We start from the raw sequence: 55,954 nt of genomic DNA, 5'->3' as shown, positions 1-55,954 counted from the left end.
GCGGGTGGTTGCCGATGAAGAAGTCCAGGACCGGGATGTTGCCGGTAAACAGCTGCAGCAGCGGGGAATTCGGCGACGAGATCATCGTGTCGAGCCCGGAGAAGGCCAGGAACGGTTTCACCGGGTACAGCGCCGCTTCCTCGAACCGGGTGAGCAGCGAGGGCGTGCCGGTGTAGGTGCCCGTCTGGTTCGCGGCGAACGGCGGGTCGGCGCGCAGCCCGAAGATCCCATTCAGGATCGAGTCGCCCACCCGGGTGATCCCGCCGCCCAGGATCGTGGGAGCCTGCTGGATTTCCTGCTCGACGAGGGCGAACCCGTTGCCGAATGCCTGGGCGAATTCGCCGGGCAGGTTTTGCAGCGCCTGCTCCCAGTTCCCCAGCTGCGCGACGGTGGCCGACGCGCTGGCGTGATACCCGCCCATCGCGGCGACGTCCTGGGCCCACATCTGCTCGTAGGCGGCCTCGGCGGCCGCGATCGCCGGCGCGTTCTGGCCGAACAGGTTCGACAGCACCAGCGACACGAACTGCCCGCGGTTGGCCGAGATCAACGCCGGATCCACGATCGTGGCCAGCGCCGCCTCATACGCGGTGGCCGCCGCGCGGGCCTGCGCGGCCGACTGCTCGGCCTGAGCGGCCGCGCCCCCCAGCCAGTCGACATAGCGGGCGGCCGCGCTCGTCATCGACGCCGACGCCGGGCCCTGCCAGGCCTGCCCGGCCAAATCCGACGTCACCGAACCGAACGCGTTGGCCGCCGAACTCAACTCCGCGCCGACCCCGTCCCAGGCCGCCGCCGCCTCCAGCATCGGCGCCGGCCCCGGCCCGTCGAGCAACAGCACCGAATTCACCTCGGGCGGCCACACCGAAAAGCTCATTTACTGCTCCCCTCGACTTCGACCCGACAGCCCCCTTTAAGAAACTCATAGAAACGTACATCCTCGGATCCGCCCGCGACCAGAGCCTTGACGCCACGGGATGCCGGTGGAAACTAGCGGTGTGGCTCGCATCGTCGACTCCGACCAGCACCTCTACGAGGGCCGCTCGATGTGGGCCGACCACATCGACCCGGGTGCCCGCGACGACGCGCTGAGCCTGGTCGACGACGAGCTCGGCTACACGTGGCTCAGCTGGCGCGGCTCTCACCTGGGCCTGGCCGACGTCCATCTGCCGGGGAACACCGCGTCCTGCGGGGAGCACCGCAACCGGCAACGGGCCGGCAAGCCCGCCTCCTACCGGTACGACGAGGCGTTGCCGGCCGCCTACTGGCAGCCCGCGTCGCGACTGGGTTGGCTCGACGACGCCGGGCTCGACGAGGCGGTCCTGTTCCCCAACTTCGGCCTGCTGTGGGAGCGTCGCCTGTCGTCGTCGCTTCCGGCGTTGACCGCCAACATGGGGGCCTGGAACCGATGGTGCGCGGACGTGCGCGCCGACGGCGCCGGGCGGCTGCATCCGGTCGCGCATCTGACGCTGCGCGACCCGGAGTGGCTCGAGGCGGAGCTGGAGGCGCTGGCCGCCGCGGGCGTCACGCTGGCCATGATCGGCGCCGGGCCGGTGGACGGCCGGCAGCTGTCGCACCCGCAGCACGACCGGGTCTGGTCGGCGTTCGTCGATCACGGCGTCACGCCGGTCTTCCACGTCGCCGATCAGGTCCGTGTCTTCGACGATTGCTGGTATCCGGACGATCAACGCGGGGATCTGGCCGCGGTCACCGAGGGTGTATTCCTGTGGGTGCCACCGGCATTGGCGCTGTGCGACCTGATCCTGCACGGCGTCTTCGACCGTCACCCGCGGCTGCGCTTCGGCGTGGTCGAGCTCAGCTCCGCCTGGGTGCCGCAGTTCCTGATGATGCTGGACGGCGCGTCAGCGTTCACCACGCTGCTCAACGGCGAGCCGGTGGCGAAGCTGGCCCGGCGCCCCAGCGAGTACTTCCTCGACCACGTCCGGGTGTCCTCGTTCTCCTACGAGAACCCCAAGCAGCTGGCCGAGATGAGCGGCGACGTGTTCATGTTCTGCAGCGACTATCCCCACTCCGAGGGGACCGCGACGCCGCTTGCCGACTACCGGCGGATGGGCTGCGAAGAACACGACATGCCCGGCCTCTTTCACACCAACGTGGACGCGCTGCTCAACCGGTAGGGGCCCCATCGCGATACCGCGGGTGATATCGCATTGCAGACGGCAACATGCCGGCACTCGTGGTACCGGAGTGGCCAGTGTGACAAGATCGCCGGCTACCGCGCCGCCTTTTTGCGTTCGATGTCGGCGAGCGCGGCGGCCAGCTCGGCGCGCTGGGCGGCCGAGCTCTCCCAGGACAGCTGCCGGTTCTTGACGACCTTGGCCGGCGCGCCGACCGCGATCGAGTAGTCGGGGACGACGCCGCGGACCACCGCGTGCGAACCCAGCACGCAGCCGCGCCCGATGGCCGTGCCGCGCAGGATCGTCACCTTGACGCCCACCCAGGTGTCGGGCCCGATCCGCACCGGGGACTTGACGATGCCCTGGTCCTTGATCGGGACGTTGATGTCGTCCATGCGGTGGTCGAAATCGCAGACATAGCACCAGTCGGCCATCAGCACCGAGTCGCCGAGCTCGATGTCGAGGTAGGTGTTGATCACGTTGTCGCGGCCCAGCACCACCTTGTCGCCGAACCGCAGCGAACCCTCGTGCGCGCGGATGGTGTTCTTGTCGCCGATGTGCACCCACCGGCCGATCTCCAGCTCCGCCAATTCCGGTGTCGAATGGATCTCGACGCCCTTGCCGAGGAACACCATGCCGCGGGTGATGATGTGCGGGTTGGCCAGCTTGAACTTCAGCAGCCGCCAGTAGCGCACCAGGTACCACGGGGTGTAGGCGCGGTTGGCCAGCACCCATCGCAGCGACGCCAGCGTGAGGAACCGCGCCTGGCGCGGGTCGCGCAGCATCGATCCCCGCCAGCGGCGGTGGAGCGGAGCATTCCACATGCTCGTCATGGCCGGAAAGCCTATCGGAGCCGCCGCGGGTTACCCTCACGTGTACTCGATCGCCGCCCGCCGACGCAAAGGATTTGGAACCCCGAGGTGCTTGCCCGACATCTCCCGCGAGGGCTTCGGCGCGGGTCGTGCGCGGCGCTGGCTGCCGCGCTCGCGGTCGGGCTCGGCGGCTGCGGCAACACCGACTCGTGGGTCGACGCGTCGGCCGCGCAGGGCTGGCCCGCGCAATACGGCGACGCCGCCAACAGCGGCTACACCGCGACCTCAGGCGCGGCCAAGCTGTCACTGCAGTGGACGCGGTCGGTCAAGGGCAGCCTGGCGGCCGGCGCGGCGCTCAGCGCGCGCGGCTACCTCGCCCTCAACGGGCAGACCGCGGGCGGGTGTTCGCTGATGGAGTGGGAGAACAACGACAACGGCCGCCAGCGCTGGTGCGTCCGGCTGGTCCAGGGCGGCGGCTTCGCCGGCCCGTTGTTCGACGGCTTCGACAACCTCTACGTGGGTCAGCCGGGGACGTTCCTGTCGTTCCCGGTGACCCAGTGGACACGGTGGCGACAGCCGGTAATCGGGATGCCCACCACCCCAAGGTTTCTCGGCCACGGCCAGCTGCTCGTCGCCACGCATCTGGGACAGGTGCTGGTCTTCGACTCCCATCGCGGCGAGGTGGCCGGCAGCCCACTGGATTTGGTGGAGGGCGTGGACCCCACCGACGCGACGCGCGGATTGGCCGATTGCGCCCCGGCCCGCCAGGGCTGCCCGGTCGCGGCGGCACCGGCGTTCTCCCCCACCACCGGGACCGCGGTGCTGGGCGTGTGGCAGCCGGGCACGCCGGTGGCCGGGCTGGTCGGGCTGAAATACCACGCCGGCCAGTCCCCGCTGCTCAGCCGGGAATGGGCCAGCGACGCCGTCGAGGCAGGCGTGATCGCCAGCCCGGTGTTGTCGGCCGACGGGTCGACCGTCTACGTCAACGGCCGCGACCAACGGCTGTGGGCGCTGCGCGCCGCCGACGGCAAGCCGAAATGGTCTGCGCCGCTGGGCTTCTTGGCGCAGACGCCGCCCGCGGTCACCCCGCAGGGACTGATCGTGTCGGGCGGCGGCCCCGACACCCGCCTGGCGGCCTTCAAGGACGCCGGCGACCACGCCGACCCGCTCTGGCGCCGCGACGACGTCACGCCGCTGTCGTCGTCGAGCCTGGCCGGCGGGGGCGTCGGCTACGCGGTGGTCGCCGGCCCGCCCGCCGACGGCGCGCCCGGCATGTCGGTGCTGGTCTTCGATCCGGCCAACGGCCACACCCTGGGCAGCTATCCCCTCCCGGCGGCCACCGGTTATCCCGTCGGGGTCTCGGTCGGCAACGATCGCCGGATCGTCGCCGCCACCAGCGACGGCCAGGTCTACGGCTTCGCGCCGGCCTAGGCGCTAAATCGCCAGCGGCGGAACGGCATTGCGCGGCACCTGCGCCTGCACCGGTCCGGCAAACGCCGGCAGCATCTCGCCCGGGGCGAAGTAGAAGATCAGCTGGTCGTCGGTGATCGCGAAGTTCTGGTAGTGCGACGGGTCCAGCCCGGTGGACGGCAGAATCGTCACCCCCAACGGGCTTTGCCGGTTCAGGTCGCGCTGCACGATCGGGTAGATGGCGTCCAGCGGCGTGGTGCCCGGGGCGAACAGGTTGTCGAAGGTGATCGGCTGCTTGGCCCCGAGGTTGTAGTTGAACGCCTTGTACCAGGTCGACGTGCGTGATCCGCCGACGTCCTGGAAGAACTTGAGCACCACGCTGCGCGTGTTGTGCGGCGGCTGGCCGGCGGTGTGCTGCTCGGTGGTGGCCTCCATCTGGTAGGGCTGGTCACGTGCGCCGGACCCCTGAGCGACGTTGACGAACCCGTCGCGGTTCTGGGTGACGTAGTCGGCCAGCGCCTGCTCGTCGGGATAGTCGGCGGGAAACGTCATGTTGAGCGTGTAGGTGGGGCCGGTGGCGTGCACGCGACACATTTGCCCGGCCTCGATGGTGCCGCCCAGGCCGGCGCACGACGGCTCGGACACCGCGGGCCAGGCCGGCATGACCGCGGCGGCCAGGAGCGCGGTCGCTAACAGGTAACGCATCGTCGGATTGTCCTCGCAAATCAAGGGCGGGGCGCCTACCAGAATGATGCAGCCAGCCTACCGGGAGGGACGGCAGACGAACGCCGTCGCACGACCGGCGGCACCCGAGCCGATGCGCGCGATGACCACCGACAGCGGGCGATCGCCGCGCGGGCGCAGCCGCCGCCGCAGCGCGTCGGGGTCCACGCGCACGCCCCGGACCAGGATCTCCAGCGCCCCACACCCCAGGGCCGCCAGCGTCTGCCGCAGCCGGCGCTCGTCGAACGCCAGCTCCTCGAGCACCTCGAAGCCCCGCACCCCCGTCGGCAGCTCGTCCCCCGACAGGTAGGCGATGTCGGGGTCGAGCTGCCACAGGCCGTGGCGCGCGCCGTAGTGGCGCACCAGGCCGGCCCGCACCACGGCGCCGTCGGGGTCGACGATCCAGCGCCCGGCCGGGCGCACTCCGCACTCGTCCGGTTCGGCGTCGGTGATCTGTTCGCCGAGATCCAGCACGCTGGCCCGGCGGCGGACCCCGGGTGACGCCAGCCCGGCCGACCACAGGCACGCCTCGCGCACCGACCCGCGATGCGACGTCACCTCGATTTCGCCGTCGAACCCCAGCCGCCGCACTCGCTCGAAATCGATTCCGGGCGCGCACTTTACGACGAGATCCCGGCCCCGGTAGACCTCGATCAGCGCGGCCAGCCCGGGCCGGTAGTCGTCGATGCCGAAGCGCCGCCGCCCGTCGCTGCGGCGCGCCGGGTCGACGAGCACGACGGCGTCGCGGGTGACCGGGTGCAGGGCGTCGGCGCGGCACAGGACCGCGCCCACGTTGTGGCGCGCCATCGCCAGCCGCACCGGGTCGATGTCGCTGCCCACGGCACGCACCCCGCGGCGGTGCAGCGCGGCCAGCTCGGTGCCGATCGAGCAGGTCGCGTCGTGCACGAGGCGGCCGGCGAGCCGCCCGGCGCGGTGCAAGGCGACCGGCGCGGCGGTGGCCTGCTGCAGCGCCTCGTCGGTGAACAGCCAGCCGGAAACGTCCAGCTCACTCAGTTTTTCCGAGGCGCGGCGGCGCAGCAGCGACGTCTCGACCAGCACGGCCGCCCGGTCGCCGAACCGGGCGCGCGCCGCGGCGATGTCGGCGAGCCGGGTGGCGTCGCTCAGCTCGAGGCCGGCAACAACGGCCAGCGCCGCGGCGCCCGGCTCCGACCGCAGATAAGCGACGTCGTCGCCATCGAACCGCAGCCCATTCAGGACGGTTTGACCCCGGTGACCATCACGTTGTAGAACCAGCCCTTCGGCACCAGGTGCCGCCAGATGTTGGCGTCCACCCAGCTCAGGGTCTTCCAGCCGTTGAAGGCGAACTTGGCCCAGCCCCAGCCCAACCGCCCGGGAGGCACCGCGCATTCGAACGTGCGCAGCGGCCAGCCCAGCATCGCGGCGGTGAACTCCACGGTGGCCGTGCGGGCGTCGACCGCGCCGGCGTTGGTGGCCATGCGTTCCAGGTCCTCCGGGGCGAAGGTGTGCAGGTCGACCAGGGCCTCCAGGGCCGCGGCGCGCGAGGATTCGTCGAGTTCGGCCTGCGGGCGCCGCCAGTCGCCCAGGCCGGGCAGCTTGGTGGCGTTGGTGACGGCGCGCCAGGTCAGCGTGGACAGCGTGCGCGCGTAGGTGTCGCCGACGCTGGTCGGCTCGCCGGCGAACACGAACCGGCCGCCCGGGCGCAGCACGCGGATCACCTCGCGCAGGGCGAGCTCGACGTCGGGAATGTGGTGCAGCACGGCGTGGCCGACGACCAGGTCGAAGGTGTCGTCGTCGTACGGGATGCGCTCGGCGTCGGCCACCCGGCCGTCGACGTCGAGACCAAGCGACTGACCGTTGCGGGTGGCGACCTTGACCATCCCCGGTGAGAGGTCGGTGACCGACCCGCGCCGGGCGACCCCGGACTGGATCAGGTTGAGCAGGAAAAACCCGGTCCCGCAACCCAATTCGAGCGCCCGGTCGTAGGGCAGCTCGCGCAGGACCTGGTCGGGCACGGCGCCGTCGAAACAGTCCCTGGCGTAGTCGACGCAGCGCTGGTCGTACGAGATCGACCACTTCTCGTCGTAGGTCTCGGCCTCCCAGTCGTGGTAGAGCACCTGCGCGAGCTTGCTGTCGTGGCGCGCGGCTTCCACCTGTTCGGCGGTGGCGTGCGGGTTCGGAACGGCGTCGCCGGGCAGGTCGGTACTCGTCGTCATGCAGGGCAGCCTAATCGTCGGGCTGCTGCGGGTCGAAGACGGCGTTGATGCCGGCCTTGGCGGCGGCCAGTGCGTGCGGCGGCCCGTCGAGGAAGCGGCGCGCCCAGGTCGCGGCGGCGTCGTAGACGTCGTCGGGGGCCACCATCTCGTCGATCAGGCCCAGCGCCAGGGCCTCCTCGGCGTCCACGAAGCGCCCGCTGAACACCAGTTCCTTGGCCTTGCTGGGGCCGGCCGCCCGGGCCAGACGGGCCATCCCCCCGCCGCCGGGGACCCGCCCGGCCAGGATCTCGGTGGCGCCGAACTTCACGTTGTCGCCGGCCACGCGCCAGTCGGCGGCCAGGGCCAGGGTCAGGCCCGCCCCCAAGGCGTACCCCGTGATCGCGGCGACAGTCGGCTTCGGAATCGCCGCCACGGCGTCGACGGCCGCGCGGCGCGCGCGGTCCGCGGTCTCGGCCTCCGGCGGGCTCAGCGTCCGCAGCTCGCCCATGTCGTCGCCCGCCGAGAAGATCTCGTGGCCGCCGAAGACGATCACGGCGGCGACGTCGTCGCGGCGGCCCAACTCGTCGGCGGCCGCCACGATCTCGCGGTAGACCTGGCGGGTCATCGCGTTGGTCGGCGGCCGCGACAACAGCAGCATGGCCAGCCCGGCGTCCCGCGAGCCGTCGCTGACCACGACGGAAACGAACTCGCTCAAAACGTCCACCCCATGCCGCCGGCTTCGCGTGCCTGGTGGTAGCGGTCGGAGTCGAAGAACTCGAAAATCCAGTTGTCGCCCTGGATTTCGAGGTGCGGCTGCACCGCGACGATCTGCCGCTCGACGGCCAGCACATCGGCGACGCCGCGGCCGGCCAGCGAGTCCAGCTGCGTCCAGGTCGGCGGCAGCAGGAAGCTGCGGCCGGCGGCGAAGTCGTCGATGGCGGCCTGCGGCGTCGTCCAGCCGACGCGGTCGGATTCGGTGTTCTCCCCGTCGGCCCGCTGGCCCGCCGGCAGGGCGCCGACAAAGAAATAGGTGTCGTAGCGGCGGGTGCGCTCGGCCTCCGGGGTGACCCAGTTGGCCCAGGGCCGCAGCAGATCCGAGCGCAACACCAGGTTCTCGCGGCGCAGGAAGTCCGCGAAGGACAGCGCGCCCGTGGCCAGCTCGTGCCGGGACTCGCGGTACACCGAGGCGTCGCCGACGATGCTGTCCGGATCGTCGGCGGGGCCCGCGAACAGCACGCCCGATTCCTCGAACGTCTCCCGGGCGGCGGCGCAGACCAACGCCTCGGCCAGGTCGGGTTCGATGCCGAACCGCTGCGCCCACCACTGCGGCGGCGGCCCGGCCCACGCGATCTCGGCACTGCGGTCACGGTCGTCGACGCCGCCGCCGGGAAACACCATCACGCCGGCGGCGAACTCCATCTGCGAGTGCCGGCGCATCAGGAAGACGGCCAGGTCCCCCGCCGAGGTTTCGCGGACCAGCATCACGGTCGCGGCCGGCCTCGGGACCAGGGGCGGCGGGTCCTGCGGTGAAGTCATGAGGGTCTCCGGTGGGCTGCACGGGTGCGGATTCGGCGGGCGAAATACCGCCCGTCGGCGACGTCCAACGCGATCGACTGGTTGAACGCGGTGGACAGGTTTTCGGCGGTCAGCACATCGGGCAGCAGGCCCGCCGCGACCACCCGGGCCTCCGAGAGCAGCATGCAGTGGCTGAAGCCGGGCGGCACCTCCTCGACGTGATGGGTGACCAACACCAGCGCCGGCGCGTCCGGGTCGGCGGCCAGGTCGGCCAGCCGCGCCACCAGCTCCTCGCGGCCGCCCAGGTCCAGGCCGGCGGCGGGCTCGTCGAGCAGCAACAGCTCCGGGTCGGTCATCAACGCGCGGGCGATCAGCACCCGCTTGCGCTCCCCCTCCGACAGCGTCCCGTAGGTGCGCTCCGCGAGGTGCTCGGCGCCAAGGCTTTCCAGCATGTCGGCCGCGCGGCCGTAGTCCACGTCCTCATAGCGCTCGCGCCAGCGGCCCAGCACCGCGTAGCCCGCCGACACAACGAGGTCGCGCACCAGCTCGTCGCCCGGGATGCGCTGCGCCAGCGCCGAGGAGCTCAGCCCGATCCGTGCCCGCAGCTCCGACACGTCCACCCGGCCCAGCCGCTCGCCGAGCACGAACGCCACGCCCGACGACGGATGCTCGGCCGCCGCGGCGATGCGCAGCAGCGAGGTCTTGCCGGCCCCGTTGGGGCCGATGATCACCCAGCGTTCATCGAGTTCCACCGCCCAGTCCAGCGGTCCGACCAGGGTGCGTCCGCCGCGGCGCAGCGCCACGTTCCTGAAGTCGATCAGCAGGTCGGGGTCGGCTGCCTCACTTCCGCTTTCGGGCACCCGCCCATCGTGCCGTACCGGCGGCGGGCCTAGTCCGGCGGGATCTCCACCCGGCGCACCTGGCCGTCGACCGCGTCGGCGGCCTCGATCTCCCCGCGGGTGACGCCCAGCAGGAACAGGACCGTGTCCAGGTAGGGGTGGCTCAGCGACGCGTCGGCGACCTCACGCAGCGCGGGCTTGGCGTTGAACGCCACCCCCAGCCCGGCCGCGGCCAGCATGTCGATGTCGTTGGCGCCGTCGCCGACGGCGACGGTCTGCGCCATCGGCACACCCGCCCGCTGCGCGAATTCGCGCAGGGCCTGCGCCTTGCCGGCCCGGTCGATGATCGGGCCTACGACCCGGCCGGTGAGCGTGCCGTCGACGATCTCCAGCTCGTTGGCGGCCACGTAATCGAGCGCCAGCTCGTCGGCCAGCGGTTCGATGATCCGCCGGAATCCGCCGGAGACCACGCCACAGTGAAAACCCAAGCGCCGCAACGTCCGTAGCGTGGTCCGCGCGCCGGGCATCAGCTCCAGCTGCTCGGCGACCTCGTCGATGACCGTCGCGGGCAGCCCGGCCAGCGTCGCCACCCGCTGTTCGAGCGACTGCGCGAAATCCAGCTCGCCGCGCATCGCGGCCTCCGTGATCGCGGCGACGGCGCCCTGGGCGCCGGCGCGGGCCGCCAGCATCTCGATGACCTCGCCCTGCACCAGCGTCGAGTCGACGTCGAATACCACCAGCCGTTTGGCGCGCCGTTCCAGCGTGTAGTCCTCGACCGCGACGTCGACGCCCTCGTCGCCGGCCACCCGGGTCAGCACGTTGCGCAGGGCCCCGTCGGCGCCCGGTGGCACCGAGACCCGCAGCTCCAGGCCGGTGACCGGGTAGTCGGACACGCCGCGGATGAGGTCGATGTTGACGCCCTGCGCCGCCACCTCCCGGGCCACCGCGCCGAACGCGTGGGCGGTGATCGGCCGGCCCAGCACGAAGATGGTGTGCGTGGACGGCTCCCGGATGATCGGCCCGTCGTCGCTGCGCTCGATGCTGACGTCCAAACCCAGTGCGCGGATGGCGGATTCGACGTCGTGGCGTAACTCGCCGCCGTCGGCGACCTCGGGCGGGCAGGACAGCAGGACGCCCAGCGTCAGACGGCCGCGGATCACCACCTGTTCGACGTTGAGCAGGTCGACCCCATGCCGGGACAGCACCTCGAACAGCGCCGACGTCACGCCGGGCTGATCCACGCCGGTGACGGTGATCAGCACCGACACCTTGAGTGGGGAGTTCACTCGCGACTCAGAGCCGTTCGCCGCCGCTACTGTTCATCAGTCGAGCGGTCCGGTTCGGTGCGTGGGCCGAATCCCTTCGGCGACTCCAGGGCCGTGGCGTGGCGCCCCACGTGCGCCTCGGCGCGCAGCCGCTCCACCATGTGCGGGTAGTGCAGCTCGAAAGCCGGCCGCTCCGAACGGATCCGGGGCAGCTCGGTGAAGTTGTGCCGCGGCGGCGGGCAGCTGGTCGCCCACTCCAGCGAGTTGCCGTAGCCCCACGGGTCGTCGACGGTCACGACCTCGCCGTAGCGCCAGCTCTTGAACACGTTCCACACGAACGGGAACATCGACGCGCCCAGGATGAAGGCGCCGATGGTGGAGACGATGTTCAGCGGCTGGAAGCCGTCGGTGGGCAGGTAGTCGGCGTAGCGGCGCGGCATGCCCTGGTCGCCCAGCCAGTGCTGCACCAAAAACGTCGTGTGGAAACCGATGAACGTCAACCAGAAATGCAGCTTGCCCAGGCGCTCGTCGAGCAGCCGGCCGGTCATCTTGGGGAACCAGAAGTAGATGCCGGCGAACGTGGAGAACACGATCGTCCCGAACAGCACGTAGTGGAAGTGCGCGACGACGAAGTAGGTGTCGGTCACGTGGAAGTCCAGCGGCGGGCTGGCCAGCAGCACACCGGTCAGGCCGCCGAGCAGGAAGGTGACCGCGAAGCCGACCGAGAACAGCATCGGCGTCTCAAACGTCAACTGGCCCTTCCACATCGTGCCTATCCAGTTGAAGAACTTGATCCCCGTCGGCACGGCGATCAGATAGGTCATGAACGAAAAGAACGGCAGCAGAACGGCGCCGGTGGCGAACATGTGGTGCGCCCACACCGCCACCGACAGCGCCGCGATGGACAGCGTCGCGTAGACCAGCGTGGTGTAACCGAAGATCGGCTTGCGGGAGAACACCGGGAATACCTCGGTGACAATCCCGAAGAACGGCAGCGCGATGATGTACACCTCGGGGTGGCCGAAGAACCAGAACAGGTGCTGCCACAACAGGACTCCGCCGTTGGCCGGGTCGTAGACGTGGGCGCCGAGGTGCCGGTCGGCGGCCAGCCCGAACAGCGCCGCGGTCAGCAACGGGAAGGCGATCAGCACCAGGATCGACGTCACCAGGATGTTCCAGGTGAAGATCGGCATCCGGAACATCGTCATGCCGGGCGCGCGCATGCACACCACGGTGGTGATCATGTTGACCGCGCCCAGGATGGTGCCCAGACCGGCGACGGCCAGGCCCATGATCCACAGGTCGCCGCCGGCGCCGGGTGAGTGGATGGCGTCGGACAGCGGCGTGTAGGCCGTCCAGCCGAAGTCGGCGGCGCCGCCCGGCGTGATGAAGCCGGCCATCGCCAGCGTGGCGCCGAACAGGAACAGCCAGAACGAAAACGCGTTCAGCCGCGGGAACGCCACGTCGGGCGCGCCGATCTGCAGCGGCAGCACCAGATTGGCGAACCCGAACACGATCGGGGTGGCATAGAACAGCAGCATGATCGTGCCGTGCATGGTGAACAGCTGGTCGAACTGCTCGTTCGACAGGAACTGCAGCCCCGGCGCGGCGAGCTCCGTGCGCATCAACAGCGCCAGCAAGCCGCCGATGAAGAAGAAGATGAAGCACGTGACGCAGTACATGATGCCGATCAGCTTGTGATCGGTGGTGGTGATCAGCTTGTAGACGAGGTTCCCTTTGGGACCGGTCCGGGCCGGGTAGGGACGGACGGCCTCGAGTTCTCCCAACGGGGGGGCTTCGGCTGTCAACAGCTCCTCCAAACATCCGTATCGGACAGGGCCCGAACCCAGTATTGACTCGAATCTTAACCTTCGAACAACTCGCAGTCAGGGCTGGTCCTACAAACTGTCGTAAATGCCGTTGAAGTCGCCGGATGTTAGCGTCGGTGCCGTGTTGGGGAGGCGATCGGTCGCGGCGGCGGCCGTGCTGGCGGCGGCCGTCGCGGCGTGCGGCGGGTGCGGGTCCGACGCCCCGAAGGCGTCGACCCGATCGCTGGTGACACCCACCACCCAGATCGCCGGCGCCGGGGTGCTGGGCAACGACCGGCGCCCCGACGACTCGTGCGCGCGCGACGCCGCGGCGGCCGATGCGGGGCCGGCGACGCGGCAGGCCCACAACGCGGCCGGCGTCGCCCCGGAGACGGTCACGGTCCCGGCGGAGGCGCGGCGCATCGTGGTGCTCTCCGGTGACCAGCTCGACGCCCTGTGCGCGCTGGGCCTGCAGTCTCGGGTGGTCGCCGCCGCGCTGCCGGACGGCGCGCCGGGCCAGCCGTCGTACCTGGGCGCCGCGGTCCGCGGCGTGCCGGGCGCCGGCACCCGCACCCACCCCGACCTGGGCGCCATCGCCGCGGCCCACCCGGACCTGATCCTGGGGTCGGCCGGCCTGACCCCGACGCTGTATCCGCAGCTCGCCGCGATCGCCCCGACGGTGTTTACCGCCGCCCCAGGCGCGGCCTGGCAGGACAACCTGCGCGGCGTCGGGACGGCGACCGCCCGCGGCGGCGCCGTCGACGGGTTGCTCGGCGGCTTCACCCAGCGGGCCACCCAGATCGGGACCAGGCACGACGCGTCGCACTTCCAGGCGTCGATCGTGCAGCTGACCTCCGACGCGATCCGGGTGTACGGGGCCAACAACTTCCCGGCCAGCGTGCTCGGCGCGGTCGGCGTGGACCGGCCGGCCGCCCAGCGGTTCACCGACAAGCCCTACCTCGAGATCGCCGCGACCGACGCCGACCTCGCGAAGAACCCGGATCTCTCGGCGGCCGACGCCGACGTCGTCTACGTGTCGTGCGCCGGCCCGGCCGCCGCGGAGCGCGCCGCCGCCGTGCTGGACAGCGACCCGTGGCGCAAGCTGTCGGCCAACCGCGACAACCGCGTCTACGTCGTCAACGACGAGATCTGGCAGACCGGCGAAGGTCTGATCGCGGCCCGCGGCATCGTCGATGACCTGCGGCTGGTCAACGCCCCGATCAATTAGGCCCCCGGCGTGGGGCAGGCCCACTGAGTGTGAATCCTCGGCTTCGAGCGTGAATCCTCGGCGCAAATCCGGGCCGGAATCCCGCCCTACACGCACACCCGAAGCCATGAGTTCACACCCGGCTGATACGCAGATCACACCCGACGCGGTTGGCCCGAAACCGTTACCTTAGCTAAACTTTTTGAGGACGAACTTTCGAAGAGGATTCCCAAATGACCACTGTTTCGGCGTACGCCGCCACGTCGGCGACCGCACCGCTGACCAAGACCACCATCACCCGTCGCGAGCCCGGCCCGCACGACGTGGCGATCGACATCAAGTTCGCCGGCATCTGCCACTCGGACATTCACACCGTCAAGGCCGAGTGGGGCGAGCCCACTTACCCGCTGGTTCCGGGCCACGAGATCGCGGGCGTGGTGTCCGCGGTGGGTTCCGAGGTCACCAAGCACAAGGTGGGCGACCGCGTCGGCGTGGGCTGTTTCGTCGACTCCTGCCGCGAGTGCAGCAGCTGCCTGGCCGGCCTCGAGCAGTACTGCAAGCGCGGGTCGACGCCGACCTACAACGGCGTCGGCAAGGACGGCCAGCCGACGCAGGGCGGCTACAGCACCGCGATCGTCGTCGACGAGAACTACGTGCTGCGCATCCCCGACGCGCTGCCGCTGGACAAAGCCGCGCCGCTGCTGTGCGCGGGCGTCACGCTCTACTCCCCGCTGCGGCACTGGAAGGCCGGCAAGACCACCCGGCTGGCCATCATCGGCCTGGGCGGGCTCGGGCACATGGGCGTCAAGCTGGGCGCGGCGATGGGCGCCGAGGTGACGGTGCTGTCGCAGTCGCTGAAGAAGATGGAGGACGGGCTGCGCCTGGGCGCCAGCCACTACTACGCGACCTCCGACCCCAACACCTTCACGGTGCTGCGCGACAGCTTCGACCTGATCATCAACACCGTCTCGGCAAACCTCGACCTCGGCCAGTACCTGAAACTGCTCGACGTCGACGGGACCATGGTCGAGCTGGGCATCCCCGAGCACGCGATGGAGGTGCCGGCGTTCCCGCTGGCCGGCTGGCGGCGCAGCCTGTCCGGTTCGCTGATCGGCGGCATCGGCGAGACCCAGGAGATGCTGGACTTCTGCGCCGACCACGGCGTCACGCCGGAGATCGAGGTCATCGAGCCCGGCTACATCAACGAGGCCTACGAGCGCGTGCTGGCCAGCGACGTGCGCTACCGCTTCGTCGTCGACATCTCGAAGCTCTAACCGCCGTTAGCGGAAGCGTTGCCGATACCGGCCAGCGGCCAGCCCGCGGCGGCCAGCCGCGCGGCCACCCGGGCGATGTTCTCCGGGCCGGCGTCGCGCTGCGTCACCCCGGAGATGAAGTCGGCGATCACGTCGCGCTCGATCTCGTCGCCCGGCGCCACCTCTTCGTCGATGGCGTCGACGACCTGCTTGATCTGCTCGTCGGTCAGCGGCGTGCTGCGCAGCAGCTCCAGCGGCGGCACCCGGTCGGGTCCGGGGACGCCGTCGGGGTAGCCGCATTGCAGCCACCGGATCACGGAACGGAAGAACGCGGCCGTCGAGGATGGGGTTATCGCCACGCCCATCAGTGTCAGGGGTAGGGGGCCGGGCGCGCCACCGGGACGTCCGTCGATCCGGACAATTCACGCGCCGTTCATCGCTGGGCTTAGAAGTCCCAGTCCTCGTCCTCGGTGACGACGGCCTTGCCGATGACGTACGACGACCCCGAGCCGGAGAAGAAGTCGTGGTTCTCGTCGGCGTTGGGGCTCAGCGCCGACAGGATCGCCGGGTTGACGTCGGTCTCGTCGCGCGGGAACAGCGCCTCGTAGCCGAGGTTCATCAGCGCCTTGTTGGCGTTGTAGCGCAGGAACTTCTTGACGTCCTCGGTCAGCCCGACCTCGTCGTAGAGGTCCTGGGTGTATTCCACCTCGTTGTCGTAGAGCTCGAAGAGCAGCTCGTAGGTGTAGTCCTTGAGCTCGGCGCGCTTGGCGTCGTCGACCAGGGCCAGGCCCCGCTGGAACTTGTAGCCGATGTAGTAGCCGTGCACGGCCTCGTCGCGGATGATCAGCCGGATCATGTCGGCGGTGTTGGTCAGCTTGGCCCGGCTCGACCAGTACATCGGCAGGTAGAACCCGGAGTAGAACAGGAAGCTCTCCAGCAGCGTGGAGGCCACCTTGCGCTTCAGCGGCTCGTCGCCCTTGTAGTACTGCATGACGATCTCGGCCTTGCGCTGCAGGTTGGGGTTCTCCTCCGACCAGCGGAAGGCGTCGTCGATCTCGGCCGTCGAGCACAGCGTGGAGAAGATCGAGCTGTAGCTCTTGGCGTGCACCGACTCCATGAACGCGATGTTGGTGTAGACGGCCTCCTCGTGCGGGGTCAGCGCGTCGGGGATCAGGCTCACCGCCCCGACCGTGCCCTGGATGGTGTCCAGCAGCGTCAGCCCGGTGAACACCCGCATCGTCAGCTGCTTCTCGTTGGCCGTCAGCGTCCCCCAGGACGGCAGGTCGTTGGACACCGGGACCTTCTCGGGCAGCCAGAAATTACCCGTGAGCCGGTCCCAGACCTCGGCGTCCTTGTCGTCTTGCAGCCGGTTCCAGTTGATCGCCGAAACGCGGTCAATCAGCTTCATGTTTTCGGTCACCAGAACCCCACTTCACCAGACGGTTTTGCCTGCGCACTTGAGACTTCAAACACTACCCCTGGGGTCCGACAAGCCGTGGCAGCACAACACGTTGTGTTTGCCGTGTCGTGCTCGCACTGCTCGCGCCCTGTTGCTAATCCAGGCCGACCTCTCGCAAGGTGTGCGTGAGGCCCTCCTCGAGGGCGCGCAGCGCGATGTCGGTGAGGCGACTGAGTTCGTCGACGTCCTCACCGCCGTTGCTCATCCAGGCCTCGAGCGACGCGAAGACCGCCGTGGCCAGGCTCTGCGCGGCGATGTCGGCGATCATGGCGCCCTCGGCGCTGGGCGCCGAACGTTCATGGATGAACCGGCCGATCTCGTCCGCGACCTGATCGCGCATCCGCCGGATGTGGGTGGTGATGATGTCTTGGTCGAGGTCACGCGACCGGATGGTGGCCGCCTCGCGGACCATCGCGAAATCAAAAGGAAAGGCGTCCATGGCTTTTCGCACCGACGCCGCGATGGGTTCCCCGTGCGGACGCACCGCCAGCGCGCGGGCGAACCATTCGAATCCGATGTCGTAGTCGGCGAAGATCACCGCGTGCTTGGACGGGAAGTGCCGGTAGAAGGTTCGCTCGGTGACCCCGACGTCGGCGGCGATGTCGGAAACGCTGGTCTGGTGCACACCGTCGGCGACGAAGCGCTTCATCGCCGCCTGTATAAGCGCCTGACGCGTGCGCTGGCTACGAGATTCCACGGTCTAAGGAGACACCAAATGTCACCATTGACGCAAATATGTCACATGTGACATTGTCCGTTGGAGCCGAGCGATCACCACCGAAGGAGCCAGCATGGCGGACTACGACGCGATCATCATCGGGGCGGGCCACAACGGTCTGGTCGCCGCCAACGTGCTGGCCAAGGGCGGGGCGAAAGTGCTTGTGCTGGAACGCGCGCACTTTCTCGGCGGGATGGCCGCCACCCGCGAACTCTTCGACGGCTACAAGCACAGCGTCGGCGCGTGGGCGGTGCTGATCTGGCGCCAGGAGATGACCGAACGCCTGGAGCTCACCAAGTGGGGCTTCGAGCTCATGGACCAGTGGACGTCGACGTGCACGTTCGGCGACGAGGCCGACACCCCGTTCGTGATGTACAACGACCTCGAACGCATGGCGCGCCACCTGCTCGATGACCATGGCGCCGAAACCGCGGCCGCGCTTGGCGGCCTGTTCGCCCACATCGGCCGGTTCGCACCGTATTTCGTCGACTCGGCGTTCGGTCCCCCGCTGGACATCATCGAGGTGATCGCCTCCCAGCCCACGCCCGAGGATCGCCACGATTTCGCCCAGATGTGGTACGGCAGCACGATGGACACGGTCCGGCGTTTCCTGGCGCCCGACCAGGGCCGCTGCATCCAGGGCTCGCTGGCGGCGATGTCCATCGACGCCTTCGACGGCGGTCCTTGGACGCCGGGCTCGAACGCATCGACGCTGTATCACTACCTGATCGGCGGCGGAAACGTGGAATACATCATGCCGCGCGGCGGTATCGGTTCGCTGAGCACGGCGCTGTGCCGCCGCGCCGAATCACTGGGCGCCGAGGTGCGAATGAAGGAACACGTCAAGCAGATCCTGGTCACCGACGGCCGCGCCACCGGAGTCGAATTGCGCGACGGCACAACGATTTCCGCCGATGCCGTGCTGTCCTCGCTCGACCCGTACACCACTTTCGTCAACCTCGCCGGCGCCCAGAACTTTCCGCCCGACTACATCCGCAAGATCAAGGAGATCAACTTCAACCTGGGATACATCCAGGCCCACCTGACCATCGACCAGGCTCCACAATGGATCGAGCGGCTCCAACCCTTCATGCAGGACAACGGGCGCTGGTGTCCCACCGTCGCGTATGCGCCGTCACCGGAATACATCAGCGACGCGTGGGAGCAGTACCGCAAGGGGCAGCTCCCCGACGCGCCGCCCACCTACCTGTACATCCCCAGCATGGTCGACTCGTCGCTGGCCCCGGAAGGCAAGCACAGCGCGACCATCTTCACGCCGTACTTCCCCACCGGGCTCGACGCCGACGAAAACCGAAGCTGGAAGGAGCAATACGCCGACACCTGCGTGAGCATCTTCGACAAATACGCGCCCGGGTTCGCCGACTCCGTCACCAACCGAGTCGTCTTCTCCAACCGCTACTTCGGCAGCACCTTCAGCGCGCATGCCGGCGACTACTCTCATGGCCTGCTGCAGCCCAACCAGCTGTGGACCGGTCGCGTCGTCGAGGGCGAGGATAAGTTCGCCACGCCGGTCGACGGGCTCTACCTCTGCGGGCAGTGCACGCACCCCGGCCCCGGGGTGACCGGCATCCCCGGCTGGAACGGCGCCGAGGCGGCCCTGAAGCACTTGAACGCCCGCGTCGGATAGGGCCTGAGGCCTAGATGGCTGGTTGGGACCGAGACGCCGCCAGCGGTCGGCTGCTGCGGTGACATCGGCGTGGTGCCGTGGGTCCTTCTTTTCCACTACCCCGAAACTCGACCAAGTTGTATGCAACCGCCCACCCTGGATGTACCATTTGGTACATGATTACCGAGGACAGCATCGAGATCGACGCGCCGCCGCAGGTGGTGTGGGAGGTGTTCAGCGACGTCGAGCGCTGGCCCGAGTGGACGGCTTCGGTGACGTCGCTGGCCGCGGTGGACGGGCCCGGGCTGGCGGTCGGGAAACGGTTCGCGATCAAGCAGCCCCGCATGTCGAAGCTGGTCTGGACGGTCACCGAGGTCGACCCCGGCTCATCGTGGACGTGGGTGCAGCGCGCGCCCGGCGCGTCGACCAGCGCCCACCACGACGTGATCCCCCGGCCCGGCGGCCGCACCCTGGTGCGCCAGCGGCTCGACCAGCGGGGCGTACTCGGCGGCCTCGTCGCGCGGCTCATAGGCTCGATGACCAAGCGCTACCTCAAACTCGAGGCCGAAGGACTCAAGGCCCGGTCTGAGCAACTCAGCCGCGCCAATGGCTCGCACCCCTGACACGCAACGGCGCGGGCAACTCCTCGACGCGCTGGTTGACGAGTTCGCCGCGGGCGGCGTCGGTGACCGCTCGCTGCGCGACGTGGCCGCCGCCGTCGGCACCAGCCATCGAATGTTGCTGCACCACTTCGGGTCTCGCGAGGACCTGCTGGTCGCGATCGTCGAGGAGGTCGAGCGCCGCCAGATGGCGCTGCTGCCCGAGCTGCCCATCAGCCCGGCGGAGGGTTTCGCCGCCATGTGGGCCGACGTGCGGAGACCCGAGCTGCGACAGGCCGAGCGTCTGTTCTTCGAGTGCTACGCCCGCGCCGCGCAGGGCGAAAAGCCTTTTGCCGCAATGGTCCCCGACGCCGTCGACGGCTGGCTCGACCAGGTCCGAACCATTACCGGCGGCGCGTTCGACCCCGCCATGGCGAGGCTGGGTTTGGCCGTAATCCGCGGCCTGCTACTGGATCTCGTGGCCACCGACGACAACGCCGGCGTCGACGCCGCCGCACAGGCCTTCGCGGAGCTGCTCAGCCGCCAGGAAGCGTCAGTTGGCGGTGTAGACGATCAGGACGTCGGTCTTGGCCCTGCGGGAGACTTCGGACGGGACTGATCCCAGCAGTCGCCCGGCGACGCTGCTGAGCCCGACGTTGCCGACCACCATCAGGTCGGCGTGGACCTCCTCGGCCAGCTGCACCAGCGCGTTAACGGGGGCGCCGACGACCGACTTCTCCTCCACGTCCTGGACCCCAGCTTGGTGCGCCCGTTCCCTGGCGTCCTGCAGGATCTTGTAGAACGGGGCCTCGCCCACCGTCCGATAGTCCTGGCCGTGGTCGCTGCCCGGCGGGATGGCGTAGCGGCCGCGCTCCTGGGGGACGGGCAGATGCGCCGTCGCGACGATCAATTTCGCGCCGTGTTCCGCGGCGATCGCGGCCGCGCGGTCCACCGCGCGCAGCGACGAGTCCGAGCCATCCGTGCCGACCACGACGGTCTGATAAGCGCTCATTTGCCTAGCTTTGCAGGGTCGCCGAAGAACTGGTACTCCTCGGGTTTCACCGAGCGGGTCGCCCGCCAGTACTCCCAGGTGTAGCCGCCCCACAGCACGGTGTTGCGGCCGTGCTCGTCGAGGTACCAGCTGCTGCAGCCACCGCTGTTCCACACCGACGGGCCCAGCCTGCGCTGCAGCTCGTCGTTGAAGCGGTCCTGCGCGGCGCGGGTCGGGGCCAGCGCCTGAGCGCCGAGCTTGTCGCAGGTCTTGATCGCGTCGGCGACGTAGTGGATCTGGGATTCGATCATGAACACCACGGAATTGTGCCCCAGCCCGGTGTTGGGCCCCAGCAGAAAGAACAGGTTGGGCACGTCGGCGACGGTGATCCCGCGGTGCGCGCCGATGCCCTCGCGGTTCCAGCGGTCGACCAGGTCCTCGCCATGCCGGCCCTTGATCTGGACGTAGGTGTAGGAGTCGGTGACATGGAAGCCGGTGCCGTAGACGATCACGTCGACCTTGCGCTCGCGCCCGTCGGCGGTGACGATCCCGTCGGGCGTGATCCGGGCGATGCCCTCGGTGACCAGCTCGGTCTTCGGGTTCGCGACGGCGCCATAGTACGTGGAGGAGTTGAGGATTCGCTTGCAGCCGATGCGGTAGTGCGGGGTCAGCTTGCGGCGCAGCTCACGGTCCTTGACCGAGCGGCGAATGTTGTATTTGGCGTAGGCTTCGATGAATTTCAGCGCGCCCGGCCGCTTGGTCATGCCGATCGCCAGCGCCTCCTGACCCCAGTAGATGGCCAGGCGCACCGCCGCGCGCAGCCCGGGGACGTTCTCCATGGCGCGGCGCAGCGCGACGGGCAGGTCGGGGTTGGAGCGCGGCACCACCCACGGCGGGGTGCGTTGGTAGAGCTGAAGTTCGGCGACCTGCTCGACGATTTCCGGCACGATCTGGATCGCGCTGGCGCCGGTCCCGATCACCGCCACCCGCTTGCCGGTCAGGTCCACGCTGTGGTCCCACTCCGCGGAATGGAAAGCGGCACCACGGAATTCGTCACGGCCCTCGAAATCCGGGATGGACGGGATGTGCAGCGCGCCGGCCCCCGAGATCAGGAACTGGCCGACGTATTCGCGCCCGTCGGTGGTGAACACGTGCCAGCGGTGCTCGTCGTCGTCCCAGTGGCCGCGGTCGACCAGCGAGTTGAACTCGATGAAGCGGCGCAGCCCGTACTTCTCGGTGACGCCCTGGAGGTAGTCCTGGATCTCGGGCTGATAGGAGAACGGGTTCTTCCAGTCCGGCTTGGGCTCGAACGAGAACGAGTAGAGGTGCGACGGGATGTCGCAGGCGCAGCCGGGGTAGCTGTTGTCGCGCCAGGTGCCGCCGATGTCGTCGGCCTTCTCCAGGACGACGAAGTCCACGCTGTGCTTTTGCAGCTCGATGGCCATGCCCAGCCCGGAGAACCCGGTCCCGATGATGATGGCGCGGGTGTGCACCGGCTGGGGCGCCTCGGTTGCCGGGTTGGCTTGTGTCATCGCATCGGTCACGCTGAATCGGTCTTCCTGTTTAGTTCACGCAAATACCCAGTACTCAGGGTATCGGATATGTCAACGCGGCGGTCAGCTGGCGGCGGGGTTGCTGGGGACGACGCTGTGGATCGGCTGGTCGGGGTCCATCGTGATGCCGAGCGCCTCGGCGGTGCCGACGATGACGCCCATCATGATGGTCGTCAGGTGGGCGACGAACTGCTCGCGGGGCATGCGCCGCGGGCTGTCGGGGTCGGGACCCAGCCACCACTCGGTGGCCGACGCGGCCGACCCGAACGCGGCGTGCCCGGCCAGCTCGATCGCCGCGTGGTCCAGCTCCATCTCGCGCAACTCGTTGTCGAACATGTCGGCCAGGGCCAGGGTGATCCCGCGGCCCTCCTCGAGGATCTTGGGGCTGGCCGCGGAGCGGCCCTGGATGAAGACCCGCAGCACGTTGGGGTGCTTGTCGACCAGGTTGACGTACTCCTCGACTGCGCGCCGGGTGACCTCGCGCGACGAGTCGGTCTTCAGGTCGATGGACGCAAAGATCGCCCCCCACAGCATGTCGCGCAGGCGCTCCCCGATCGCCTGGAACAGGTCGGACTTGTCGTGGAAGTGCCGGTAGATCTTCGGCTTGGCGGTGCCGGCCTCCTCGGCGATCTCCCGCACGCTCAACTCGGGTCCCAACCGGTCGATGGCGCGGAACGCGGCGTCGACGATCTCGCCGCGCACCTTCTTGCGGTGCTCGCGCCAGCGTTCGCTGCGCGCGTCGACCTTGGCCCCGGGCTTGACGCTCGGGTGGGGTGGTCGGGGAATTCTCACCACATCAAGCACCATACCGCGCGGGCACCGCTGACCTCGGCAAACCGCGCGGCCCTCGGCCCGCCGAGCGTGAATTTCGCGACGCGACACGCCGCGAAGCCGTCGCGACGTTCACACTCGTCGCGCGCGTTTGTCACCACCGCAGCATCGGGAACGGCCGGAGCGGATGAGTGGCCGCATAGCCGAGGAGCCCACGCGCCAGGAAAGCGTGGAATCCCCGGTAGGGCAATTCCTTCACAACCCCGCTGACGAAGGATCGCTGAAGGCCACCGGGCAACAGTCCGCGGCTGACGTCGACGCGGTCGGCGATGCGAAACGTCTCGTTCAGGGGGTCGCCAACGGCGCGCAGCTTGTGGTGTTCGGTGATCATCGTTCGTGCCTGGCCAACTTCGCTGATGCCGAACTCGTCGGCCAAGCTCGACGCGAGGTCGGCGGACGGCTCGAGGTAGTCGAACGTGCCTGCGGTCCAGATGCCCAGGTCGTGCACCGCCCACGCGAGCGCCACCCAGTCAGGAACCGGGGCACCGGACAGCGCCTGGTGGTAGGTCAATCCCCGATACACATGATTGCGGTAGGCAGGAAGGTCGGTCGCCAACGCGTCCGCGTAACGCTGCAGCACGGCGTCGACGATCGGATGCGTGGTAACGGCGGTCACTGGACCCTCGCGTCCTGCGGCCCTACAACATGCAGGAGACGCAACCCTCCACCTCAGTGCCCTCCAGCGCCATTTGCCGCAGCCGGATGTAGTACAGCGTCTTGATTCCCTTGCGCCAGGCGTAGATCTGCGCCTTGTTGACGTCGCGGGTGGTGGCGGTGTCCTTGAAGAACAGCGTCAGGCTCAACCCCTGGTCCACATGCTGGGTGGCCGCGGCGTAGGTGTCGATGATCTTCTCGTAGCCGATCTCGTAGGCGTCCTGGTAGTACTCCAGGTTGTCGTTGGTCATGTACGGCGCCGGGTAGTAGACCCGCCCGATCTTGCCCTCCTTGCGGATCTCGACCCTCGACACGATCGGGTGGATCGATGACGTCGAGTGGTTGATGTAGGAGATCGACCCGGTCGGCGGCACCGCCTGCAGGTTCTGGTTGTAGATGCCGTGCGCCTGAACCGATTCCTTCAACCGCTTCCAGTCGTCCTGGGTGGGGATGCGGATGCCGGCGTCGGCGAACAGCTGACGCACCTTGTCGGTCGCCGGCTCCCACACCTGGTCGGTGTAGCGGTCGAAGAACTCGCCCGACGCGTACTTGGAGTTCTCGAAACCCTTGAAGTGCGTGCCACGTTCGATCGCGATGCGGTTCGACGCCCGCAGCGCGTGGTAGAGCACCGTGTAGAAGTAGATGTTGGTGAAGTCGACGCCCTCCTCGGACCCGTAGAAGATCCGCTCGCGGGCCAGGTAGCCGTGCAGGTTCATCTGCCCCAGCCCGATGGCGTGGGAGTCGTTGTTGCCCTGCTCGATTGAGGGCACCGACGTGATGTGGGTCTGGTCGCTGACGGCGGTCAACGCGCGGATAGCCACCTCGATGGTCTGCGCGAAGTCCGGCGAGTCCATCGTCTTGGCGATGTTCAGCGACCCCAGGTTGCACGAAATGTCCTTGCCCACTTTGGCATACGACAGGTCCTCGTTGAACAGCGACGGTGTGGACACCTGCAGAATCTCCGAGCACAGGTTGCTGTGCGTGATCTTGCCGTCGATGGGGTTGGCGCGGTTCACCGTGTCCTCGAACATGATGTACGGGTAGCCGGACTCGAACTGCAGCTCGGCCAGCGTCTGGAAGAACTCGCGCGCCTTGATCTTGGTCTTGCGGATGCGCGCGTCGTCGACCATCTCGTAGTACTTCTCGGTCACCGAGACGTCGGCGAACGGCACACCGTAGACCCGCTCCACGTCATACGGCGAGAACAGGTACATGTCCTCGTTCTTCTTGGCCAGCTCGAAGGTGATGTCGGGGATCACCACGCCCAGGCTCAACGTCTTGATCCGGATCTTCTCGTCGGCGTTCTCGCGCTTGGTGTCCAGGAAGCGGTAGATGTCGGGGTGGTGCGCGTGCAGATACACCGCGCCAGCGCCTTGGCGCGCCCCCAGCTGGTTGGCGTAGGAGAACGAATCCTCCAGGAGCTTCATGATCGGGATGACGCCCGACGACTGGTTCTCGATGTTCTTGATCGGCGCCCCGTGCTCGCGAATGTTGCTGAGCAGCAACGCGACTCCCCCGCCGCGCTTGGACAGCTGCAGCGCCGAGTTGATAGACCGGCCGATCGACTCCATATTATCTTCGATGCGAAGGAGGAAGCAATTGTGCACAACCGTGCCGCGAATCGTGTAGGTGTGCGTGGCCTCGACGTGAAGGTTGTACACCTTCTCCGGAACTTCCTGCGTGCGCTTTAGTTCGCGGATTCCGTAGACGTGCCTTCCATACACGACGCGATAAGTTGTGCGCGAGGTCCCCTTCTGGCCGACGTAGTTGTGGAGGTTCTTGCCCACGTCGAAGATGAAGTCTTCGTTGGCCCCAGGCAGACCGGGTACGAACACCTGTCCCGTCACATTGCCCGATTGGTTGACGTATTGGCGGACTCTGGACACGATCCCGTTGCGGCGCAACAGTAGCTGCACCTGATCGATCAGCTGAGGATTCACCAGGTCGAGAACCATTCCGCCGGCGGTGCTGCACCCGTCCCCGCGGAACAACCCGGCCAGCAATCCACGCTGAAACTCTTCATCGGCCGTTAAGACGTCGTTCGACAACCGCTTTGAGTGATATCCCGTGCCGACCAGGGAGAGGAATAGCGACGCAACGATCTTGCTGTTGCAAATCATGCGCACCGACTGGTCGGACACACTCTGGTGAACGGCGAGATCCGCCGCAAAGACGCGCTTGAATGCCGCCGCCAACTCCTGCTGGTACAACAATTCGTGTGTGCCGATCGTGAAGTGAATGCCGTTCGGAGTCCGGTCCGTGGGCCCTGATCGCTTGGAGATATGGCCTTCGGCGACGTACCAGCCAAGCAGAAGACCGAGGTCGTACGACTCTTCAACGTAGCGATTGACCGACACGAAGCGCATGTGGTGGCGCTGCTTGTTGCGGTGTTTCCGATCGGTGTTGACCTTACGGATGAGCCCGTCGACCTCTTCGTAATCGCCCGCGCCGGCGTACTCCATCAGGTCGTAGACCCGTCGCGACCGTTCCTCCAGCGGCGCTGCCGTGACGATGAAGTCTGTGGGGCGAATGTCTTTGGCGGCCAACCAAACGAATCCGTCGAAGGCGTCAGCTCCGTCGCCGTCGATAAGTGTCTGCACATCGCGTGTGGTCCACACCAGAATCGGATGCTCCGGAGTGCACAGAATCGGCTCCCTGTGCCCGAAGTGCGAGATCGAGATGAGTGCTCGGTCGTTGGGGTTCTCCATGACGGACTCGACGACCGAGAAGGACCCATCGTGCGAAAGCACCCGGTCACCCGCCCGCAACGTCTCGATTGCCTTTGGGCCCTCGGGTGTATCCACCGGAGTTCCGGCCGGGAAACATGAAACCGGCTCTCCGCGTTGCTTTTTCCCGGAATTCAAGAACGTCGGAGTGGCCGGCTGGAACCGGCCGTCGATGATCTCGTCGACCAGCTTCTCGGCCAGGCCGACGTCGCCGGCCGCCAGCGTCAGCGCGACCATCACGACGCGGTCCTCGAAGCGCTCCAGGTAGCGCTTTCCGTCGAACGTCTTCAGCGTGTAGGAGGTGTAGTACTTGAACGCGCCCAGAAACGTCGGGAAGCGGAACTTCTTGGCATACGCGCGATCCAGCAGCTCCTTGACAAAGTTGCGCGAGTACTGGTCGAGAACCTCACGCTCGTAATAGTTCTCGCGGATCAGGTAGTCGAGCTTCTCGTCCTGGTTGTGGAAGAAGACGGTGTTCTGGTTGACGTGCTCGAGGAAGTACTGGCGCGCCGCGAGCACGTCCTTGTCGAACTGAATCCTGCCGTCCTTGTCGTACAGATTCAGCATCGCGTTCAGCGCGTGGTAGTCCGTCTCTTCGGACACCACATGCGCGGCGGCGGTTACAGGCTCTGCAGCGACGGTTGGTGGCACGTCTGTTCCTTCCAGAAGTCGGCGAGACCGGCGCGGACGGCATCCACGTCGTCCGGGGTTCCCATCAGTTCGAAGCGGTACAGGTAGGGGACGCCGCACTTGCGGGAGATGACGTTGCCCGCGTAGGCGAATTCGGCCCCGAAGTTGTTGTTGCCCGCGGCGATGACGCCGCGGATCAACGACCGGTTGTGTTCGTTGTTCAAAAAAGCGATGACCTGTTTGGGGACGTAGCCCCCGGCGTTGAGGTCCGGTGTCGCGTGGCCGCCGCCGTACGTCGGCACGATCAGCACGTACGGCTCATCGACCTCGATGCGTCCGTGCAGCGGTATCCGTGTGGCGGGAACACCCAGCTTCTGCACGAAGCGGTGGGTGTTCTCCGACACGGAAGAGAAATAGACCAGGCTGCGCCGCGTGACGTCCATGGCACCGCAACCCCTTTACCTGATGTCTGCCTACGCGCTCAGCACCGCGCCGGCCAGCGCCTTAATGCGATCCGGCCGGAAACCCGACCAGTGGTCGTTGCCCGCCACCACCACCGGTGCCTGCAGGTAGCCCAGCGCCATCACGTAGTCGCGCGCCTCGGAGTCGAGCGTGATGTCGACCTTCTCGTAGGCCAGGCCCTGCTTGTCCAAGGCCTTGTAGGTGGCGCTGCACTGCACACATGCCGGCTTGGTGTACACGGTGATGCTCATGGAAGCCGCTCCTTTGCGGAAGGTGGGACCTGGTACGGACTGGCAACTAACGGGGTACTGCGGTCTTCGCTGTCGTTCAGCGGCCCGTCAGGCCCCCAGATTCCCGTCATGCGGCCGTCCGGGTCGAAGCAGCTGGCTTCGACGTCTTCACGCCGTTTCGGGGAGGTCCCCCAAGCCCGGCCGGCTTGGGGATCTTGGGATCTGCCGGTGCTCGAAACACTACACCTAGTGGCCGACAAGTTGTCCAGATACAAGATGTTCGGAATAACAATTCTGAAATTCCCTGGTCGTGTGCCCTCTGCCGAGCACGCCACCGGCGTGTCGCAGATCACATATTCGTCGACGAAGCGCACGCCCACCGGTATATCAGCGGCCACCGACAACTACGCCTCGGCACGATGCCCAGCCGGGCCGACCGCCGGCCGCGCCGCGCCCGGCCAGCAAAGCCCATTTCAGCCGACTTCGGCGGCGAGCTTGCCCACCAGGTCGCGCACGTTGGCCGACAGCTCGGCATGCTCGGCGGGCGCCCGGCCCTCCAGGGTTTTGAACGGCACCGACAGCTTGATCGCCTCGATCACCCGGGCGCCGGCGATCCCGAACGACTTGCGGGTCTCGTCGTGTGCCCACACCCCGCCGTACCGCCCGAACGACCCGCCGATGACGGCCAGGGGCTTGCCCTTCAGCGCGCCATCGCCGAACGGCCGGGACAACCAGTCGATGGCGTTCTTGACGACCGCGGGAATGCTGCCGTTGTACTCCGGGGTGACCACCAGGGCGGCGTCGGCGGCGGCCGCGGCGGCGCGCAGCGCGACCACCGGGGCCTGAGCCGGCGCGCCGGGGCTGACCGCGTCGTCGATCTCCTCGTTATAGAAGGGCAACTCGCCGAGCCCCTCGAACACCGTGACGGTGACGCCCTGCGGGGCGACCGCCGCCGCCAGCTCGGCGATCTGGCGGTTGATCGACGCGGCCCGCAGGCTGCCCACCAACGCCAAGACCTTGATGTCGGGGTTCTCTGGCACGATCGGCTTCCTTCCGTTGTTGGTCTACATCCTCGCACGATCTAACCGGACCACGGTCCGATTTAATCCCACGGCGTTAAAGTGCAGGGGTGACCGGTGCCGAGTTGCCCGTCTGCGCACCAACCGAGCTCCCGCAGGAGCGCGGTGATGCGGCGCGAAACCGTGCGCGCCTGCTGGACGCGGCCCGCGCCCTCGTCGCCGAGCGCGGCGCCGACGCCGTCACCATGGACGACGTCGCCGCGGCCGCCGGCGTCGGCAAGGGCACGTTGTTCCGCCGGTTCGGCAGCCGGGCCGGCCTGATGATGGTGCTGCTCGACGAGGACGAGCGCGCCAGCCAGCAGGCTTTCCTCTTCGGCCCGCCGCCCCTGGGTCCCGACGCCCCGCCGCTGCAGCGGCTGGTCGCCTTCGGCCGGGACCGGATGCGCTTCGTGCACACCCACCACGCGCTGCTGTCGGCGGCCAACCGCGCCCCGCACACCCGCTACGGCCCGCCGGCCGCCGTGCTGCGCACCCACGTGCGGGTGCTGCTGGCGTCGGCGCACACGACGGGCGAGCTCGATGCCCAGACCGACGCCCTGCTGGCGCTGCTCGACGTCGACTACGTGGAGCATCAGCTCAACGACGGCGGCCACACGCTGGAGACGCTGGGCGACGCGTGGGAAAGCCTGGCGCGCAAGCTGTGCGGGAGATGACGGCCTGGGTCCTGCACGTGGACCTCGACCAGTTCCTGGCTTCGGTCGAGCTGCGCCGCCACCCCGGCCTGGTCGGGCTGCCGGTCATCGTCGGCGGCAACGGCGACCCCGCCGAACCGCGCAAGGTCGTCACGTGCGCCTCCTACGAAGCGCGGGAATTCGGCGTGCGCGCGGGCATGCCGCTGCGCAGCGCCGCCCGCCGCTGTCCCGACGCGACCTTTCTGCCCTCGGATCCGGCGGCCTACGACGCGGCCTCCGACGAGGTGATGGGGCTGTTGCGCGACCTGGGCCACCCGGTCGAGGTGTGGGGCTGGGACGAGGCCTACGTCGGCGTCACCGCGGAGGATCCGGTCGAGGTGGCCGAACGGATCCGGACGGTCATCTCGTCGCAAACCGGACTGTCCTGCTCGGTGGGCATCAGCGACAACAAGCAGCGGGCCAAGGTCGCCACGGGTTTCGCCAAACCGGCCGGCGTCTTCGCGCTCACCGACGCGAACTGGATGACGGTGATGGCGGACCGCCCGGTCGACGCGCTGTGGAGCGTGGGCCCCAAGACGGCGAAAAAGCTTGCCGCCCTGGGTATCACAACGGTTCGCGAGCTTGCGCACAGCGATGCCGAGCTGCTCACGGCCACGTTCGGTCCCCGCACGGGGCTGTGGCTGCTGCTGCTGGCCAAGGGCGGCGGTGACGCCGACGTCAGCGCCGAGCCCTGGGTCCCGCGCTCGCGCAGCCACGTCGTCACGTTTCCGCGCGACCTCACCGACCGCGCCGAAATGGACGCCGCCGTAACGGGATTGGCGCGCCAGGCGCTGGACGACGTGCTGGCGGGCGGGCGGATCGTCACCCGCGTCGCGGTCACCGTGCGCACGGCGACGTTCTACACCCGCACCAAGATCCGCAAGCTGCCCGCGCCCACCACCGACGCCGACGCCATCACCGACGCCGCCCTGCGCGTGCTGGACCTCTTCGAACTGGACCGCCCGGTCCGGCTACTCGGGGTGCGACTCGAGCTGGCCATGCCGCGATAGCGGCGGCGGGCCGGGCCGCAGCGCCCGGGTGAACACCCTGTTGACCTGGCGCATCGCCACGCTGTAGGGCCACCACGCCAGCCGCTTGAACGCATACAGCGCCCGGATGTCCGGCGAGGTGTAGATGAGGTAGCGGTTTTTTGCGACGCCGGTCAGGATCTTGTCGGCCGCCCGTTCCGGCGACACGGCGTGACCGCTGAACCGGTCGACCCAGCGGGCGACCTGGGGGTCCTCGCGGTCGACGCCGGCGATCTCGACGGTGTTCACCAGCGGGGTCTTGACCGCGCCCGGCACCACCACCGACACCCCGATGCGATGCCGGGCCAGATCGAAGCGCAGCACCTCCGAAAGTCCGCGCAGCCCATACTTGCTCGCGCTGTAGGCGGCGTGCCACGGCAGCGCGACCAGCCCGGCCGCCGAGGACACGTTGACCAGGTGCCCGCCCCGCCCGGCCGCCACCATGGGCGGGACGAACGTCTCGATCACGTGGATCGGGCCCATCAGATTGATCGCGATCATCTTGCGCCACTGCTCGTGGGTCAGCCGGTCCACCGTGCCCCACGCCGACACACCGGCGATGTTGAGCACCACGTCCATGCTCGGATGCCGGGCGTGGATTTCGTCGGACAGCGCGACGACCTGGTCGTAGTCGGCGATGTCGAGGGCGCGGTGGACGGGCACCCGCGCGCCCAGCGCGCGGGCGTCGGCCGCGGTCAGTTCGAGACCGTCCGCGTTGCGGTCGGTCAGATACAGCTCGGCGCCCTGGGCGGCCAGCGCCAGGGCCGTCGCGCGCCCGATGCCGCTGGCCGCGCCGGTGACCAGACACCGCTTGCCCGCGTAATACCGTGCCGAGAGTGCCATGGCCGTGACCCTACCGCGTTACTTCTGGCCGCCACCCCACAGCGAATTCAGCCACAGCTGCTCGAGCACGCGCACCCGGCGCTCCGTGTCGTCGTCGCCGGTACCCTGCTGGCCGACCATGATCGGGTCGCCGGTCAGCACCATCGCGGTGGCGCCCGCCAAAGTGCGCACCAGGGTGGGGATGTCGTCGCTGATCGGCGTGGCCGTCCCGGCCTTCATCTCGGCGTCGACGACGTCGGCGATCTCGCCCAGCACCACCTCGAACTGCCGCTCGAGGATGTCGCGGATCTCGGCGTCGGTGTACCGGGCGGCGTTGCAGGCCGTCACGACCGGGTCGTTGTGCGCGTACACCGCTGCGGCGCTGCGGACCATCCGCTTGGCGAACTGCTCCGGCGACTCGCCCGGCTGGCGCGGGGCGAAATACTGCGTGAGCTCCTCGAGTTCTTCGGCGGCCTCGGCCACGATCTGGGCGAGCACCGCGTACTTGGAGTCGAAGTAGAAGTAGAAGCCGGACCGCGCGACCCCGGCCCGCTGGCTGATGGTGCTGACCGAGAGCTCCGCGAACGGCTTTTCCTCGAGCAGGTCGCGCACCGCCTGCATGATCGCCTGCCGGTGCTTGTCACCGCGCCGACGGATGGCCGGTTCGCCCGGCTCCGGGTCGGCGGCGTGGCTGCTCACGCCCTCGACCTTGCACCACACCGTGGGAAAAGCAAACTTGACAGCCGTCAACTTTGTCCCGAAGGATAGGGATCAGTGACCGCTGTCACCATCCCTCGGCTTGCCCAGGAGCGCAAAGGAGCCTCGATGGCCGCGACGATCAGCACCCCGCACTACCTGGTTGACCAGGCGCGGCGCCGATTGACCCCGTCGTTCAACAACTTCCCCGGCATGGGCCTGGTGGAACACAGGCTGCTGAACACGCAGTTCCCGGAGCGCAAGCTCGCCGATCCCCCGCCGGGCAGCGACCTCAAGCCGGTCCTCGGCGACGCGGGGCTGCCGGTCCTCGGGCACATCATCGAGATGCTGCGCGGCGGACCGGATTACCTGATGCATCTGTACCGGACCAAGGGCCCGGTGGTCTTCGGGGACTCGCCGGTCCTGCCGGGGGTCGCGGCGCTGGGACCCGATGCCGCGCAAGTGATCTACTCCAACCGCAACAAGGACTACTCGCAGCAGGGCTGGGTCCCGGTGATCGGGCCGTTCTTCCACCGCGGGCTGATGCTGCTCGACTTCGAAGAGCACATGTTCCACCGGCGGATCATGCAGGAGGCGTTCGTGCGGCCCCGGCTGGTCTCCTACGTCGAGCAGATGGACACGGTCGTGTCCAAGACGGTCGCCAACGACTGGGTGGTCAACGACGCGCGCTTCCTGCTGTATCCGGCGATGAAGGAGCTGACCCTCGACATCGCCTCGATGGTGTTCATGGGCCACGAGCCCGGCACCGACCACGAGCTGGTGACCAAGGTGAACAAGGCGTTCACCGTGACCACCCGCGCGGGCAACGCGGTGATCCGCACCAGCGTCCCGCCGTTCACCTGGTGGCGGGGCCTCAAGGCGCGCGAGCTGCTCGAGAACTACTTCCGCGAGCGGGTCAAGGAACAACGTGGCAAGGACGGCAGCGACCTGCTGTCGGTGCTGTGCCACACCGAGGACGAGGAAGGCAACAGCTTCTCCGACGAGGACATCGTCAACCACATGATCTTCTTGATGATGGCCGCGCACGACACGTCGACGTCGACGGCGACGACGATGGTCTACCAGCTGGCCTCCAACCCCGAGTGGCAGGAGCGCTGCCGCGACGAGTCCGACCGCCTCGGCGACGGCCCGCTCGACATCGACTCGCTGGAGAAGCTGGAGTCACTCGACCTGGTGATGAACGAGTCGATCCGGCTGGTGACGCCAGTGCAGTGGGCCATGCGCCAGACGGTGCGCGACACGGACCTGCTGGGCTACTACATCCCCAAGGGCACCAACGTCATCGCGTATCCCGGCCTGAACCACCGGTTGCCCGAGCTGTGGACCGACCCGCTGAAATTCGACCCGGACCGGTTCACCGAGCCGCGCAGCGAGCACAAGCGGCACCGCTACGCGTTCAGCCCGTTCGGCGGTGGGGCGCACAAGTGCATCGGAATGGCGTTCGGGCAGTTGGAGATCAAGACGATCCTGCACCGGCTGCTGCGCAAGTACCGCCTCGAGCTGCCCCGCCCCGGTTACCAGGCCGAGTGGGACTACGGCGGCATGCCGGTGCCGAAGGACGGCATGCCGATCGTGCTGCGCCCGCTGTAATCCCTGCGCGAGCAGACGCAAAAGCACCGATTTCGTACCGAAATTGGGTGCTTTTGCGTCTGCTCGCCGTAACTAGGCGATCAGCCGGTTGGCGCAGGCGATCACCGCGCGCAGCGACGACTGCGTCGGGTCCTCCGACCAGCCCATCGCCCACGCGGCCCGGATCCCGTCGCTGCCGCGGATGAACGTGGCGGTGATCCCGCCCGAGTGCAGCTGGTGAAACCGCAGTGTCTCCACCGTGATCGCGCGCTCGTGCAGCATCGCGGTCAGGGCGGCGACGGGGCCACCGGCGGCGGCCGTCGAGGTGCTGATGTGATCGCCGACGGCGATGGTGGCCCGAAAGTTGCGGGGCTGGGGCCCGGGCCGTCGCCCGGTGTCCGTGCAGGCCCACTGCCCCAGCCGCACCGGGCCGGCCGTCGGGGCGTAGGTGGCGACGAAACCCTCCCAGGACATCGCGCCGGCCTCCTCGCGCAGACCGCGCGGCAACGCGGCGCCGAAGTGGTGGACGAACCAGCCGTCGGCCGGGTTGGGATCGGGAACGGACGGGATTGGCATCGTGTCGGTCTTCTCTGGTCAGCAGGGCGACCGACGGTAGTAGCTTCCGACCCACAGCGGGGGGTCGGTCTCGGATCAGACCCCGCTGCGGGTGCTGGCTACTACGGCTTCGAGAAGACGCACGAGCGCGACGATAGACGCCGCGCACCGGCAAATGCAAATCCATTTTCGGCCCGCCGGGGAAAGCCTTGCCGGACAAGCGCTTTCCGTGGTTGAGTGCTTTCGACGACGGACGAGCGAACGAAAGGCGATCGATGACCGCGAAGAGTGCCAGCAAGACCATCCTGTCGGTTCGGACGCTGGGCGCGGTGCTGGCCGCGGCGTTCGCCGTGCTGGCGGCCGCGTGCGCCCCGACGAACACCAGCCCCGGGCCGGCGCCGTCCAACAACCCCCCGCCGTCCAAGGGCGCTCCCGCCCCGGGCATCACCGTCCCGGCCCCGGTGCAAAGCACGCTCTGAGCCGTCGGGCTCAGTCGTTCGGGTCGAGCCGCAGATAGGCCTGGATCGTCGTCCCGGATGACGTGGTGTGCGTGCGCACCAGATCCGAGATGGCGTTGACCAGATACAGCCCGCGGCTGGCCGGGCCCGCCGGGCCCGGGTCCAGGCGACCCACCAACGGGTCGTCCAGCCGTCCGGTGTCGCGGGCCTCGCACACGAGGTGCTCGTCCTGGCGCCAGAACGCCAGCCGGCAGGCGCCGTCGGTGTACATCAAGCTGTTGGTGGCCAGCTCCGTGGCGACCAATTGCAGGTCGTCGATGGCGTCCTCGGACATCCCCACCCAGCCGGCGTAGTCGACGGCGAACGAGCGGGCGGGGCGAAGGTCCGCGGACTCCTTGACCAGATACGTGACGGCCCCCGGCTGGGCATCGAGCGGCTGGTTGCAGCGGTCCAGGACGTCGTCGGGCGCGTATTCGGCGCTGGGATACAGCGCGCCCTGCCGCCACAGCCCGCGATGGGTCGCGCGGGCGTCCGCCAGCACCTCGTCGCTCAGCCGGGCCTCGTCGTACAGGCACAACTTCGTTGCGGGGTATCCGTCGAGGGCCGCATTGGCCAGGGCCTCGTGCTCCACACAGGAGACGAGTTCGTCGCGGCGACGTCCGGTCCAGGCGAGCTGGCTGACGATCCGCACCCGCCGGTCCGCGTACTCGTCGACGAACGAACCCTCCATCGCCATGAACCGGCTCGGGTTGCGGCCGACCTCGGCGATGTCGGCGATGCGCAATTCCGGCGGCAACTCGCCGTCGGGGCCGCGCCACGCGTCCCACAGCTCGCCCAGCTCCTCGCCCGGCACGGCCACCAACACCGCCTCGTCGGCCGCGAGGCCGTCGGCGACAAAGCGCACCACGAAGTCCAGGCATTCCTGCCGCGAGCGGTAAAAGAGCACGGAATGAACGAAACCCGATCGGTCGGTTTCCGCTTCCGGTGCGCCCCCCGACATTCCAGCGCTCTCGCTTTCGATCACACTGCCGACCACCTGCTGGATCGGCCTCCCCTCCCCATACCCAAGACGGGCCTGCGATATGCGCATTTCGCGCGGCCTTCTCCTACAGCCACCACGACGCCGCGGCGTCGAGGTGACGGCGGACGCGGTAGCGGGCCAGGCTGTCGTCGCCCGCCTCGATCGCCTGCAGGATCCGCAGGTGTGCGTGCTCGACGGCGGCCGCGTCGGCGTCGGTCGGCTCCGACTGCCCGGTGCTCGACCAGTGCCGGCGGAACAGCTCGATGATGATGCGCAGGAACAGGTCCAGCAGCGCGTTGCCGGCCAGCCGCGCCAGCCCGAGGTGGAACCGCGCCTCGTCGGCGGCGGCCTGCCGCGGATCGCCCGGCCGGCCCAGGTCTGCCAGGTGCGCCGCGACGTCGGGCGACTCGGCGCGGCGCTTGACGACGCTCGCGACGTTGTCGATCTCGATGGCGTCCCGGACGCAGCGCAGATCCTCGCGGGTCGGCTTGCGGTACTGCAGGTACAGCGCGATGGTATCGATGCTGGCCTCGGCCCGGGGTTCGGTGACGATCAGCCCGCCGCCGGGCCCGCGGCGCATCTGCGCGACCGAGTGATATTCGAGTAGCCGCACCGCTTCCCGGAACACCGCGCGGCTCACCCGGTAACGCTCCAGCAGGGCCGGCTCGGTCCCGAAGACCGAACCGGGCGGCCAGCCGCCGGTGGCGATTTCGTCGCCGATGGCCGCCGCCAGCGTCTCGGCCAGCTTGACGTGGGGGGCGTCGTCGTCGAGCCGGCGCGGCCGCCGCGCGCGGTTTGCTCCCGGGTCCTGGTGGTGTTCCTGAAGCCAGGCGGTCACCGCCTCGATGTGTCGTTCGCTCAGGGTCCTGGCCCGCGCCGCGTCACCGGCGGTGACCGCGGCGACGATGCGGGAGTGGTCGTGGTGCATGAGGTCGACGGCCTCGATGGCCTCGGTTGCCGAGCCCGTTTTTGATCGCAGGGCGTATCGGGTGGTGAGCCTCATCAGGATGTCGATGAACAGTTGCAGGACCGGGCTTTTCGACTGCTCGGCCAGCGCGATGTGGAACTCGTCGCGCGGCGCCGGCGAGCCCGGCGTCCAGTGCTCCTCGGCGCGCAACGCCGCGCGCAGCCGGTCGATGCCGGCCTCGTCGATACGTTCGGCCGCGAGGGAGGCCGCCAACGGCTCGAGGACCAGCCGCGCGTTGAGCAGGTCGACGAGCGTGGTGCCCAGGTGCTCGAGATAGATCACCACGGCGCGCGTCGCCGGGCCGGCGTCCGGCTCGCAGATCAGCAGCCCGCCGCCGGGGCCGCGGCGCATCCGCGCGACCTGGTGGTGTTCGACGAGGCGAACGGCCTCCCGCAGCACCGATCGGCTCACCCCGTAGCGTTGCTGCAGGGCCTGTTCGGAGCCCAGCGACTGGCCGATGGTCCAGCCGCGGCGAGCGATGTCCGCCTCGATGTGGCGGGCCACCTTCGAGGCCAGTTTGTTCACCCGGCCGGTGTCCGGCCCGCTCAGAGGCTCAATTGCGCTCTCCCACAGGGCTTCTCAACAGGTCAGCAACATGCAGCCGGCGACGGGGCCGCCGCCCACCGAGACCACCCCGACCTCGGGGCGCTTTGACACCTGGCGCTCCCCCGCGTCGCCGCGCAACTGCAGGCACCCTTCGTGCAGGGCCCAGTAGCCGTGCATCCGCCCGGCTGAGAGCTGACCGCCGTAGGTGTTCAGCGGCAGTTGCCCGTCGAGGGCGATGCGCGCGCCGCCCTCGACGAACGGGCCGGCCTCCCCGTCGCCGCACACCCCGAGGGCTTCCAGCCAGGCGATGGTGAGAAACGTGAAACCGTCGTACAACTGGGCCACGTCGAGGTCGGCGGGCTTGAGCTGCGTGCGCGACCACATCTGCGCGGTCGCGTCCGACATCGCCATCTTGGGGTAGTCCTCGCGATGGAACCAGCCGCCGGCGCCGTCGGATCCGCCGATCGCCTCCACCGCCACCGCCCGGTGCGGGCAGTCGCGGGCGTACTCGGCGTGGGACACCACCACCGCGATCGAGCCGTCGATGGGGACGTCGCAGTCCAGCAGCCCGAACGGCGTCGACACCGGGCGGGCGCCGAGATAGTCGGCCATGGTCATCGGTTCGCGGTACACCGCAAGGGGATTCAGCGCGGCGTTGCGCCTGCCGTTGAGCGCCAGCCAGCCCAGCTGCTCCTTGGTGGTCCCGTACAGCTCCATGTGCCGGCGGCAGTTCAGCGCCAGCCAGTTCGCCGCCGAATAGGCTTGGGCCGCAACCAGATCGTTGACGTCGTCCATGGCGCCGACGGCCGGCTTGGGCGCACCCTCGGGCGTCTCGAACATCCGCGCCAGCGGCGGGGCGGGCGCGTTCTCCTGGGGCTTGACCGGCACCGTGCCGCCGAGCATCTGGATGGTCCGGTAGACGACCACGTGGCGGGCGCGCCGCTCGGCGACCGCTCGGCACGCCGACATCACCGGGCTCAGCAGGCCGCCGGTGCCGAACCCGGACCCGCAGTCGGCGGCCTCGATCCGCAGTTCGGCATTCACGTCGGCCGCCGGCGTGTCACCGAGGGTCGCGATCCCGTCGATGTCGGCGGGCGACAGGCCGGCGTCCTCGATGGCCGCGCGCACCGATTCCATCGTCAGCTCCAGGCCGGGAATGCCGGTGCGCCGGCCGATCTGCGAGATCCCGACGCCGGACACGATCGCGTCCTTTTCGAAGTAGGTCACCTGCACCGCCCGTCCAACCAGCCCGCACCGAATCAATAGAGTGTACTGTATTGCGCGTGCCCGGAGAGCTGCTCATCGAACACTGCGACGACTGCGCGCGCTGGGTGCACCCGCCGGCCGGCGAATGCCGCGACTGCGGCGGCCCATTGGTGGCCCGGCCCGTCTCCGGGCGCGGCACGGTGTTCACCTACACGGTCAATCACCACCCGTACAACCCGGACATCCCGACGCCCTACGTGATCGCCATCGTCGAGCTGGCCGAACAGAGCGGCCTGCGGGTGGCGGCCAATATCGTTGGCTGCGAGCCGAATTCGGTGACGTGCGGCATGCCCGTCGCCGCGCGGCCCGAACGGGGCAGCGGCGGGGCCCCCCTTTTCGCGCCCGCCTAGCCTCCGCCGAGCGCCCGCAAATTGCCAGCCGCACGCGGCGTGTCGCGTACAGACACGGCCGCTCGCGGGGAGGCGGGAGGAATCCGCTAGTTGATCAGCGGGTCGCGCGGCATGCCCAGGATCCGCTCGGCGATCTGGTTGCGGGTCACCTCCGAGGTGCCGCCGGCGATCGACATGCCGCGCGCGCCCATGATCATCCGGCCCGCCAGCGCGCCCGGCCCGTCGACGAGCGCGACGTCGGGTCCGAGCAGCGCCGCCGAGATCGCCGCGCCGTCCACCATGTGCTCGGCGAGCTTCAGCTTGGTGACGTTGCCTTCCGGTCCCGGGCCCGCGCCCTCGACGCTGCGCGCGACGCGGCGCAGGTTCAAAAGCCGCAGCGCGTGGTCGTCGGCGAGGTAGTTGCCCACGCGGATGTTGGCCCCCGCCAATTGATCCGGCCGCTGCTGGGCGAGGTCGATCAGGACGTCGGCCAGGCCCTCGTAGAACGAGCCGCTGCCGCCGATGCTGACGCGCTCGTTGCCCAGCGTCGCCCGCGCGACGGTCCACCCGGAGTTGGGCGCGCCGACGACGTCCTCGTCGGGCACGAACAGGTCGTTGAAGAACACCTCGTTGAAGTCCGAGCCGCCGGTGATCTGCCGCAGCGGGCGCACCTCGACCTCGGGGGCCTTCATGTCGACGATCACCGTGGTGATGCCGGCGTGCTTGGGCGCCTCGGGGTCGGTGCGCACGGTGGCCAGCCCCCGCGCGCAGTAGTGCGCCCCACTGGTCCACACCTTCTGCCCGTTGATCTTCCAGCCGCCGTCGACCCGGGTGGCGCGGGTCTTGATCGACGCCGCGTCCGAGCCCGCGTCGGGCTCGGAGAACAGCTGGCACCAGATCTCGTCTTTGCGCAGCGCCTTCTCCACGAATCTTTCGATTTGCCAAGGCGTTCCGTGCTGGATCAGGGTCAGGATCACCCACCCGGTGATCCCGTAGTCGGGGCGCTTGATCCCCGCCGCGCGGAACTCCTCCTCGATCACGAGCTGCTCGACGGCGTCGGCCGCGCGGCCCCAGGGCTTGGGCCAGTGCGGCATGACGTAGCCGGTCTCGATCAGCTTGTCGCGCTGGGCGTCCTTGTCCAGGGCGGCGATCTCGGCGGCGTCGGCGTGGATTTGGGTGCGCAGCTCCTCAGCCTCCGGCGGCAGGTCCAGGCTGTTTTCCCGGACCGCCCCGGCGGCGGTGCGCGCGAACACGTCGGCGGCCGGTGCGTCCCCACCGAACAGGGCCGCGGTCACCAGCGCCCGCCGCAGGTGCAGGTGCGCGTCGTGCTCCCAGGTGAAGCCGATGCCGCCGTGCACCTGGATGTTGAGCTCCGCGTTGCGCGCGTAGGCCGGAAACGCCAGCGCCGCAGCCACGGCCGCGCTCAGGCGGAACTGCGCCTCGTCCGCCGAGGAGTCCTCGCCCGCCGCGCGCGAGGCGTCCCATACCGCGGCGGTCGCCGACTCGGCGGCCACCAGCATGTTCGCGCAGTGATGCTTGACGGCCTGGAAGGTGGCGATGGTGCGACCGAACTGCTGGCGCACCTTGGCGTAGTCGACGGCGGCCTCGACGCAGTCCGACGTCCCGCCCACCGCCTCCGCGGCCAGCAACGTGCGCGCGCGGGCCAGGGCCGATTCCCGTGCCCCGCGCAGGATGTCGTCGTCCGTGACGCGCACGTTGTCCAGGCGCACGCGCCCGGAGCGCCGGGTCGGGTCCAGGTTGTCCGGCACGTCCACCGACACGCCGTCACGGCCGCGGTCCAGCAGCAGCACGTCGTCGCCGGCGGCGACCACCAACAGCTCGGCGAGCCCGGCGCCCAGCACGATCCCGGCGTCGCCGCTGGCCGTGTTGCCCGACACCTCCACGGCGCCGCCCAGGCCGATGCCCGCGGTGACCGACCCGTCGATCAGGCCGGGCAGCAGCCGCGACTTCTGTTCGGCGGTGCCCTCTTTGGCGATCAGGGCCGACGCGATCACGGTCGGCACGAATGGTCCGGGCGCCACCGCGCGGCCCAATTCCTCGATGACGACGACGAGTTCGGGCAGACCGTAGCCGGAGCCGCCGTGCTCCTCGTCGACGTGCAGCCCGAGCCAGCCGAGCTCCACCAGGTTCTGCCAGAACCCGGGGCGGGGCTCGTCGGTCGCGTCGAGCAGCGATCGCGCCGCCCACCGCGCCTTCTGGGCGGTCAGGAACGCGCGGGCCACCTCGGCTAGTTCGCGATGGTCGTCGGTCAGTGCGATACCCATGAGGGAGCCCTCCTCGCGCCGCTACCCGGGATGGTTGCCTGCCCCGCTTCGAGGGGAAGCGGGGCGGCTGGCTAAAGAGTGTACTTATTGCGAGGAGGGCGCCCGCCGCGGGTGCTTACTTGGGCGCGAACCGCTGTCCGGCGTCCAGCCGCAGGCACTGGCCGTTGAGCATCGGGTTGTCCACGATGGCCGCCACCAGCTTCGCGTACTCCTCGGGCCGGCCGAGGCGCTTCGGGAATGCCGCGTCCTTGGTCAGCTGCGTCGCGAATTCGTCCGGGATGCCCTGGGTCAGTCCCGTGGCGAACAGGCTGGGCGCGATTGCCAGCACCCGGATGCCCAGCGACCCCAGGTCGCGCGCCATGGTCAGGCACATGCCCGCGATGCCCGCCTTGGCGGCGGTGTAGGCGACCTGGCCGATCTGGCCCTCGAACGCCGCGATCGACGCGGTGTTGATGATGACGCCGCGCTCCTCGTCCTCGGGCTCGTTCTTGCTCATGTGCGCGGCGGCCAGCCGGCTGATGTTGAAGGTGGCGATGAGGTTGAGGTCGATCACGGACTGAAACGATTCGAGGTCGTGCGGGCCGGTCTTGGTCATGGTCCGCTTGGCGATGCCGCCGCCGGCGGTGGTCACCACCACGTGCAGGCCACCGAGCTTGTCGACCGCGGTCTGCAGCGTCTCCTCGGTGCCGGCGAAGTCGGTGACATCGACGGGGTAGAACGTGCCCCCGACACCCTCGGCGACCGTCTTGCCGTCGGAACCCTCGCGGTCGAGGATCGCGACGTCCGCGCCGCGTTCGTGCAGCAGCTCGGCGCTGGCCCGACCCATCCCCGACGCGCCGCCGATGACGACGACCTTCTTTCCGTTGATCTCCATCCGGACCTCTCTTTCTAGGCTTGTCAGAATCGGTGTGATTTGTAACGTTAGGTAGGCACGCTAGCGTGTCCGCCCGGCAGGGTTGTCGGCGAGCCATGCCAAGCTGGGCGGCGTGCTCCTCCTCGACGTGGCAAGCACATCGCTTAATGTCGGCGGCACCTCGTCGCGGCTGACCAAGGTCACCCACATCGCCGACCTGCTGCGCCGCGCCGCCGCCGACCCCGAGGCGGTGGCGATCGTCGTGTCGTGGCTCTCGGGTGAGCTGCGCCAGCGACAGATCGGCGTCGGCTGGGCGTCGTTGCGCAGCCGCCCGCCGCCGGCCCCGCATCCGGAGCTCACCGTCCTCGGCGTCGACGCCACCTTCTCGGAGATCGGGGCCGTCGCCGGCAAGGGCGCGCAGGCCCGGCGCGCCGACCTCGTCGCGGGGCTGTTCGCCGCCGCCACCGAAGCCGAGCAGGCCTTCCTGGTGCGGTTGCTCGGCGGCGAGCTGCGCCAGGGCGCGCTGGCCGGCATCATGGCCGACGCCGTCGCCAAGGCCACCGGGATCCCGGCCGCCGCGGTGCAGCGCGCCGCGATGCTGGGCGGGGACCTGCCGGCGGTTGCGGCCGCCGGCCTGTCCGGCGGCGCGCCGGCGCTGCAGGCCTTCACCCTGCGGGTGGGACGCCCGGTCAGCCCCATGCTGGCGCAGACCACGACCGGCGTGACCGACGCGCTCGAACGACACGGCGGCACAAGCATTTTCGAGGCGAAGCTGGATGGCGCGCGGGTGCAGATCCACCGGGCCGGCGACGAGGTCACCGTCTACACCCGCAGCCTCGACGACGTCACCGCCCGGCTGCCCGAGGTGGTCGAGGCGACGCTGGCGCTGCCGGTCACCGATCTGATCGCCGACGGCGAGGCGATCGCCCTGCGGCCCGACAACCGGCCGCACCGCTTCCAGGTCACCGCCTCCCGGTTCGGCCGCTCCGTCGACATCGCGGCGGCCGTTGCGGCGCAGCGCCTTTCGGTGTTCTTCTTCGACATCCTGCACCGCGACGGCGTGGACCTGCTGGACGCGCCGGCGACCGAGCGGCTGGCCGCCCTGGACGCGCTGGTGCCGCCGGCGCAGCGCGTCGACCGGCTGCTGACGTCGGACCCGGCGCGGGCCGGCGCCTTCCTGGACGCCACGCTGGCCGCCGGCCACGAGGGCGTCATGGCCAAGGCGCCCGGCGCGCCGTACCTCGCCGGACGCCGCGGCGCGGGCTGGCTCAAGGTCAAACCCGTCCACACCCTGGACCTGGTGGTGATCGCCGTGGAGTGGGGGTCGGGGCGCCGGCGCGGCAAGCTGTCCAACATCCACCTGGGCGCGCGTGACGAGGCCAGCGGCGAATTCGTCATGGTCGGAAAGACTTTCAAGGGCATGACCGACGCCATGCTGGACTGGCAGACCGCGCGGTTTCGCGATCTCGCCGTCGGCGGGACCGACGGTCACGTCGTGCGGCTGCGCCCCGAGCAGGTGGTCGAGATCGCGCTGGACGGCGTGCAGAAGTCGTCGCGCTACCCCGGCGGCGTGGCGCTGCGGTTCGCCCGCGTGCTGCGCTACCGCAATGACAAGGGCCCCGCCGAGGCCGACACAATCGACGCGGTACGCGCGCTGTACTGACTCACCCGGCGCAACAGCCATCGTCGTCGTAGGGTTTGGGCGTGACAGAGCGTGTCAGCCTAATACGCACCCACCACGACCTGCCGCCCGTCGCGATCGTCGACCGCTCCCCCATCACCGTCCGGCACCGGATCATCTTCGGGGTGATCGCGGTCGTCGGCGCCATCGCCTGGGCGATCATCGCGCTCGCCCGCGACGAAACCGTCAACGCCGTGTGGCTGGTGGTCGCGGCGATCTGCACCTACATCATCGGGTACCGGTTCTATGCCCGGCTGATCGAGATGAAAATCGTTCGGCCCCGCGACGACCACGCCACTCCCGCCGAGGTTTTCGACGACGGCACCGACTACGTGCCGACCGACCGGCGGGTGCTGTTCGGCCATCATTTCGCCGCCATCGCCGGCGCGGGACCACTCGTCGGTCCGGTGCTGGCCATGCAGATGGGCTACCTGCCCGGCAGCATCTGGATCGTCATCGGCGCGGTGTTGGGCGGCTGCGTGCAGGACTACCTGGTGTTGTGGATCTCCACCCGGCGCCGCGGCCGTTCGCTGGGCCAGATGGCCCGCGACGAGCTGGGCGCGGCGGGCGGGGCGGCGGCGCTCGTCGGGGTCCTCGTCATCATGGTGATCCTGATCGCGGTGCTGGCGCTGATCGTGGTGAAGGCGCTCGCCCAGAGCCCGTGGGGTGTCTTCTCGATCGCGATGACCATCCCCATCGCCCTGTTCATGGGCTGCTATTTGCGATTCCTGCGTCCCGGCCGGGTGACTGAGGTGTCGCTGATCGGCTTCGCGCTGCTGCTGCTCGCGGTGGTGTCCGGCAATTGGGTCGCCGAAACGCCCTGGGGCGCAGGGTGGTTCACCCTGTCCCCGGTCACGCTGTGCTGGTGCCTGATCGTCTACGGTTTCGCCGCGTCGGTGCTGCCGGTGTGGCTGCTGCTCGCGCCGCGCGACTACTTGTCGACGTTCATGAAGGTCGGCGCCATCGGGCTGCTCGCCATCGGTGTCTGCATCGCGCGGCCGGAAATCCAGGCGCCCGCGATCTCGCAGTTCGCCACCCGGGGCAACGGCCCGGTGTTCGCCGGCTCGCTGTTCCCGTTCTTGTTCATCACCATCGCGTGCGGCGCGCTGTCAGGGTTTCACGCGCTGATCTCGTCCGGGACGACGCCCAAGCTGCTGGAGAAGGAAGGCCAGATGCGGCTGATCGGCTACGGCGGCATGATCACCGAGTCGTTCGTCGCCGTCATGGCGCTGATCACCGCGTCGATCATCAACCAGTATCTGTACTTCACCATCAACGCGCCGGCCGCGCAGACCGGCGGCACCGCGGCCACTGCCGCGCATTACGTCAACGGGCTCGGGTTGCCGGGCGCCCCGGCCACCGCGGACCAGATCAGCCAGGCCGCCGGCAGCGTCGGCGAGAAGTCGATCGTGTCGCGTACCGGCGGAGCGCCAACGCTCGCCTGGGGAATGTCCGACGTGCTGCAACGCGTGTTCGGCGGCGCGGGGCTCAAGTCCTTCTGGTACCACTTCGCGATCATGTTCGAGGCGCTGTTCATCCTGACCACCCTCGACGCGGGCACCCGAGTCAACCGCTTCATGCTCTCCGACGCGCTGGGCAACTTCGGCGGCCCGCTGGCCAGGCTTCGCAACCCGGGCTGGCGTCCCGGCGTCTGGGTCTGCAGCCTCGCCGTGGTCGCGGCGTGGGGCGGCATCCTGCTGATGGGTGTGACCGATCCGCTGGGCGGCATCAACACCCTGTTTCCGCTGTTCGGCATCGCCAACCAGCTGCTCGCGGGGATCTCACTGACCGTCCTCACGGTGGTGGTCGTCAAGAAGGGCCTGCTGAGGTGGGCGTGGATTCCGGGCGTCCCGCTGCTGTGGGATCTCGCGGTCACGCTGACCGCGTCGTGGCAGAAGATCTTCTCCGGGGATCCCGCCGTCGGGTACTGGACTCAGCACGCCCAGTACGCGGCCGCGCAGCGCGCGGGCAAGACGGCGTTCGGTTCGGCCAAGGACGCCCACGAGCTCGCTGAGGTGGTCCGGAACACCTTCGTCCAGGGCACCCTGTCGATTCTCTTCGCGATCGCCGTCGTCGTCGTGGTCGTCGCCGGGGTTGTCACCGCGCTCAAGGCAATTCGCGGCGGCGGCAGGCCGCTGACCGAGCAAGTCCCGGTGCCGTCGAAACGGTTCGCGCCGTCGGGACTGATCCCCACCGCCGCGGAGCGCGACGTCCAGCGGGAATGGGGCGCAAAGGGGTAGTCGACTACGCATGCCAGCAGGTGATCGTCGACCGTACGGTCGACGAAATGAACACCGTTATCGCCGTCATCTGCGTGGCGCTGATCGTGTTGGTCGCGACCGGGACCTACAACCTGCAGTGGCGCCTCGAGCGCAGCGACTACGAGCGCCATTTCGAAGACTGACCCGCCGCCAGGTGTGAGCCGATGCCATGCGCTACGTTCTGGCCATGTCCACCTGGCTCATCACCGGCTGCTCGACCGGCCTGGGGCGCGCGCTCGCAGAAGCCGTCATCGCCGCCGGGCACAACGCCGTCGTGACCGCGCGCGACGTTGCCAAGGTCGCCGACCTCGCGCAGCCCGCGCCGCACCGAGTGCTCGCCGCCGTCCTCGACGTCACCGACCCCGCGCAGGTCACCGACGCCGTGCGCCAGGCCGACGAGCGGTTCGGCGGCGTGGACGTCCTGGTCAACAACGCCGGCTACGGCTATCGCGCCGCCGTCGAAGAGGGCGACGACGCCGAAGTCCGCGAGCTCTTCGAGACGCACTTCTTCGGCAGCGTCGCGATGATCAAGGCCGCGCTGCCCGGGATGCGGGCGCGCCGCAGCGGCGCGATCGTGAACATCTCCTCGATCGGCGCGACCGTGCACCCGGTGGGCTCGGGCTACTACGCGGCGGCCAAGGCCGCCATCGAAGGCATGAGCGGGGCCCTGCGCGGCGAGCTGGCGCCGCTCGGCATTTCGGTGACCATCGTCGAGCCCGGCGCGTTCCGCACCGACTTCGCCGGGCGCTCGCTCGCCCAGTCGGCCGCGGTCATCGACGACTACGCGGCCACCGCAGGGCGGCGTCGCAAGGAGAACGACACCCTGCACGGCAACCAGGCCGGCGATCCCGCCAAGGCGGCCACCGCGATCATCACCGCCGTCGAATCGGGCGAGCCGCCCGGGTTTTTGCTGCTCGGCCCCGACGCCCTGGGCTTCTACCGGCACGTGACGGAAGCCCGCGCCGCCGAGATCGCCAAATGGGAAGGGCTGACCAGCGGCACCAACTTCGGATGAGCCTCAGCCGCGCACCGCGGGCAGCACGTCGCGTTCCCACGCCGCGAAGAACCCGTCCATGTCGGGGCCGATCTGCTGCACGTACACCTCGTCGATGCCCGCGTCGAGGTACTGGCGCACCTGCGCGATGTGCTTGCCGGGATCCGGCCCGCACGCGACGCTTTCGGCGACCGTCTCCGGTGCCACCAGCGACATGAGGGCCGCGAAGTCCTGGGGCCGCGGCAAGATCTGTGCGGTCTGACCGGGCAGGCCCTCGTTGCCCCACAGCCGGTGCGCGACCTTCAGCGCGGCGTCGGCGTCCTCGTCCCAGCTGACTTTGGTCCCGGCCTGCACCGGCTTGTCGCCGCCGCCGGAGTCCCGGAACGTCTTGACCAGCTCGGCCTCGGGCATCGCCAGGACGTAGCCGTCGCCGATGCGCCCGGCCAATTCCGCGCCCTGCGGGCCGAATCCCGAGACGTAGATCGGGACCGGCTTCTCCGGTCGCGTGTAGATACGCGCCTCCTGCACCTCGTAGTGCTTGCCGTGGTGGCTCACCTCGTCGCCGCGGTGCAGCAACCGGATGACGTCGACGGCCTCCTCCAGCATCTCCTGGCGCACCGCGACGGACGGCCAGGGATCGCCCAGGATGTGCTCGTTGAGCGCCTCGCCGCTGCCCACCCCGAGCACGAAGCGCCCGTCGAGCTGCACGGCCGCGGTGGCCGACGCGTGCGCGATGATCGCCGGATGCGTCCGCACGGTCGGGCACGTGACGGCGGTGCTCACGGGCAGCGACGTCGCCTCCGACAGCGCGCCGATCACGCCCCACACGAACGGGCTCTGGCCCTGCTCATCGTTCCATGGATGAAAGTGGTCGGAGATCCACAGCGCGTCGAACCCGGCCGCCTCCGCCCGCTTGGCCTGGTCGACGAGCTCCTTGGGGCCGAACTGTTCGCAGGACAGGAAATATCCGATCTTCGTCATGGCGGCGGGCTACCCACTAACCGCCGCCCTACGCAACGCCGCTGCACCTCTCCGACGAGCGTGCGGCTGGCCGCACGCTCGGCCCCGAGCGTGCGGCTGGCCGCACGCTCGGCCAAGCGCGGGCGCCAAGCGGCAGTGAGAACGGGTTCGCCGTCTAGGAGAAGGATGTTCTCCCGAACCGAGAGACGCCTTACGATCGGTGGGTGCCAAACACGCTGGAACTCGAACGGCCCGCCGACGGCGTCGTCGTCGCGCGCCTGAACCGCCCGGAGCGGCTCAACGCCATCAACGAGGTCATGCAAACCGAATTGGGCCGAGCCCTCGGCGATTTGGCCGGCGATCCGTCGGCGCGCGCGGTCGTGCTCACCGGCGCCGGCCGCGGCTTTTGCGCCGGGATCGACATGCGCGACTTCGGGCCCGACGTCCCGGAGGCCACCGCCCCGGCGATCGACCGGATGCGGTTCCAGGAGCGCATGGCCGCGCTCGCCGAGGGCGTGCGTCAGTTGCCGCAGCCCGTCATCGCCGCGGTCAACGGCCCGTGCGTGGGCGCGGGCCTGGCGCTGTGCCTGGCCGCCGACATCCGGATCTGTTCGGCGCAAGCCTCGTTCGGCAACGCCGCCATCCTGCTCGGGCTGTCGGGCGCCGAGATGGGCATGAGCTACCACCTGCCCCGCATCGTGGGCACCAGCGTCGCGGCGGACTGGATGCTCACCGGGCGCACGGTGTCGGCCACCGAAGCCGACCGCCGCGGGCTGGTCAGCGAGATCGTCGAACCCGACCGGTTGGTCGAACGCGCCATCGAGCGGGCGTCACTGATCGCCGGCCTGGCCCCGCTGGGCGTGCAACTGACCAAGCGCGCGCTGCAGATCAACACCGACGCGGCGAGCCTGTCGGCGGCGCTGGAACTGGAGAACCGCAACCAGGTGATCTCGCACGCGACCGACGACGCCGCAGCCCGCCGGGAAAAGTGGTCCAAGTGAGTGGACCGCTGGCCGGCGTCCGCGTCGTGATGATGGGCGGCCTGGGCCCCGCCCCGTTCTGCGGAATGTTGTTGGGGGACTTGGGCGCAGACGTCGTGCGCGTGGATCCCGTCGCGGGTGTGGACGGACAGTTGCCGATCGACTACACGGTGCGTCGCAGCCAACGGTCGCTGGCCGCCGACGTCAAGGACCCCCGCGGCGTGGACCTGGTCCACCGGCTGGCCGCCGGCGCCGACGCCTTCGTCGACGTGTACCGGCCCGGCGTCGCCGAGCGGTTGGGGATCGGCCCGGACGCGCTGCGCGAGCGCAACCCTCGCCTGGTGTACGCCCGCATGACGGGCTACGGGCAGGACGGCCCGCTGGCCGGGCACGCCGGCCACGACATCAACTACATCGCCCTGGCCGGCGCCCTGCACGGCATCGGCACCGCCGAATCCCCGATACCGCCGCTGAATCTGGTCGGCGACTACGGCGGCGGCGGGATGCTGCTGGCCGTCGGGTTGCTCAGCGCGATCCTGGCGGCCCGCGAGTCCGGCGAGGGCCAGGTCGTCGACGTCGCGATGGTCGACGGCGCGGCGACGCTGATGGCCCCGTACTTCGGCATGGTCGCCGCCGGCACCTGGCGCGATCACCGCCGCGACAACCTGCTCGACGGCGCGGCCCACTTCTACGGCGTATACGGCACGGCCGACGGCCAGCACTTCGCCGTCGGCGCGATGGAACCCAAGTTCTACGCCGAGCTGTGCGAGCGCCTCGGCTTGGACGTACAACACGTGCCCCACGACGACGACCGCCCGGCGACATGGGCGGCGCACCGCGCCGCCGTGGCCGCGCGCTTCGCCGAGAAGACCCGCGACGAATGGGAGCGCATCCTCGACTCGCCGGGATGCTGTGCGACGCCGGTGCTTTCGCTCGCCGAGGCGCCGCACCATCCGCACCTGGCCGCGCGGCAAACGTTCATCGACGTCGACGGCGTCACCCAGCCCGCCCCGGCGCCGCGCTTCTCGCGTACCCGGCCGGCCAAGCCCTCGTCCCCCTCGCTGCCGGGCGATCACACGCTCGCGCTGTTGCGCGAAATGGGGCTGGACGCAGACACCATCACCGCGCTCGAGGACTCCGGTGTGGTGGCACAGAGCAAGAGAGGACGCTAAATGTCGTGGGACTTCTCCACCGACCCGCAATGGGCCGAACAACTGGAGTGGGTCGAGGAGTTCGTGCGCACCGAGTGCGAACCGATCGACCTGATCGTCAAGGAGTCGCATGACCTGAACGACCCGGTGCGCCAGGCCCTCATCCCGCCGCTGCAGGAGATCGTCAAGGAGCGCGGGCTGTGGGCCACCCACCTCGGGCCGCACCTGGGCGGGCCGGGCTACGGCCAGGTGAAACTCGCGCTGCTGAACGAGATCCTGGGCCGTTCGGAATGCGCCCCCATCGTCTTCGGTTCCCAGGCGCCGGATTCGGGCAACAGCGAGATCCTCGCGCACTACGGCACGCCGGAGCTCAAGACGCGCTACCTCGAGCCGTTGCTGGACAACCGCATCGTGTCCTGCTTCTCGATGACCGAACCGCAGGGCGGCGCGGACCCCAAGGTGTTCCGCACCACCGCGGTCGCCGACGGTGATCACTGGATCATCAACGGGGAGAAGTGGTTTTCGTCGTTCGCCTCGATGGCGTCGTTCATCATCGTGATGGCCATGACCGACCCCGAGGCGCCGCCGTATCAGCGCTACTCGATGTTCGTCGTCCCCGGCGACACCCCGGGCATCAACGTGATGCGCGACGTGGGACTGGGATACCAGCCACTCGGCGGCGGGCGCGAGGGTTACGTCCGCTACGAGAACGTGCGGGTGCCCGCCGATCACATGCTGGGGCCCCGCGGCGGCGCGTTCGTCGTCGCGCAGACCCGCCTGGGTGGCGGCCGGATTCACCACGCGATGCGCACGGTGGGGCTGGTCCGCCGCATCTTCGACATGATCTGCGAGCGGGCGGTGTCGCGCTACACCCAGGGCGAGGTGCTGGCCAACAAGCAACTCGTGCAGGAGATGGTCGCCGACTCGTGGATGGAGATCGAGGCCTTCCGCCTGCTGACCCTGCAAACCGCTTGGAAGATCGACCAATTCAACGACTACCAGGCGGTGCGGGCCGACATCTCGGCGGTGAAGGCGATGATGCAGAAGGTGCTGCACGACGTGTCGTCGCGGGCTCTTCAGCTGCACGGATCGTTGGGCACCACGCACGAGATGCCGTTCGTGCAGTACCTGGTGGAGTCGTTCGTGCTCGGTCTCGCCGACGGCCCCACCGAGGTGCACAAGGTCACGCTGGCGCGGCTGTTGCTGAAGGACCGCCCGCCGGCGCCGGATTTGTTTCCCTCCGAACATTTGCTGCGGCTGCGCGCGGCCGCGGAGGCGAAGTTCGCCGACAAGCTGGCGGGCATCCCCCGCGGCTAGGCGCGAGCGAACTCAGACGGCTTTGGTCACGCCGACGTAGGACAGCACCACGTCGGATTGGTCGGTCGACCGGGTCAGCGTCGCATAGGAGCGGATGAACGACTGGCCCACGCACCCGTCGATCTTGACGTGGAAGTTGCTGATCATCACCCAGGGGCTGGGTCCCTTGAACTGCTTTTTCACCACCGGCACCACGAACACGAGGCCGGGCTTGAGGCCCACGCTCACGACGCCGTTGACCGGTGCGGAAACGAACGGCAACAGCGGCGGCAACGTGCCGGTGGCGTCGAACGTCGGGGCGACACCCGGGTTCAGTCCGACGCCACCCTCCATGATCACGCCGTTGGACGTGCTCATATCGATCCCGCAACCGATTTGGAAGCCGACCTCGAGGACGCCCCGGGGTTCTTCCCGCCCGATCAGCGAGCCGACGAACGTGCCGCTGGCCATGTATTCCCGCGACGAGACCGCAGTGGTCAACGGCGGCACCGGGATCTGCATCTCGTCCTTGGCGCCGAGACCCAGCGTCCAGCCGTCGGGAGTTTGCAGCGTCGAAGGAGGATTCGACGCCACCCTGCCCTCCGCGGGCGGCGCCGCGTCGGGTGGCGCGCCGCCCGACTCCGGTTCGGCGCCGGTGGACGGCGCCATGATCACCGACATGACGAGGCAGACGGCGACAGCCACGGCACGACGGACGACGACGGCTATCGGCCTCACGCGCGATACGCTACGCAGGCTCCGATTCGACGCGCGAAATTTGCTGGACGGCGGACCAAAGTTGTTGTCCGTTCGTGACCGCTATGCGATATAGAATCGGCAACAGGCGGCTACCTCTTGAAATGGCCAATAATTCGGCGGACGAGGAGAGGGTGGCGATGACGCTTCGCAGGTGCGCTCGCGGACTGATGGCCGGCGCGACGATTGCTCTGGCGCTCGCGGGCGCCACCGGGATCGCCCACGCGTCGCCGGACCCCGCCCTACCGCCCATCCCCCCGTCCATCGACGAATGGCTGACCGAGTTTCCGACCACGTTCGTGAATCCGATGGACGAAGGCGGCCCGTCGAGCAACTGGGACGGCGTCGGAATGTACTGCGAAAACATCTACGTCCACTGCAGCTGAACCGGCGGGCCGTCACTCCAGCATCGACCGGGCGCGCCCCAGCAGCCGCGGCAACGTGGCCGCCATGGCTTCCAATTCCGCTCGCGGAGAACGCCTTCGGCGGTTGTGCTTGACGATCAGCGACCATGTCGCCGCCGACTTGAAGCACGCCAGCGCTGTGAACCAGGCCAGGTCGGTGACCTCGCGCCCATAGATCTCCGCGAGTTCGCTTGTCGGCGGCGCGATCCCGACGGCCGCGACGCGCCGGTAGGTGTCCGGATCGCAGTTGATCAGGAACCAGCCCGCGTCGATGCGCGGGTCGCCCACCGACCAGATCTCCCAGTCGATTACCGCGTTGACGTCGGCGCCGACGGTCAGCAGGTTGCCCAGGCGGAAGTCGCCGTGCACCACGGTTGGCCCCACCGGCCTTGGCGCGCAGCCCAACAGCGCATCGCACACGTCCTGCCAGCCGGGCACCAGCTCGGCGTCGACGGTCTGCAGCGTGTCACACCAGCGCCGGACCTCCGCGACGGGATCGGTGACCGGTTCGCCGTCCACCCCCAGGTCGGTCGGCGACAGGCCGTGCAGGGCGGCCATGACGCGGCAGGCGTTGCGGTATCGGTCGGGCAGGTCGGGACTGGCCGGGCAGCCGTCGAACAGTGGCTCCACGCAGTCGCCCTCGACGCGGGCCATCACGAACAGCGGCGGCGTATCCGGCGGGTCGCCCGGATCCTCCCACAGCACAGCCGGGACCGGGACCGGCGTCGCCGCAAGCGCTTTCATGATGCGGGCCTGCCGCAACACGTCGCGATGCGCTACCGGCGCGACACCGGGCGGGGCGACCTTGATCACCGCCGCCCGGCCGTCGCGCTCACCCCGGAAGGTCAGGCTGGACGCGCCGCCGGCGAGCGGGGTGACGCCGGAAACACCGGCGGCCCGCAACCGCTGCCGCAGCGCATCGAGGTCGAGCTCGACCATGCCCACCCGTTCAGCGCGCCGGCCCGCCGACTTCGGCGAGGAAGGACTGGGTGTGCGCGATGCGCCCGGTCATCGTCTTCGGATCGCCGGTGCACAACCGGAAGGCGGTCTCGGTAATCAGTTCGATGTCCTCGGTGTCCGTCTTGGCCAGGTCCAGGGTGCCGGCCCCGGGCGTGGCCACCGGGTTGGTCGGGGCGGCGGCGTTGACGGCGATCCCGTCGTCGTACAGTTCGGCCGCAAGGCTTTTCGTCAACCGGTTCAGCGCCGCCTTGACGGTCCCGTAGACGCCGAAACCCGCGGTGCGGTCGAACTCGGAGAACGGCGGCCCGGGCGGCAGGTCGCCGCCCACGGAGGTGACGTTCAGGATCCAGCCGCGGCCGCGCTCGCGCATCGCGGGGATGGCCAGCTGGCTCAGGTGCAGCGGCCCGAGCAGGTGCATCTCGACCATCAGGCGCGCCCGCCGTTCGGGGAACTCGTCGAGCGGCCGCAGGAAGGTCACCGCGGCGTTGTTGACCAGGATGTCGGGGGCGCCGACGGCGCTCACCACGTCGGCGAAAAGCCTTTCGCGCTCCTCGGATTGGGACAGGTCCGCCTGGATCGCGACGGCCTTGCCGCCGGCGGAGACGATCTCGTCGCGGGTCTGGCTCAGCGATCCGTGGTATTTGGGATCCGGGTCCATCGTGCGGGCGGTCAGCGCCACCGTGGCGCCGCGCGCGGCGAGCCGCGCGGCGATCGCCTTGCCCAGGCCCCGGCTGCTCCCGGTGACGAGCGCCACCATCCCGTCGCACCCCTGGTCTGCGCCCATCTGCATGCCTCCAGTCTGGAAACGGCTTCTCCAATAGAGAGAATGCCATTATCCGTGTTCGACCGGAAGGGCGGTCTCCACCCAGCCCAGCAGGCGCCGCCACAGCCGCTGACGGCTCGACGCCATGTTGTGGCAGTGTGCGCTGTCGGCCAGGACGACGGTCGTGATGTCGGGGCTGCTGCGATACAAGCCCGCCTCCGCGCGCGGGTCCGGCGAGACGTCGACGACGCCGTAGCCGAGCAGCACCGGAACGTCGATCCGCGCGGCGTGCTCGGCGACGACGCCCGGGATCATCGCGGTGCCGAACACCCGCGGCACCACCGACTTTGCGGTCACGCAGTCCGCGACCAAGACGTCGGCGGGCACGTCGGCGAGGTGAAACCAGCTCTGCAGGTACTCGCGCGGGGCATCGGAATAGGGATCCGGAAGCGCCGACAGGATCTGCTCGGCCAGCTCGGCGCGGCCCTGCGGGGTCGCGGCCCGGGCGATGAACCCGGGATCGAGGTTCAGCGGCGCGACGTGCTGGTTGGTGCAGCCCAGCGCCGCCAGGCCGGCGTAGCCGCCGAACAGCGCCTGCTGGACTATGGCCAGGTACGCGCCCAGGGAATGCGCCACGGCCACCGCGGGCGCACGGTCACCGGTCACGGCCGGCAGCGCGGAGACGGCCCGCGCGAGTGCCGCGGCGATGTCGGTGAAGCCGAAAGCGCGTGCGGGCTTGGAGCTTTCGCCGGTGCCCAGCGGGTCGATCGTCACGACGGCATAGCCGTTGTCGGTGGCGAACTCGGCGAAGCTGTAGCCGCCGCGGCCGGGGATGTTCAGGTCCCAGTATTCGCGGCTGTAGGTGCCGCCGGGCAAGCAGACGAGGACGGCGGGTGCCGCGGCGGCGCCGCCGGCCGCCGGGTAATAGGTTGCCGCCAACGACGCCTGCTCGCCGATCGCGTCGCTGACGTCGAAGCGCATCGGTCGTGCCGAAACGGTCATGGCGCGCCTTTCGTAGCCCTGATTGTTTCTACCGTCGTAGCGTGGTGATTGGTTGCAGGTGTCGTTGGGAGGTGCGATGGGTCAAGGGTCCGAGCGGGCTGCGCAGGTCGAGCAGCGGGTGAAGGAACTGCGCCAGCGTAGGCACGAGCTGGCCGCCGGCGAACGGCCGTCCCCGCAGTCGGTGGATTTCGCACGCCACCGCGCCGAGGAGTCGCTGCAGTTCGCCGTCGACGCTCACCACGCCGCCGCTCGGCGGCACGAGGAGCTGGCGCGGGCACACGAGCGCACCGCGAACGCCTACCAGCGCGCCGCCATGGATGGGCGCGGCGGCTCCGCGCGGCTGCAGCGGGCGGCCGACGAGCACTGGCAGGCCGCGCACGACAGCCACCTCGAGGCCGCCGAGGACGAGGGGCAATGACCTATCTGCTGCTGTTGTGCGCGATCTTCGCCGAAGTGGTGGCGACCAGCCTGCTCAAGAGCACCGAAGGGTTCACCCGGCTGTGGCCGACGGTCACCTGCCTGGCCGGTTACGCCGCCTCCTTCGCGCTGCTGGCCCTGTCGATCTCGCGCGGCATGCGCACGGACGTCGCCTACGCGTTGTGGTCCGCGATCGGCACGGCCGCGATCGTGCTGATCGCGGTGCTGTTCCTCGGCTCCCCCGTGTCGGTGGCGAAGGTCGCCGGCGTCGGGCTGATCATCGCGGGCGTGGTCACGCTGAACCTGGCCGGCGCACATTAGGTAACAAATCGACGCCCTTCTCGGAAATGGAACGTGAGAACTCGAGAAGGGCACGGCATGATCGGCACCCGCGCCGCGACGGCGGCCCTGGCCGCCGCGGCCGCCCTGGGCATGACCCTGGGCCTCGGGACCGCGCACGCCACCCCCCGCCCGCCCCGCGGCGAGGGCACGCTGTACGGCAATCCCGCGGCGGCCGCCCCGTTCTGGCGCTACCAGGGATACGA

The 55,954-nt window shown here is 69.2% G+C and carries 55 protein-coding genes and 1 pseudogene (2 of these 56 running past the window's edge); 22 read left to right on the top strand and 34 right to left on the bottom strand.

The genetic code is table 11. The features are described 5' to 3' along the window. Positions 1-871: the 5' portion of a triacylglycerol lipase LipY gene (gene lipY, locus AC5Y4Z_RS12420; protein ID WP_499964068.1), read on the bottom strand. Its footprint begins 767 nt before the window's first position; only the first 871 of its 1,638 coding nucleotides appear in the window; its start codon is at positions 869-871; the stop codon falls past the left edge of the window. A gap of 121 nt (positions 872-992) precedes the next feature. Between lipY and AC5Y4Z_RS12415 the strand changes: the two genes are divergently transcribed. Next, positions 993-2,132, top strand: a complete 1,140-nt coding sequence (locus tag AC5Y4Z_RS12415) for an amidohydrolase family protein (RefSeq protein ID WP_499964066.1) — start codon at positions 993-995, stop codon at positions 2,130-2,132. 95 nt (positions 2,133-2,227) lie between these two features. Here AC5Y4Z_RS12415 and AC5Y4Z_RS12410 read toward each other — a convergent pair whose 3' ends face one another. Beyond that, positions 2,228-2,965 (bottom strand): acyltransferase, encoded by a 738-nt coding sequence (locus tag AC5Y4Z_RS12410; RefSeq protein ID WP_499964064.1) that lies wholly within the window; start codon positions 2,963-2,965, stop codon positions 2,228-2,230. Between the two features lie 87 nt (positions 2,966-3,052). Between AC5Y4Z_RS12410 and AC5Y4Z_RS12405 the strand changes: the two genes are divergently transcribed. Next, positions 3,053-4,375, top strand: a complete 1,323-nt coding sequence (locus AC5Y4Z_RS12405) for an outer membrane protein assembly factor BamB family protein (protein ID WP_499964062.1) — start codon at positions 3,053-3,055, stop codon at positions 4,373-4,375. A 3-nt stretch (positions 4,376-4,378) separates the two neighbouring features. On the opposite strand, the gene AC5Y4Z_RS12400 is transcribed toward AC5Y4Z_RS12405, so the two are convergent. The 8 genes and pseudogenes from AC5Y4Z_RS12400 to ctaD all read right to left on the bottom strand — a co-directional run bounded on the left by AC5Y4Z_RS12400 (position 4,379) and on the right by ctaD (position 12,678). Continuing rightward, positions 4,379-5,059, bottom strand: a complete 681-nt coding sequence (locus AC5Y4Z_RS12400) for an esterase (protein WP_499964060.1) — start codon at positions 5,057-5,059, stop codon at positions 4,379-4,381. Positions 5,060-5,116: 57 nt separating this feature from the next. Beyond that, on the bottom strand, positions 5,117-6,355 hold the full coding sequence (locus tag AC5Y4Z_RS12395; RefSeq protein WP_499964801.1) for a class I SAM-dependent methyltransferase: 1,239 nt from the start codon (positions 6,353-6,355) through the stop codon (positions 5,117-5,119). Next, positions 6,289-7,272 carry a class I SAM-dependent methyltransferase gene (locus AC5Y4Z_RS12390; protein ID WP_499964058.1) on the bottom strand — a complete coding sequence of 328 codons (984 nt, stop codon included), beginning with the start codon at positions 7,270-7,272 and terminating at the stop codon, positions 6,289-6,291. Before AC5Y4Z_RS12390 ends, AC5Y4Z_RS12395 begins: the two co-directional genes overlap by 67 nt. Before the next feature lie 31 nt (positions 7,273-7,303). Continuing rightward, a pseudogene (locus AC5Y4Z_RS12385) lies at positions 7,304-7,966 on the bottom strand (enoyl-CoA hydratase); the annotation flags it as partial. Then, positions 7,963-8,787, bottom strand: coding sequence for an NUDIX hydrolase (locus AC5Y4Z_RS12380; protein WP_499964056.1), 825 nt, complete (start codon positions 8,785-8,787; stop codon positions 7,963-7,965). The gene AC5Y4Z_RS12380 and the pseudogene AC5Y4Z_RS12385, both read right to left, overlap by 4 nt. Then, on the bottom strand, positions 8,784-9,626 hold the full coding sequence (locus AC5Y4Z_RS12375; protein WP_499964054.1) for an ABC transporter ATP-binding protein: 843 nt from the start codon (positions 9,624-9,626) through the stop codon (positions 8,784-8,786). Before AC5Y4Z_RS12375 ends, AC5Y4Z_RS12380 begins: the two co-directional genes overlap by 4 nt. Before the next feature lie 29 nt (positions 9,627-9,655). Then, positions 9,656-10,891: a phosphoserine phosphatase SerB gene (gene serB, locus AC5Y4Z_RS12370; RefSeq protein WP_499964051.1), complete on the bottom strand. Its 1,236-nt coding sequence runs from the start codon at positions 10,889-10,891 to the stop codon at positions 9,656-9,658. Between the two features lie 26 nt (positions 10,892-10,917). Next, entirely contained in the window at positions 10,918-12,678 is a 1,761-nt protein-coding gene (ctaD, locus tag AC5Y4Z_RS12365) for an aa3-type cytochrome oxidase subunit I (RefSeq protein ID WP_499964048.1), read from the bottom strand. Between the two features lie 145 nt (positions 12,679-12,823). Between ctaD and AC5Y4Z_RS12360 the strand changes: the two genes are divergently transcribed. Then, complete coding sequence (locus tag AC5Y4Z_RS12360; protein WP_499964799.1) at positions 12,824-13,906, top strand: iron-siderophore ABC transporter substrate-binding protein; 1,083 nt, start codon at positions 12,824-12,826, stop codon at positions 13,904-13,906. A 212-nt stretch (positions 13,907-14,118) separates the two neighbouring features. Continuing rightward, on the top strand, positions 14,119-15,159 hold the full coding sequence (locus AC5Y4Z_RS12355; protein ID WP_499964046.1) for an NAD(P)-dependent alcohol dehydrogenase: 1,041 nt from the start codon (positions 14,119-14,121) through the stop codon (positions 15,157-15,159). Here AC5Y4Z_RS12355 and AC5Y4Z_RS12350 read toward each other — a convergent pair. The 3 genes from AC5Y4Z_RS12350 to AC5Y4Z_RS12340 form a co-directional block, all read right to left on the bottom strand. Continuing rightward, positions 15,156-15,455 carry a DUF3349 domain-containing protein gene (locus AC5Y4Z_RS12350; RefSeq protein WP_499964797.1) on the bottom strand — a complete coding sequence of 100 codons (300 nt, stop codon included), beginning with the start codon at positions 15,453-15,455 and terminating at the stop codon, positions 15,156-15,158. The genes AC5Y4Z_RS12355 and AC5Y4Z_RS12350 overlap by 4 nt on opposite strands. Positions 15,456-15,583: 128 nt before the next feature. Further along, positions 15,584-16,558: a class 1b ribonucleoside-diphosphate reductase subunit beta gene (nrdF, locus tag AC5Y4Z_RS12345; protein WP_325424180.1), complete on the bottom strand. Its 975-nt coding sequence runs from the start codon at positions 16,556-16,558 to the stop codon at positions 15,584-15,586. Between the two features lie 133 nt (positions 16,559-16,691). Beyond that, positions 16,692-17,294, bottom strand: a complete 603-nt coding sequence (locus AC5Y4Z_RS12340) for a TetR/AcrR family transcriptional regulator (protein ID WP_499964044.1) — start codon at positions 17,292-17,294, stop codon at positions 16,692-16,694. A gap of 94 nt (positions 17,295-17,388) precedes the next feature. On the opposite strand from AC5Y4Z_RS12340, the gene AC5Y4Z_RS12335 reads away from it, so the two are divergent. The 3 genes from AC5Y4Z_RS12335 (at position 17,389) to AC5Y4Z_RS12325 (ending at position 20,160) form a co-directional block, all read left to right on the top strand. Then, positions 17,389-18,963 (top strand): phytoene desaturase family protein, encoded by a 1,575-nt coding sequence (locus AC5Y4Z_RS12335; protein WP_499964042.1) that lies wholly within the window; start codon positions 17,389-17,391, stop codon positions 18,961-18,963. A gap of 155 nt (positions 18,964-19,118) precedes the next feature. After that, complete coding sequence (locus AC5Y4Z_RS12330) at positions 19,119-19,565, top strand: SRPBCC family protein (RefSeq protein ID WP_499964040.1); 447 nt, start codon at positions 19,119-19,121, stop codon at positions 19,563-19,565. Further along, a complete protein-coding gene (locus AC5Y4Z_RS12325) occupies positions 19,549-20,160 on the top strand; it encodes a TetR/AcrR family transcriptional regulator (RefSeq protein WP_499964038.1) in 612 nt (203 codons plus the stop codon). Before AC5Y4Z_RS12330 ends, AC5Y4Z_RS12325 begins: the two co-directional genes overlap by 17 nt. Here AC5Y4Z_RS12325 and AC5Y4Z_RS12320 read toward each other — a convergent pair. The 8 genes from AC5Y4Z_RS12320 to AC5Y4Z_RS12285 form a co-directional block, all read right to left on the bottom strand. Further along, complete coding sequence (locus AC5Y4Z_RS12320; protein ID WP_499964035.1) at positions 20,095-20,553, bottom strand: universal stress protein; 459 nt, start codon at positions 20,551-20,553, stop codon at positions 20,095-20,097. The two genes, AC5Y4Z_RS12325 and AC5Y4Z_RS12320, sit on opposite strands and share 66 nt — an antisense overlap. Then, a complete protein-coding gene (locus tag AC5Y4Z_RS12315) occupies positions 20,550-22,064 on the bottom strand; it encodes a flavin-containing monooxygenase (protein ID WP_499964033.1) in 1,515 nt (504 codons plus the stop codon). Before AC5Y4Z_RS12315 ends, AC5Y4Z_RS12320 begins: the two co-directional genes overlap by 4 nt. An 84-nt stretch (positions 22,065-22,148) precedes the next feature. Continuing rightward, positions 22,149-22,880 carry a TetR/AcrR family transcriptional regulator gene (locus AC5Y4Z_RS12310; RefSeq protein WP_499964031.1) on the bottom strand — a complete coding sequence of 244 codons (732 nt, stop codon included), beginning with the start codon at positions 22,878-22,880 and terminating at the stop codon, positions 22,149-22,151. 130 nt (positions 22,881-23,010) lie between these two features. Further along, positions 23,011-23,532 (bottom strand): hypothetical protein, encoded by a 522-nt coding sequence (locus AC5Y4Z_RS12305; RefSeq protein ID WP_499964029.1) that lies wholly within the window; start codon positions 23,530-23,532, stop codon positions 23,011-23,013. A 22-nt stretch (positions 23,533-23,554) separates the two neighbouring features. After that, on the bottom strand, positions 23,555-26,947 hold the full coding sequence (nrdE, locus tag AC5Y4Z_RS12300; protein ID WP_499964027.1) for a class 1b ribonucleoside-diphosphate reductase subunit alpha: 3,393 nt from the start codon (positions 26,945-26,947) through the stop codon (positions 23,555-23,557). Then, a complete protein-coding gene (gene nrdI, locus AC5Y4Z_RS12295) occupies positions 26,917-27,369 on the bottom strand; it encodes a class Ib ribonucleoside-diphosphate reductase assembly flavoprotein NrdI (RefSeq protein ID WP_499964025.1) in 453 nt (150 codons plus the stop codon). Before nrdI ends, nrdE begins: the two co-directional genes overlap by 31 nt. Before the next feature lie 30 nt (positions 27,370-27,399). Continuing rightward, entirely contained in the window at positions 27,400-27,639 is a 240-nt protein-coding gene (locus tag AC5Y4Z_RS12290; protein ID WP_499964023.1) for a redoxin NrdH, read from the bottom strand. A gap of 452 nt (positions 27,640-28,091) precedes the next feature. Continuing rightward, positions 28,092-28,658, bottom strand: coding sequence for an NAD(P)H-dependent oxidoreductase (locus AC5Y4Z_RS12285; RefSeq protein ID WP_499964020.1), 567 nt, complete (start codon positions 28,656-28,658; stop codon positions 28,092-28,094). Positions 28,659-28,747: 89 nt separating this feature from the next. On the opposite strand from AC5Y4Z_RS12285, the gene AC5Y4Z_RS12280 reads away from it, so the two are divergent. Then, entirely contained in the window at positions 28,748-29,350 is a 603-nt protein-coding gene (locus tag AC5Y4Z_RS12280) for a TetR/AcrR family transcriptional regulator (RefSeq protein ID WP_499964018.1), read from the top strand. After that, the gene (locus tag AC5Y4Z_RS12275) at positions 29,347-30,378 is read left to right on the top strand and encodes a DNA polymerase IV (RefSeq protein ID WP_499964016.1); all 1,032 of its coding nucleotides are present in this window, start codon (positions 29,347-29,349) and stop codon (positions 30,376-30,378) included. Before AC5Y4Z_RS12280 ends, AC5Y4Z_RS12275 begins: the two co-directional genes overlap by 4 nt. On the opposite strand, the gene AC5Y4Z_RS12270 is transcribed toward AC5Y4Z_RS12275, so the two are convergent. Continuing rightward, positions 30,340-31,239 carry an SDR family oxidoreductase gene (locus AC5Y4Z_RS12270; protein ID WP_499964014.1) on the bottom strand — a complete coding sequence of 300 codons (900 nt, stop codon included), beginning with the start codon at positions 31,237-31,239 and terminating at the stop codon, positions 30,340-30,342. The two genes, AC5Y4Z_RS12275 and AC5Y4Z_RS12270, sit on opposite strands and share 39 nt — an antisense overlap. Positions 31,240-31,257: 18 nt before the next feature. Continuing rightward, on the bottom strand, positions 31,258-31,917 hold the full coding sequence (locus AC5Y4Z_RS12265; protein ID WP_499964012.1) for a TetR/AcrR family transcriptional regulator: 660 nt from the start codon (positions 31,915-31,917) through the stop codon (positions 31,258-31,260). Positions 31,918-32,043: 126 nt separating this feature from the next. On the opposite strand from AC5Y4Z_RS12265, the gene AC5Y4Z_RS12260 reads away from it, so the two are divergent. Continuing rightward, on the top strand, positions 32,044-33,525 hold the full coding sequence (locus tag AC5Y4Z_RS12260; protein ID WP_499964795.1) for a cytochrome P450: 1,482 nt from the start codon (positions 32,044-32,046) through the stop codon (positions 33,523-33,525). A 72-nt stretch (positions 33,526-33,597) separates the two neighbouring features. Here the strand turns inward: AC5Y4Z_RS12260 and AC5Y4Z_RS12255 are convergent, their stop codons facing one another. Further along, complete coding sequence (locus AC5Y4Z_RS12255) at positions 33,598-34,080, bottom strand: homocitrate synthase (protein WP_499964010.1); 483 nt, start codon at positions 34,078-34,080, stop codon at positions 33,598-33,600. 254 nt (positions 34,081-34,334) lie between these two features. Here AC5Y4Z_RS12255 and AC5Y4Z_RS12250 point away from each other — a divergent pair, with 254 nt between their 5' ends. After that, positions 34,335-34,538 (top strand): hypothetical protein, encoded by a 204-nt coding sequence (locus tag AC5Y4Z_RS12250; protein WP_499964008.1) that lies wholly within the window; start codon positions 34,335-34,337, stop codon positions 34,536-34,538. A 10-nt stretch (positions 34,539-34,548) separates the two neighbouring features. On the opposite strand, the gene AC5Y4Z_RS12245 is transcribed toward AC5Y4Z_RS12250, so the two are convergent. The 3 genes from AC5Y4Z_RS12245 to AC5Y4Z_RS12235 form a co-directional block, all read right to left on the bottom strand. Next, a complete protein-coding gene (locus tag AC5Y4Z_RS12245; protein WP_499964006.1) occupies positions 34,549-35,541 on the bottom strand; it encodes an anti-sigma factor RsbA family regulatory protein in 993 nt (330 codons plus the stop codon). Positions 35,542-35,623: 82 nt separating this feature from the next. Continuing rightward, positions 35,624-37,054: a FadR/GntR family transcriptional regulator gene (locus tag AC5Y4Z_RS12240; RefSeq protein ID WP_499964793.1), complete on the bottom strand. Its 1,431-nt coding sequence runs from the start codon at positions 37,052-37,054 to the stop codon at positions 35,624-35,626. Between the two features lie 30 nt (positions 37,055-37,084). Then, positions 37,085-38,278, bottom strand: a complete 1,194-nt coding sequence (locus AC5Y4Z_RS12235; RefSeq protein WP_499964004.1) for a thiolase family protein — start codon at positions 38,276-38,278, stop codon at positions 37,085-37,087. A gap of 56 nt (positions 38,279-38,334) precedes the next feature. On the opposite strand from AC5Y4Z_RS12235, the gene AC5Y4Z_RS12230 reads away from it, so the two are divergent. Next, positions 38,335-38,667 (top strand): Zn-ribbon domain-containing OB-fold protein, encoded by a 333-nt coding sequence (locus tag AC5Y4Z_RS12230; RefSeq protein WP_499964002.1) that lies wholly within the window; start codon positions 38,335-38,337, stop codon positions 38,665-38,667. An 86-nt stretch (positions 38,668-38,753) separates the two neighbouring features. Here AC5Y4Z_RS12230 and AC5Y4Z_RS12225 read toward each other — a convergent pair whose 3' ends face one another. Beyond that, a complete protein-coding gene (locus AC5Y4Z_RS12225; RefSeq protein ID WP_499964000.1) occupies positions 38,754-40,931 on the bottom strand; it encodes an acyl-CoA dehydrogenase family protein in 2,178 nt (725 codons plus the stop codon). A 115-nt stretch (positions 40,932-41,046) separates the two neighbouring features. Beyond that, complete coding sequence (locus AC5Y4Z_RS12220; protein WP_499963998.1) at positions 41,047-41,805, bottom strand: SDR family NAD(P)-dependent oxidoreductase; 759 nt, start codon at positions 41,803-41,805, stop codon at positions 41,047-41,049. Between the two features lie 112 nt (positions 41,806-41,917). On the opposite strand from AC5Y4Z_RS12220, the gene AC5Y4Z_RS12215 reads away from it, so the two are divergent. From AC5Y4Z_RS12215 to AC5Y4Z_RS12205, 3 genes are all read left to right on the top strand, one after another. Next, entirely contained in the window at positions 41,918-43,447 is a 1,530-nt protein-coding gene (locus tag AC5Y4Z_RS12215; protein ID WP_499963996.1) for an ATP-dependent DNA ligase, read from the top strand. A gap of 35 nt (positions 43,448-43,482) precedes the next feature. Further along, entirely contained in the window at positions 43,483-45,705 is a 2,223-nt protein-coding gene (locus AC5Y4Z_RS12210; protein WP_499963994.1) for a carbon starvation CstA family protein, read from the top strand. A 208-nt stretch (positions 45,706-45,913) separates the two neighbouring features. After that, a complete protein-coding gene (locus AC5Y4Z_RS12205) occupies positions 45,914-46,741 on the top strand; it encodes an oxidoreductase (protein ID WP_499963992.1) in 828 nt (275 codons plus the stop codon). 3 nt (positions 46,742-46,744) lie between these two features. Here the strand turns inward: AC5Y4Z_RS12205 and AC5Y4Z_RS12200 are convergent, their stop codons facing one another. After that, positions 46,745-47,701, bottom strand: coding sequence for an LLM class F420-dependent oxidoreductase (locus AC5Y4Z_RS12200; protein ID WP_499963990.1), 957 nt, complete (start codon positions 47,699-47,701; stop codon positions 46,745-46,747). 203 nt (positions 47,702-47,904) lie between these two features. Between AC5Y4Z_RS12200 and AC5Y4Z_RS12195 the strand changes: the two genes are divergently transcribed. The 3 genes from AC5Y4Z_RS12195 to AC5Y4Z_RS12185 are packed head-to-tail and all read left to right on the top strand — an operon-like array spanning position 47,905 to position 51,128. Next, complete coding sequence (locus AC5Y4Z_RS12195; RefSeq protein WP_499963988.1) at positions 47,905-48,681, top strand: enoyl-CoA hydratase/isomerase family protein; 777 nt, start codon at positions 47,905-47,907, stop codon at positions 48,679-48,681. Next, a complete protein-coding gene (locus AC5Y4Z_RS12190; protein WP_499963987.1) occupies positions 48,678-49,832 on the top strand; it encodes a CaiB/BaiF CoA transferase family protein in 1,155 nt (384 codons plus the stop codon). The genes AC5Y4Z_RS12195 and AC5Y4Z_RS12190 overlap by 4 nt, the downstream gene beginning before the upstream one ends. Beyond that, on the top strand, positions 49,833-51,128 hold the full coding sequence (locus AC5Y4Z_RS12185; protein WP_499963985.1) for an acyl-CoA dehydrogenase family protein: 1,296 nt from the start codon (positions 49,833-49,835) through the stop codon (positions 51,126-51,128). It begins immediately after the preceding gene. Between the two features lie 12 nt (positions 51,129-51,140). Here the strand turns inward: AC5Y4Z_RS12185 and AC5Y4Z_RS12180 are convergent, their stop codons facing one another. Continuing rightward, the gene (locus AC5Y4Z_RS12180; RefSeq protein ID WP_499964791.1) at positions 51,141-51,788 is read right to left on the bottom strand and encodes an MspA family porin; all 648 of its coding nucleotides are present in this window, start codon (positions 51,786-51,788) and stop codon (positions 51,141-51,143) included. Between the two features lie 215 nt (positions 51,789-52,003). Here AC5Y4Z_RS12180 and AC5Y4Z_RS12175 point away from each other — a divergent pair, with 215 nt between their 5' ends. Next, positions 52,004-52,249 carry a hypothetical protein gene (locus AC5Y4Z_RS12175; protein WP_499963983.1) on the top strand — a complete coding sequence of 82 codons (246 nt, stop codon included), beginning with the start codon at positions 52,004-52,006 and terminating at the stop codon, positions 52,247-52,249. 12 nt (positions 52,250-52,261) lie between these two features. Here the strand turns inward: AC5Y4Z_RS12175 and AC5Y4Z_RS12170 are convergent, their stop codons facing one another. From AC5Y4Z_RS12170 to AC5Y4Z_RS12160, 3 genes are read right to left on the bottom strand one after another with little or no spacing between them, the layout of a single operon-like run. After that, positions 52,262-53,206 (bottom strand): phosphotransferase family protein, encoded by a 945-nt coding sequence (locus tag AC5Y4Z_RS12170; protein WP_499963981.1) that lies wholly within the window; start codon positions 53,204-53,206, stop codon positions 52,262-52,264. 10 nt (positions 53,207-53,216) lie between these two features. Further along, positions 53,217-54,011 (bottom strand): SDR family NAD(P)-dependent oxidoreductase, encoded by a 795-nt coding sequence (locus AC5Y4Z_RS12165; RefSeq protein WP_499964789.1) that lies wholly within the window; start codon positions 54,009-54,011, stop codon positions 53,217-53,219. Positions 54,012-54,059: 48 nt separating this feature from the next. Further along, the gene (locus tag AC5Y4Z_RS12160; protein ID WP_499963979.1) at positions 54,060-54,992 is read right to left on the bottom strand and encodes an alpha/beta hydrolase; all 933 of its coding nucleotides are present in this window, start codon (positions 54,990-54,992) and stop codon (positions 54,060-54,062) included. Between the two features lie 76 nt (positions 54,993-55,068). Here AC5Y4Z_RS12160 and AC5Y4Z_RS12155 point away from each other — a divergent pair, with 76 nt between their 5' ends. The 3 genes in view from AC5Y4Z_RS12155 to AC5Y4Z_RS12145 are tightly spaced (at most 57 nt apart) and all read left to right on the top strand, a layout consistent with a single transcriptional unit that may run on beyond the window. Next, positions 55,069-55,410, top strand: a complete 342-nt coding sequence (locus AC5Y4Z_RS12155; protein ID WP_499963977.1) for a hypothetical protein — start codon at positions 55,069-55,071, stop codon at positions 55,408-55,410. Then, entirely contained in the window at positions 55,407-55,730 is a 324-nt protein-coding gene (locus AC5Y4Z_RS12150; protein WP_499963975.1) for a DMT family transporter, read from the top strand. The genes AC5Y4Z_RS12155 and AC5Y4Z_RS12150 overlap by 4 nt, the downstream gene beginning before the upstream one ends. Positions 55,731-55,787: 57 nt before the next feature. Next, on the top strand, positions 55,788-55,954 hold the beginning of the coding sequence (locus AC5Y4Z_RS12145) for a C39 family peptidase (protein WP_499964788.1). The gene runs 532 nt beyond the window's last position; 167 of the gene's 699 nt are visible here — the first part of the coding sequence; it begins with the start codon at positions 55,788-55,790; its stop codon lies beyond the right edge, outside the window.

Source organism: Mycobacterium sp. NGS63 (assembly GCF_059812295.1).
The sequence above is the reverse complement of the archived record's forward strand: the minus strand, read 5'-3'. Positions and strand labels throughout refer to the sequence as shown.

Coding starts and splice junctions, on each gene's coding strand:
- AC5Y4Z_RS12400 (WP_499964060.1), bottom strand. CDS start 5,059: ATGCGTTACCTGTTAGCGACCGCGCTCCTGGCCGCCGCGGTCATGCCG.
- AC5Y4Z_RS12320 (WP_499964035.1), bottom strand. CDS start 20,553: ATGAGCGCTTATCAGACCGTCGTGGTCGGCACGGATGGCTCGGACTCG.
- AC5Y4Z_RS12410 (WP_499964064.1), bottom strand. CDS start 2,965: ATGACGAGCATGTGGAATGCTCCGCTCCACCGCCGCTGGCGGGGATCG.
- AC5Y4Z_RS12150 (WP_499963975.1), top strand. CDS start 55,407: ATGACCTATCTGCTGCTGTTGTGCGCGATCTTCGCCGAAGTGGTGGCG.
- AC5Y4Z_RS12155 (WP_499963977.1), top strand. CDS start 55,069: ATGGGTCAAGGGTCCGAGCGGGCTGCGCAGGTCGAGCAGCGGGTGAAG.
- AC5Y4Z_RS12355 (WP_499964046.1), top strand. CDS start 14,119: ATGACCACTGTTTCGGCGTACGCCGCCACGTCGGCGACCGCACCGCTG.
- AC5Y4Z_RS12175 (WP_499963983.1), top strand. CDS start 52,004: ATGACGCTTCGCAGGTGCGCTCGCGGACTGATGGCCGGCGCGACGATT.
- AC5Y4Z_RS12170 (WP_499963981.1), bottom strand. CDS start 53,206: ATGGTCGAGCTCGACCTCGATGCGCTGCGGCAGCGGTTGCGGGCCGCC.
- AC5Y4Z_RS12180 (WP_499964791.1), bottom strand. CDS start 51,788: ATGTCGGTGATCATGGCGCCGTCCACCGGCGCCGAACCGGAGTCGGGC.
- AC5Y4Z_RS12200 (WP_499963990.1), bottom strand. CDS start 47,701: ATGACGAAGATCGGATATTTCCTGTCCTGCGAACAGTTCGGCCCCAAG.
- AC5Y4Z_RS12270 (WP_499964014.1), bottom strand. CDS start 31,239: ATGGCACTCTCGGCACGGTATTACGCGGGCAAGCGGTGTCTGGTCACC.
- AC5Y4Z_RS12330 (WP_499964040.1), top strand. CDS start 19,119: ATGATTACCGAGGACAGCATCGAGATCGACGCGCCGCCGCAGGTGGTG.
- AC5Y4Z_RS12335 (WP_499964042.1), top strand. CDS start 17,389: ATGGCGGACTACGACGCGATCATCATCGGGGCGGGCCACAACGGTCTG.
- AC5Y4Z_RS12185 (WP_499963985.1), top strand. CDS start 49,833: ATGTCGTGGGACTTCTCCACCGACCCGCAATGGGCCGAACAACTGGAG.
- AC5Y4Z_RS12290 (WP_499964023.1), bottom strand. CDS start 27,639: ATGAGCATCACCGTGTACACCAAGCCGGCATGTGTGCAGTGCAGCGCC.
- AC5Y4Z_RS12325 (WP_499964038.1), top strand. CDS start 19,549: ATGGCTCGCACCCCTGACACGCAACGGCGCGGGCAACTCCTCGACGCG.
- AC5Y4Z_RS12165 (WP_499964789.1), bottom strand. CDS start 54,011: ATGGGCGCAGACCAGGGGTGCGACGGGATGGTGGCGCTCGTCACCGGG.
- nrdI (WP_499964025.1), bottom strand. CDS start 27,369: ATGGACGTCACGCGGCGCAGCCTGGTCTATTTCTCTTCCGTGTCGGAG.
- AC5Y4Z_RS12275 (WP_499964016.1), top strand. CDS start 29,347: ATGACGGCCTGGGTCCTGCACGTGGACCTCGACCAGTTCCTGGCTTCG.
- AC5Y4Z_RS12380 (WP_499964056.1), bottom strand. CDS start 8,787: ATGACTTCACCGCAGGACCCGCCGCCCCTGGTCCCGAGGCCGGCCGCG.
- AC5Y4Z_RS12390 (WP_499964058.1), bottom strand. CDS start 7,272: ATGACGACGAGTACCGACCTGCCCGGCGACGCCGTTCCGAACCCGCAC.
- AC5Y4Z_RS12205 (WP_499963992.1), top strand. CDS start 45,914: ATGTCCACCTGGCTCATCACCGGCTGCTCGACCGGCCTGGGGCGCGCG.
- AC5Y4Z_RS12160 (WP_499963979.1), bottom strand. CDS start 54,992: ATGACCGTTTCGGCACGACCGATGCGCTTCGACGTCAGCGACGCGATC.
- AC5Y4Z_RS12260 (WP_499964795.1), top strand. CDS start 32,044: ATGGCCGCGACGATCAGCACCCCGCACTACCTGGTTGACCAGGCGCGG.
- AC5Y4Z_RS12315 (WP_499964033.1), bottom strand. CDS start 22,064: ATGACACAAGCCAACCCGGCAACCGAGGCGCCCCAGCCGGTGCACACC.
- AC5Y4Z_RS12255 (WP_499964010.1), bottom strand. CDS start 34,080: ATGCCAATCCCGTCCGTTCCCGATCCCAACCCGGCCGACGGCTGGTTC.
- AC5Y4Z_RS12250 (WP_499964008.1), top strand. CDS start 34,335: ATGACCGCGAAGAGTGCCAGCAAGACCATCCTGTCGGTTCGGACGCTG.
- AC5Y4Z_RS12220 (WP_499963998.1), bottom strand. CDS start 41,805: ATGGAGATCAACGGAAAGAAGGTCGTCGTCATCGGCGGCGCGTCGGGG.
- AC5Y4Z_RS12225 (WP_499964000.1), bottom strand. CDS start 40,931: ATGGGTATCGCACTGACCGACGACCATCGCGAACTAGCCGAGGTGGCC.